The following is a 55,839-nucleotide window of genomic DNA, read 5'->3' as shown; positions in this document are numbered from 1 at the left end:
CGGTCCAGCGACACGAAGGCGGCGAGGGTGCCCTTGGAGTGCTCCGCGCCCAGGTCCGCGACCTTGGCCAGCAGCTTCAGCCAGCCGTGCGGGCTACCGTCGAAGTGCATGGAGATCCGGGTACGGCCGTCCGCCAGGGGTTCGAGAAGGAAGGTGCTGGTGCCCCGGAAGACGCCGTCCACGTACTCGACCTCAAGGCGGCGACCCGGCTCCACCGCGACGGTGCGCGAGGTGAACCGCAGCTTCAGCCCGCCCTTGTCGACACCCTTGGCGTGCACCGTCACGCTGACCCTGCCGCCCACGGCGTCGGGGGCGCCGGAGACCGTGGTGAACGTGTTGGCGGGGACCCACCACTTCCTCGCACCGCGGAACTCAGCGACGAGCGCGGACCAGACGGCGTCTGCCGGAACGTCGATCACCGCCTCGTCGATCAGGTCGTACGTCGTCATGCCGAAGCCTCCAGTGGATACGGAAAAGGGCGGGGGCCCCGTCCCCGCCGCCGGGACTTTACGTCCGGCCGGGCCGCGCTCGGGTCGCGGTCAGGCGAAGAAGCCCTGGCCGGGAGTGAAGAGGTTCTTGGGGTCGTACTTCGCCTTGGCTGCGCGCAAGGCCGTCCAGCGGTTACCGAAGTGGGCCCTCCAGTCGGCCTGGGTCATGTTCGGTACCGCGCCCACCAGGTAGCGCTTGGCACCCATGGCCACCGCGGTGTCGTACAGTCGGCGGTTCTGGTCGAGCATGCCCTGGATGTTCGGCTCACCCGGGTTGGGGAAGCGCAGCAGGTCGAAGAGATAGGCGGCCGACTCGTTCGGCTGTATCGCCAGCGGCCGCCCGATCTTCGAGGTGACGTACGGGTAGAAGAGCAGGAACCCGCCCCCCAGCGAGGCCGCGGTCAGCTCCTGCTCGACCTGCTTCATGAAGGTCTTCACCTTCGACGCCGGCAGGAACATGCTCAGCCAGGGCTTGGGCCCTGGCCAGTAACCCGCCTGCTTCAGATACGCCTCGGCCGCGTCGATCCGGAACGCGTACGCCCGGTACGTCATATCCTCGATGACCGCGTCGGCCCGTACGTCCCTCAGGTCGGCCAGCAGCCCGTCGCGGTCCGGCGGGGTCGTGTCGTAGGCGGCACCGACCTCCATCTTGTAGCGCCAGCCTGAACCGTCCGGCTTCTGGAGCATCTCGCCGGCCTGGATCTCGAACCGGCCGTCCTCCATCACCTGCTCGGCGTCCGCGAGGTAGGTCTCCACGTCGTTGTAGAAGAGGCTGAGGAGGACCACCCGCGCCGGCGCCGGGATCAGCGCGACCGTTGCCCGGACGATGATGCCGACCTGGCCGCCGCCCGCCAGCGCCGCGTTGAACAGCTCCGACCGCACCGACGGGCTGGCCGTGACCAGCTTGCCGTCGCCCGTGACGATGTCGATGGACTGCACGGTGTCGCACTGCAGGCCGTACCTCTGTACGGTGCCGCCGATACCGCCGACGCTGATGGTGCCGCCGACCGAGAGGTGCATGTAGTCCGTCAGCGCGGGCGGGGTCTTGCCCAGCGCCAGGGCGGCGTCGGTCAGCTGGCCCCACGTCACACCGGCCTCGACCACGGCGTGGTCGCTGCCGATCGAGAGGATCTTCGACATGCCCTTGGCGTCGATGGAGATGCCGCCGGGGACCCGGGCCTGGCCGTACACGGAGTGCGATTCGAGGTCGGCGCCCCTACCGCCCTGCCCGTTGACCGCGACCTTGATGCCGTTGGCCCGGGCGTAGTTGACGATCGCGACGATGTCGTCGATCCCGCCCGGCCGCAGCACGGCCCACGGCCTGTTGCCTGGGGCGTCCCACAGGTGGCCGAAGTCCTTGCCGAAGGCCTCGACCGTGGCCGGCGCCGCCTCCAGCGTGCCGCTCAGTGCCGGCACCGGGACGACGCGCGCGTCGCCGGCGGCCTCGGCGGCCGTCGCCCAGGTCCGGTCGACCGCGTTCCAGCCGACCACGACAGCCGCGGCGGCGATGCCGCCGAGGAACTTGCGTCGCGACGGCTGCGCGACGGCGTCCTCGGAGGCCCCGGCGGCGGTTCTTGGGGTAGTGCTCATCTGAAGTCCGTCTTCCGATCGGCATGACTTGCTACTGGTGAGGTACCGGCCTTGCTGGTGCGCACCTGCGAGGCGAGCTGGTACTCGCTCAGGTCGAAGCGCTTGGTCTGGCTGCGGAAGCGCCAGGTGTACGTCGGCCAGATCGACGGATTGCGGCCGTTCGCGTCCAGGTACCAGCTCTTGCAGTTGCCCGCGTTCCACACGGTGCCGTCGAGCCTGGCGTCGAGCGCCTTGTTGTAGGCATCCTGCGCCTCCTGCCGGACCTCGACGCTGGCCAGGCCGCGCTTCTCGATCTGCTTCAGCGCGTCGAGGACGTAGGCGATCTGCGCCTCGATCATCACGACCTGGGAGGAGTGCCCCAACGTCGTGTTCGGGCCGAGCAGCATGAAGAGGTTGGGGAAGCCGGCGATGGTGGTGCCGCGGTGTGCGGACATGCCGTCTTTCCACGCCTCGCGCAGCTGCACGCCGCCCCGGCCCCAGATCCGGCGCGCCACCGGACGGTCGGTGGCCTGGAACCCGGTGCCGAGGATGATGGTGTCGACCTCGCGCTCGACCCCGTCCTTGCCGACGATCGACTTGGCGCGGACCTCCTCGATCCCATCGGTGATCAGCTCCACGTTGGGCTGCTGGAGCGCCGGGTACCAGGTGTTGGAGAAGAGCAGCCGCTTGCACGCCATGACGTAGTCGGGCGTGAGCTTGGCACGCAACGCCTCGTCCGGGACCGACTTCTTCAGATGGTCGCTCGCCATCTTCTGCATCTTCCCGGCGACCTTCGGGCGGGCCATCACGAAGGCCAGGACCTCCCGGCCCCACATGTTGAAGTTCCGCCGGAAGTTCTGGTAGCCGGGCACCGAGCGCAGCAGCTTGGCCTGGAGCGGGCTGGTGGGCTTGTCTTTCTTCGGGCCGACCCACGGAGGCGTGCGCTGGTAGAGGTCGAGCTGCCCGACCTCGGGCTGGATCTTCGGGACGAACTGGATGGCCGAGGCGCCCGTACCGATGACGGCGATCCGGCGGCCGGCGAGACCGTGGTCGTGGTCCCAGTTCGAGGAGTGGAAGATCTTCCCGTCGAAATCCGCCAGGCCCTTGATGTCCGGTACGGCCGCCTCACTGAGGTAGCCGGTGCCGGTGACCAGGATCTGCGCGGTGTAGTCGCCCTGCGAGGTCTCGATCTTCCAGTGCCTTCCGACGTCGTCCCAGCGAGCGGCCAGGAGTTCATGGCCGAACCGAATGTGTGGGCGCACGCCGAAGCGGTCGGCCGTCTCACGCAGGTACGCGTACAGCTCGTCGCGTTTGCCGAAGGTGGATTTCCAGTTCGGGTTCTGGGCGAACGAGAACGAGTAGAGGTGGGACATGACGTCGCACGCGCACCCCGGATAGCTGTTGTCGCGCCAGGTCCCGCCGACCTCGTCGGCCCCCTCGAACAGCAGGAAGTCGTCGATGCCCGACTGCAGCAGCCGGATGGCGGTGCCCAGGCCCGAGAAGCCGGTGCCGATCACCGCGACCCGCAGATGCCGGGTCGGGCCGTGCCCGCCGGAGACCGTCCCGGTGCCCGTAGGTGCCCCGCCGTCCTTGGCCGGCTCGAGAATGCTCGTCACGTCGTCCTCCTCAGCGGCGGGTGATGGTGACGCGGAAGTTGTTGAAGAACTTGTCCTCGAGCGTGTACGCGAAGATGTCGAGGTAACGCTCGAAGCGGTTGACGACCTCCTCGCCCTCCATGGCGACGGCCTCGTCCCGGCGCTCGGCCAGCAGGACCAGCCAGGCGCGGCAGGCCATCGCGAAGGACTCGCGCTCGTTGACGATCTCGTCGATCTCGAAGAGCCCCTCGGCAGCGGCGCTCAGCTCGCTCAGGTGCGGGATGTGGCAGCCCGCGAACTCGGAGCGCTGGAGGAACTTCAGGTCGTCGAGGAGCGCGCGGTTCATCGGCAGCGCCTCGGCGGTCATGGTGTGGAGTACGAACTTCGCGCCGGGGTTCAGGGCGTTCGCGACCTGCTGGAAGAAGAAGCGGTAGCGCTTGGTGCGCTCCTTCGGCGGCAGATCGGAGGAGACGAAGTGCTCCAGGGCGTTGATGCAGAACGCGGCGTCGTACTTCTCGCTGTCGTCCGCGACCTTGTAGTCCGCCCAGCTCTGGCCCAGCGTGGTGATGCGCGGGTTGCCGAGGCCCGCGATGAAGGCCTCCTGGGTGCGGGACAGGGTCAGGCCGACGGCCTGCTCCGCGCCGTGCACGGTGGTCAGGCGGTTGAGCATGGTGCCCCAGCCGCAGCCAATGTCCAGAACGCGCTTGACGTCGCCGGTCGCCACGTTCGCGAGTTCGGCGAACTTGTCGAGCTTGCGCTCCTGGGCCTCGTCGAGGGTGGCGACCAGGTCCTCGCCGGCCTCCCAGTAGCCGCCGGAGTACATCATCGTGGGGCCCAGAAGGAGCCGGTAGAAATCGTTGCTGACCTCGTAGTGGTGCCTGATCGCATCGACCTCGGGGTCCACCGACTTGGGGGCGACCGTTGTCATCCTGAATCCTCGCTTCTGACTGTCCGCCGGGGCGTACTTCCGAACTCGCGTCCGAGAAAACCGGATGCACCGCAAGGCGTGCGCAAGACGGGGCGGATTCGCGGTACGGCCGGGACCGCGCTGTTACAGGAGTACCAGCGCATCCCCGCCTGACAGCGCGAGCACCCCGCGGGGCCGTCGCGCCGGCCCCGCCGACCAACACATTCGAGGACGGCGAAGGCTCGGTCTTGCGCCTTCCTTGCGGGGGCGGGGATTTCATCACTCCCGAAATCGCACACACGCACTGTCGAGAGGACCGACCCCATGTCGCTGCCCACCATCGAAGAACTGGCGAGCCAGCTCGAGGCCGTTTCGGGTGCCGCAGAGGTGAGCCCCGACGCCCCGCTCCAGCACATCGCGGACGTCGACTCGCTGGACCTGATGGAGTGGCTGTACGGCTTCCAGACCCAGTACCCGCACGTTCCGGCCGACGAGTCGCTCTTCGCCGACCTCGACGACACGACCACCCTGCGTGACGTGTACGCGAAGATCGTCCTGCTCGTCCCGGCTCAGGCGTAGCGAGGGCTGACGTGACCGGCTTTGACATCACGGGGTGGGGCATGGCGGTGCCCGAACGCATCGTCACCAGTGCCGAACTCGCCGAGCGTTTCGGCGTCGACGAGCACTGGGTCGTCAGCCGCTGTGGCATCCGCGAGCGCCGGGCGGTCGGTCCCGGGCAGACCACCGCCTCCCTGGCCGCCGAGGCCGGCCGGCGCGCGCTGGAGAAGGCGGGCCTGACCGGCGCCGACATCGCCCACCTCATCGTCGCGACCGCCACTCCCGAACAGCCGTCCCCGGCGACGTCCGCGTTCGTCCACCACGAACTGGGCATCTTGGGGAGCGCGTACGACGTCAACTCCGAATGCGCGGGCTTCGTCTACGGGCTGGTGTCCGCGATGGCGCTGATCGCCATCGACCCCCGCCCGATCCTGTTGATCGGCTCCGACACCCATACCCTGACGGCCAACCCGGCCGACCGGGACCTGTCCATCCTCGTCGGCGACGGCGCGGGTGCGGTCGTCATCCAGCCGGCCGCGGAGAACCGGGTCAAGGCATGGAACCTGGGCGCGGACGGTTCCTGCGCCGGCTCGCTCAAGGTACTCGCCGGCGGGAGCCGGATGCCGACCACCGCGGAGACGGTGGCCGCGGGCCTCCACTACGCGCAGATCAACGGCAACGAGATCTACCTCAACGCCGTCCGCTACACCGTCCGCACGGTCCGCGAGACGTTGGAGAAGGCCAAGGTGGACGCGGCGGACGTCGACCATGTCGTTCCGCACCAGGCCAACATCCGGATCATCAACTCGGTCCTGGCGCACACCGGGCTGCGGCAGGAGGCATTGGTCACCAACCTCGAGAAATACGGCAACACCGCCTCGGCGTCGATTCCGATCGCGCTGACGGAGGCCCTCGAAGCGGGCCGGATCAAGCCTGGCGACAAGGTCCTGCTGGCCGGCTTCGGGGCCGGCATGACGTGGGGTTCGATCCTGATGGAATGGGGCGGTGCCACCGCATGAGCAAGAACAGTACGGGTCAGTGCCCGGAGCACCCGGTCGCGCTCGTGACCGGTGCCTCGGGCGGCCTGGGCCAGGCGCTGGCACTGGAGCTGGACGCGCTGGGCTGCCGGGTCGCGGTCCACTACAACAGCTCCAGGGAGGCCGCCGAGGCCGTCCAGGAGAAGCTGACGAACCCGTCCGCCCTGGTGACCGGTGATGTCGGCTCGTGGGAGGCCACCCAGGCCCTCTACGAGCAGATCACCATCGAGCTGGGCCCGGTGGACGTCCTCGTGAACAACGGGGCCATCCGCAAGGACAGCCTGATGGCGATGCAGAACCCGGCGGACTGGGCACAGGTGATCCAGACCAACCTGATCGGGTCCTTCCACGCCGCGCGGGTCTCGGTGCCGTACATGCTGCGGCAGCGGTGGGGCCGGGTGATCAACGTCGTCTCCCCATCGGGCATCATCGCGACGGCTGGCCAGACGGCGTACTCGGCGTCCAAGGCAGGTCTGATCGGCCTCACACGCACCCTCGCGGCGGAGTGCGGCCGGCGCGGGGTGACGGTGAACGCGCTGTCGCCCGGCTTCATGATCACGGGTATGACGAAGACTCTCCCGGATCGCGTGATCGAGGGGATGGAGGACAAGGCTCCCATCCCCCGCTTCGTCACGGTCGAAGAAGTCGCCCGCAGTCTCGGGCTCTTCCTGGACCAGGACTGCATGACGGGCCAGGTCATCAGCATCGACAGCGGCGTGTCCATCACCTGACCGCCCCCGCTCGCCACCGTTTTGGTACACCGGGCCCCGTGTACGGCCGAGCGCCTGACTGGGCGCGTCCTCGCCCGGCGTTGCGTGGGTCTTGCGGGGTCTTCGCGATCCTCCTCATGGGCGTGCGCATGCCCGCGTACGTCTGACTCGTGCCGCCCTGGGGGCGGCCGCTGGGGGAGGTCCCGTGGACTTGCACGACCTGCACGACTTGCGCGAATGGCTGCCGCACACGCTCGGGGTGGCGGAACGGTGGGGCGGGCGGTTCGGCCCGTACGAGACTCACGACGCGCACCGCGTGCACCCCGACGCGTTCGCGGAGGTCTTCGAGCGTTTCGCCAAACGGATGGACCACAACTATCCGTTCTTCACCCGCGTTACGCGGGACAGATGGTCAAGCCGCCCCACCCGGCGGCGGTCACCGGCTACCTCACCGCCATGCTCTTCAACCCCAACAACCACGCCGCCGAGGGCGGTCCCGCGACCACCGAGATGGAGCGTGAGGCGGTTGCGGAGCCGGCGGCCATGTTCGGCCTCGGCCAGTGCACCGGGCACCTCACCACCAGCGGCACGATCGCCAACCTGGAGGCCCTGTACGTCGCCCGGCAGCTGCACCCGCAACGCGGGATCGCGTACAGCAGCGAGTGCCACTACACCCATGAGCGGATGTGTCACGTCCTGGGCATGCAGGGCCACCGGATCCCGGCCGACGAGCACGGCCGCATCGAACTCGGTGCGCTGGAGTCGGCGCTACGCGGCGGGCGGATCGGCACGGTCGTCGTCACCACGGGCACGACCGGGCTCGGAGCGGTCGATCCGGTGCACGAGGTGCTGCCACTGGCGCGCCGCTACGGGGCGCGGGTGCACGTCGACGCCGCGTACGGCGGCTTCTACGCGGTCCTCGGCAGGGCGGGCGCCGCAGACATCGAAGCGGCGCTCTGGCGAGCGATCGCCGAATGCGACTCGGTGGTGGTGGACCCGCACAAGCAGGGGCTGCAACCGTACGGCTGCGGGGCGGTCCTCTTCCCGGACCCGCACGCGGGCCGGCACTTCGCGCACGACTCGCCGTACACATACTTCACCGACTCGGACCTGCACCTCGGCGAGATCAGCTGGAGTGCTCGCGGGCGGGCGCGGCGGCCGCCGGCCTGTGGCTGACCCTGCAACTGTTGCTGCTCACCCCGGACGGCTTCGGGCGGATCCTCTCCGCGAACCGCAGGGCCGCGCTGAGGTGGGCGGACCTGCTGACCGCGTCCGGCGAACTGGAGCTGTACCAGCACCCGGACCTCGACATCGTGACGTACTTCCCGGCGACCGCCGAGGCCTCGCTGTCCTCGATCGACGCGGCGTCGCAGCGGCTGCTGCGAGACGCCATGACAGCGGAGGCGGACCCGGTGTTCCTGAGTGTGCTGCGCGCCGATGCCGGTGCGTTCACACGACGTCACCCGCACGTGGCAGCGGACGCGGAGGCGGCCCGGGTGATGCGCAGCGTGCTGATCAAGCCGGAGTTCGAGCACTACCTACCGACCCTGCACGCTCGCGTGGAAGACCTCGCCGCAGGCGTCCGTACGACGGCCTGAGCGCCCTCGCGCGATCCCTCCCCCTCTGAACGGAGGTCCTTGTCTTGACCACGACGGCTTCATCCTCCTCGAACCGGCTGAGTCGATCGACCGTCACCCATCTGTGTGCCCTGCTCTCCTCCAGCTTCCACGATGACGCGCTGACCCGCTGGCTGATCCCCGACGAGCGGCTGCGGGCCGAGCTGCTGCCGGGATTCTTCCGAGTGTTCGTCGAACTTTCCGCCGCCTACGACGGGGTGCTCACCACCCCTGACGGCGATGCGGTGCTGCTCTTCCTGCCGCCGGGCGCCGAACCGGACGAGGAAGCCCTGGACGCGGCCTTCGCCGGTGTTCTGGGCGAGCACACGGACGCACTGCGCACCATCACCCACCTGCAGGCGCAGCGCCATCCGCAGGAACCGCCGCACTACTACGTCTCGTTCGGCGCGGTCCGCGCCGAACGCCAGAAGGGCGGTCTGATCTCCGGGCTCGTCAGCGACCTGCTGGCCCGCGCGGACGCCGAAGTCGGGGGCGTCTACGCGGAAGCCAGCTCGCCGGGCGGCGAAGCCGTGAGCCGACGCGCCGGCTTCCGCCGTCTGGGCAGGGACATAGTCCTGCCCGGTGGCGGACCCACGTTCCGACCGATGTGGAGGGACCCCCGATGAGGGGAGACGACCTGATCCAGACGTGAACCGCCGGCCAGGTCGCCCGCGGCGAGGTGCCGGCCGATTCCTTGGGTCAGCTTCAGCAAGTACTCAGGTGGAACGGGGACTTCCTGGTCTCCGGCCACCCCGAACTGGGCCGGACCGGTCCGGTGTGCCCGTACACTCAGCCTTCGCTGCGCAAGGACCTGTTCCACCTGGCTCTGCCGTCCGCCGACTGCGACGACCTGGCCTCGGCGGTCGACTCGCTGCGCACCCGCCATACGGCCCTGTCGGAGCCGCTGTCGCCGGAGGAGCGTGAACTCCTGGTCATCCTCCTGGTCCTGCCGGGCTTCGACCCCACGGACTCGGTGGAACTGGACGAGCTCCAGCGCAAGGCGAAGGACGAGTTCGTGGCGGACGGGCTGATGATCGGACAGTTCCACCCGGTGTGCGAGGAACCGGGCCTCTACAACGAGGCCTTCCGCCCGCTGCGCGCCCCGCTGCCGCTGCTGGCGGTCCGCAAGCTCCTGGTCTTCGACCTTCCGTTCCTGGTGAGCGAGGAGTCGCACGTGGACCACTATCTCCAGCGCTTCGCGCCGGAGATCCCAGCCCGGATCCGGGACCAGCTGGTGAGCCTGGTCGTGAACGCCTGACCACCCTTGTCGTCGGAGGCTGACCGCGCCCGTACCGTCAGGCGCGGTCAGCCGTCCGTCGTCATGCCGGCTGCCGTCGTGGCTTCCGTTGATGAAGAGCCGGCGGGCGTCGCGACGAAGGCGCGTACCCGCGCGCCGGTCGGCCGGGCGAGGTGCTGGGAGGGGTCGGCGGCGAAGGGGATGCCGAGTGCGCGGCATCCCTCGGTGTGGCGGACCATCGCCGCCGGGTCGTCGGATCGGTCGGGGCCGCGCGTCAGGACCGCGCGGCCAGCAGGCAGTCCTCAAGGAACGTCAGGACGCGCAGGTGGTAGGCGGTGGCCGTGCGGCCGAGGCTGATGTTGTGGCCCGCGGCGGGGAGGTGCTCCACGGTCACCCGCGGGGACGAGGCCAGGCGGGAGGTCATCGACGTCAGCGTGGGATCGTCCAGGCGCCACCAGGCCTCGTGCTCCGCGAAGGTGAGCCGGACCGGGACGCGCACGTTCGGGGCCAGGGCCTCGTACTGGGCGGGCCAGTGGACCGTCTCCGCCGACTCGCGCGGCGGGGTCGGGGAGAGCAGGGCGCGGCTGGCTCGGAAGGTGCCGTGAGGGTAGAGGCGCAGGGGGCCCCAGTTGAGCCCGATGGCCCCGCCGCCGAGGGTGGACGGCAGACGCAGGGCCTGCGGGTGGTACCGGTAGCCGACGCCCGAGACGTCCAGGCCCAGCAGCCGTACGCCGCCCTCCGCGGCGGCCGTGTGGAAGGCCACCTTGCCGCCGTCCGAGTGGCCCAGGAGGAGGACCCCCGCGCCGATGTCGTGCCCGCAGGCGTGCTCCTTCAGGGCGGCCTGGAGCGTTTCGGCCTGGTCGGCCAAGGTCTGGCCCTCGGGAAGCCGGTGTGCCGAGTCGCCGTACCCGGGGCGGTCGACGGCCAGTACCGCATGCCCGAGGCCGGTGGCGAGGGGAATGAAGGAGTTCCAGTACGCCGCCCGCATGCCCCGGCCGTGGATCGCCAGGATCGTGGACCGGGCCGCCAGGCCCTTCGGCAGCTCCAGGATCGCCGACAGCGGGACACCCGCCGCGTTCAGCTTGTACACGAGTATGCCGTCTTGGGCAGTCGTCATCGGACCGCCGGTCCCGTTCGTGCACCCGCCACCGCGTCCATCCACGCTGCCGGCGACCCGCTGCGCAGCAACGATGTGCCCACCAGCAGTCCGCCGAACCCGGCGTCCAGGAGTCCGGCGGCGGTGGCCGGGTCGTCGATGCCGCTCGCGCTCACCGGGCACGCGGTGCCGGTCGCACGGACCGCCGGGAGCAGCTCCAGGGAGCGGCCCGGGTCACCTGCGCCGCGTTCACGTGTCTTGATGTCCTTGTTGTTGACCGCGATCACACACTCGGCGGGATGGTGGACCGGTTCGAGCTCGGACTCCTTCGTTATCTCGACGAAGGGGGTGAGACCGGTCCGGAGGCACTCCGTCACCAGCGTGCGCATGCTCGACCCGGGCAGCAGGGCTGCTGTCAGCAGCACCGCCGACGCGCCGAGATCCTTCGCTGTGCGGATCTGGTCCTTCCTGGTGATGAAGTCCTTCTGGAGGAGCGGCAGGCCGGTCAGCGCCGCCACGTCCCGCAGCAGGGCGGGCGAGCCGCCGAACCAGTGGCCCGTCACCACCGAGACACAGGGCGCGCCCGCCGTCTCGTACGCCCCGACGATCTCGGCCGGGGTCCTGCCGCCGAGCAGGTCGTACCCGTGTGCGTCGCGCCGTTTCACCTCCATCACCACGGGGGTCGGGGAGGCCAGGAGGGCCTCGAGGAACGAGAACTCGGTGCGGTTCCGCTTCGTCATCGCGACGGCTCCATCCGGGGGTGGTCGGGGACACGGGTGTCCGTGCACCAGGCGCGAGCCAGGGCTGCGACCTCCGCCCTCCCGAAGCCGCCGGTCGACGGGTCGCGCACCGCAGTGTCCACGTCGATACCGCGGAACCCGGGGTGGCGTACGGTCTCCTCGTGTGCGGGGCGGCTGGCCGGGGTCAGGCCCCCGGCCAGCAGGAAGGGCCGGGACAGCCGGGGCAGCAGGTCCCTGACGCGGGCCGGGTCGAGGGTGCGGCCGGTGCTGCCGATCCGGCCGTCCTCGGTGGTGGTGTCGAGGAGGAAGAGGTCGGTGCCGGCCCGCTCGTACGCGCCGATCAGCGGGCGTTCCACACAGCCGCTCTGTTCCGCCACGTGCAGCACCTTGATGATGCCGACCTCTGCGGGCAGCGCCCCGCGCAGGGCCCGTACGACCGCCGGGGGCTGGTACGCGTGCAGCTGCACCCAGCCGACGCCGGTGCGCCGCACGATCTCGGTCAGCCGGTCCGGATCAGCCAGGAACGTGACCAGGACCGGCAGCAGGCCGACCGAACGGGCCGCCGAGGAGAGGGCGGCGAGCCCGTCCGGATCCAGTTCCGACGGGCCGCCGGATACGCCGTGCCACAGCCCGACGCAGTGCGCCCCGGCGGCGGCCGCCGCCTCGATGTCCCGCGAGGCCGTGGCCCCGCAGACCTTCAACAGGGCCGGGGGCAGCGGGTGTTGGGTGATCACTTGCCGAGTCCCAGCATCGAGGCGATGCGGTTGTACTGGATCTCGTTGGTGCCGGAGTAGATGGTGCCGCCGACGGCGCTGCGCACGTCCTGCTCCAGGCCGTACTCCGACATGTAGCCGTGGCCGCCGAAGATCTGCACGGTGGTGAGGCTGGTCGCCAGATTGCTCTCGCTCGTGACGAGCTTGGAGATGGCGAGGTCCACGGTGACGTCCTCGCCGGCTTCCAGCTTCTCGCCCGTGTCGTAGAGCCATTTGCGGGCGGTCTCCAGCTGGATCTTCGTGTCGACGATCTTGTTGGCGATGCTCTGGTACGAACCGATCGCCTTTCCGAACGACTTGCGCGTCGTCGCGTAGTCGACGCACCGGTCGAGGCGGTGCTGCATTTCGCCCACAATGACGATGAAGGAGAACAGGATCTCCCGCTTCATCACGTGGTCCAGGACCAGGAACCCGCCCCCGGCCCGGCCGAGCACCGCGCTCCTGTGCACCCGGACTTCGTCGAGGAACAGCTCGCTCAGCGGCGAGGTCCGCAGACCCATCTTCTTGACGGGCCTGCCCACGGTCAGTCCGGGGATGTTCCTCTCCACCAGGAACGCCGTCGTTCCGAGCGGGCCGCCGTTCGGATGGGTCCGGGCGTAGACCACGATCACGTCCGCGACCGGCCCGTTGCTGACGAACACCTTGCTGCCGTTGATGACGAAGTCATCCCCGTCACGGACGGCCCTGGTGGTCATCGCCATGGCATCCGAGCCGCCTTCGGCCTCGGTGACGGCATGGGCGCCGATCATCTCGCCCGAGCAGATCCCGGGCAGGTAGCGCTCCTTCTGCTCCACGGTGCCGAACTGCTGGAGCGGGACTCCGGTGGAGCACATGGACGTGGTGACCGAGAAGCTGAGGCCCGAGTCGCGGTTGCACGCGCCCAGGCCCTCCAGCACGTACATGGTGGTGAGGAGGGACTGGCCGATGCCTCCGTAGTCCTCGTCGAAGGGCAGTCCGAGGATGCCGGTCTTCTGCACGACCTTCCACTTGTCCTGCGGGAAGGCGGACTGTTCGTCGAGCTGGATGTGGTCTGCGCTGAGTGCGTCTCCCCACCGTTCCAGGCCTTCGCGTAGATCTACCTGGTCGGTGTTCCAACGAAGCACGACGGACCCCTTTGATCGGACTGATGGTTCGGACGAGTGGCGCTTCGGGTGCGGTGCTCAGTAGGCGGAGGAGGTGTGCGCGTCCAGGTTGTGGACCTCGTCGCCGCGCAGGGCCGGCGAGAAGACGCAGACCAGGCGCAGATCCTCGTGCGGGCTGGCGCCGAGGTAGTGGGCATCGTGGTGGTCGAGGGCGTACATCCGGCCTGGGACTATCTCGTGCGAGGTGCCGTCGAGCTCGATGACCTCGCCGGAGCCCGCGATGCAGTAGCAGGCTTCCAGGTGGTTGACGTACTCCAGACGGGACTTGGTGCCGGCCAGCACGGTGGTGTCGGTGAGCGAGTAGCCCATGCCGTCCTCGGCCACGAGGAAGCGGCGGCTGAGGCCGTTGCCCCACTCGACGGTCTTCACCGACTCGATGTCACGAATGATCATGGAAATCTCCTGTTCAGGAAGGGGGGTGGAGCTCTTCGACTGGGAAGGGTTTCAGTGCGGCGGTACTGGCAGGACCGAGCGGACGAAGTCACGGAAGGCCTCGGTCACATCGAGGCCGGCTTCCTGCGCCCGCTCCACGGCGGCCACCGCGGCGGAGCCGATGATCGCGGCGTCGGCGCCACTGGCCCCGACGGCCTCCACGTCCTGCCGCGTGCTGACCCCGAAGCCGACGGCGATCGGGGAGCATGAGTGCGCCCGGAGCCCGGTGACCGTCTGGGCCAGCGCGGCGTGGCCGGCGGCGGGTGCGGTCCCGCTGCGTCCGTAGTGGGCGACGAGATAGAGGTAGGCGGAGGCGTGCGCGGCGGCCTCGGCCTGGGTCTTGGGCGGGCTCTCGGCGTAGCAGGTGGTGACGATCGGGAGTCCGGCGGCCGCGGCGGACTCCCGGTGCGTCTCGCACAGGCGAGGGGGCAGTGCATGGATGAGCAGACCGTCCGCTCCCGCCGCGGCGATGTCCCGGGTGACGGCGGCCAGGTCCCGGTGGCCCAGGGAGTACCTCCAATCGGCGAGCAGCGCGATCCGGGTCCGGGTGAGCTGCGGCCGTACGCCTGCGAGGAAGGCGAGGACGTCGTCCAGCCCCACCCCGCCGTGGTCCATCGCCCGGCGCGCCGACCGCCGGACGACCGGCCCGTCGGTGACCGAATCGGGAAAGGGGACGGCCAGTTCCAGGCAGTCCACCCCCTCCTTGTCGAGCATGAGGACCAGGTCCCGCAGGACCGGCAGCGGCGGGTCGCCGGCGTTGAGGAACACCGCGAGTCCCGGGCCCCGGCCCGCAGCGCGGTGTGCGAAGAAGGGCGCGGGGGCCGATGTCGCTCCCGTGGAGGGGAGCGGCCCCGTCCCGGCCGTGACGGTCCCGGTCGTCGTCGTGACCGCCGCAGGCCTACGCACGGGCCACCGCCCGCACGGCCTGCGCCAGGTCGTGAGCGGCGCCGGATCGGACCGCCTCCTCGGCCAGCGAGAACGCGGAGCGCCAGTCCGGGTGGGTGTCAGCGGCCACGGCCAGGGCGGCCGCACCCAGGCAGACCGTGCGGGTGGCCACCGCGCCTGCCGTGCCGGAGAGGACGGACAGGAAGTGGTCGACCGCTCCGGCGGGCTCGGCGGCGGGCCTCAGATCCTCGAAGGAGCCGTCGCCTGGGGTGAGTTCGCCCGGCCGGATGATCCGGCTCCGGGAGTCTTCCCCGTGGACGGTGTTGGTCACGAAGGGCAGCAGTTCGTCCGCGCCACTGTCGTTCGAGGCCAGCCAGATCCGGCGACCGGTCGTGGTCGCGGCGAGTTCACGCAGGGTGTCGAGGGGGGCGTTCGCCGAGACCCCGGTGACCTGGGCGGTCACCGGGAGGTCCGCGAGGAAGGGCCCCAGGGCGTTCAGGAAGCGGCCGAAGGGCTTCATGCTCAGCGGGGCCACGGTCCGTGCCAGCCGCGTCAGCTGTGCCGGGTAGACGAAGGGCCCTGCGAAGGCGATCCCGTACGTGGCGAGGGTGTCCTCGGTCTGGGCGTAGGAGGAGGTGAGACGGACGCCGAGCCGCTCCAGCAGATCGACGGAGCCGAGCGAGCTGGTGTAGGCCCGGGATCCGCTCTTGACGACCTTGACCCCGGTGGCCGCGGCGACGAACGCCGAGGCGGTGGAGATGTTGAAGGTCCTGGGACCGCCCCCGGTGCCGACGACGTTGACGGTGCCGTCCCAACGGGCGGGCACCGTGTTCGCCGTCCGGCGCTCGGCGAGCGAGTCCACCAGGTGGCGCAGGGTCCGGTGGTCGGGGAGCCGGCTGCCCAGAGCGGCCAGCAGGGCGACGGCCTCGGCCCTGTCGAGACTGCCGTCGCCGAGCTGGTCCCACCAGGACCGCCAGGTTTCGCGGCCGACCGGGGCCTGCTGCTTCAGCAGGCCGGTGAGTGCGTCATGCACGGTCGGGCTCCTTCTCATCTCCGTCGGGGATGAATCAGGGATGAAGGGGTGGACGGTGCTACGCGTCCGCCGTGCGGCGGGACTCGGTGATGAAAGCGTCGATCGCCGCGACGCTGCGGAAGTTGTCGGGGTTCAGGTCGGTGTCGCCGATGACGAGCTCGAAGCGGTCCTCGACCCAGGCGATCAGCTTGAGGACCCCCAGGCTGTCGATGACCCCGTCGTTGAGCAGGTCGTGGTCGGTCGAGAGCTCGTCGGCCGCGGTGCCCGGGAGGAACTCGGTGATGATGAAGTTCTTGATGGTGTCGATGTTGCTCATGACGCGATTCCTTCGGCGAGAGGTACGGCGACGGGCGTGGTGGTGGAGGAGCTCGGCTGGTCGAGGTGGTCGAGCGCGTTGCGGTCGACCTTTCCGGTGGCCGTCTTCGGCAACGGCGCGTCGGTGATGGGGAGCCGGTTGGGCACGGCGACCCTGGGCAGACGCCGGGCACAGTGTTTGCGCAGTTCCAGGCCGGTCAGGGCGGAACCGGGGGCGCGCTGGACGCCGGCGACGAGCGTCCTGCCGGCGATCGGGTCGGGCCGGGCGGCGACGCCCGCCTCCAGTACACCGGGGTGTTCCAGCAGGACCCTCTCGATCTCGGCGGTGTTGACGGCGACTCCGCGTACCTTGACCTGGAAGTCGGTACGTCCGGTCAGATGCAGGGTGCCGGCGGCGTCGCGCCGTACGAGGTCGCCGGTGCGGAACCAGCGGCGGTCGTCGAGGCCGAGCGGGTGGGCCGTGAACTTGTCGGCGTGCCGGACGCGGTCGAGATAGCCGAGAGCCTGGAAAGGCGTGGAGACGAAGAGTTCTCCGCTGCCGGGCCCTTCGACGACGATGTTGGTGTCGGGGTCGAGGACGAGGGCCCGCACACCGGGCAGCAGCCGGCCGATGGGTACGGCCGCGAAGGAGGCGGCCCGCGTGTCGACCTCGTGGACGAAGCTGTCGTTGGTCTCGGTGCAGCCGTAGATGTTGTGGACGCGGGCCCCGGGGAACAGGGCGGGCAGGGCGGCGAGGGTCCGGTCGGGGATGGCGTCGCCCGTGAACATCACGTGCTCGACCCCGGGGAAGTTGTCACCGCTCTTGTCCGCCGCGGCCTTCAGGAGCCCGAAGGCCATTGGGACGGCCTGGACGACCTGGACGCCGTGGCGCAGGATCAGGTCGCTCAGGTGGTGGCCGTGGGCGGCCAGCGCCGGGTCGACGAGCACCACGCTCGCGCCGCGGGCGAGGCTGGTCCAGACGTCGAGCAGGCACAGGTCGAAGTTGAGGGGGGCGTAGTTGAGGACGGTACGGCCGGGGCCGATCCCGAAGGCCGGGCCGGCCCACTGGATGAACCGGTCCACGGCGTCCATGCCCAGCGGGACGATCTTCGGCAGGCTGGTGGAGCCGGACGTGGTGAGCATGAAGGCCACGCCGGCGGCCTCCTCCGCCGGCAACGGCTGGGCCGCGACCGCCGCGTTGGGCGCGACCCTGGCGGGCTCCCCGCCGGGTGCGAGGACATGGGTGCAGCCGGCCTGTGCGAAGAGGTCGGCGAGCAGGGTGTCGGTGAGGGCAGGGGACGGGAGCATCACCGGCCGCCGGGCCAGCAAGCAGGCGAGTACGAGCGCCACGGCACCGGGCGACTTGTCGGCCAGGACACCGACCGGCACCCCCGGAGCGAGATCCAGGCACGCGAGCCGCCCGCGTTCCTGCCCGGCGAGCTCGTACAGCTCGCGGTAGCTGGTTTCCGCCGCGTTGAAGACGAGAGCGGTGGCGTCCGGCCGCGTCTTGACCTGCGTGAGGAACCCCCCGATGATGCCGAGCTCTTCGGAGCCGGCGGCCGAGCCCAGGGGCGCACTGCCGGGCATGGGCTCGGTCATCGGGGACCGCCTTCCGCCGGGGCGGCGAACCCGATCCAGCCCGATTTCACGGCCGCGCCCTTCGGCGTCCTGCAGGTGAAACGGACGACGCCGGCTTCGGCGTCGGGCTGGAAGACGATCTCCAGTGGCACGTCGGGAGGCACAGGGGCCGAGAAGCGGCAGCCGAGGCCGCGCACCCTGGAGGAGTCGCCGGCCACGAAGCGGTCCACGGCCTCCTCCACCGCGAGGGCGACGACGCTCATGCCGTGCGCGATGACGGTGTCGAACCCGGACCCGCGGGCCGCCTCCGCGTCAAGGTGGATGGGGTTCAGATCGCCGGAGGCGTGGGCGTACGCACGGATCCAGTCAGTGGTCAGCGTGTGCACCGCGGTCTGCGGTTCGCCGCTCCCCACCGCGGCGGGGGCGGCTGGGCCGCCCGCGACGGTGCCGAACGGCTCCAGCAGGGTCGCGCCCACCAGCAGGGCGGAGATGACCAGTTCCGCGAAAGGGCTCGGGCCGTCCTCGTCGACGAGCTCGACCCCGAGCTCGACCCGCGCGCCGCGCGGCTCCTTGCGGATGCCGAGCACGTCCAGCCGTACGGTCACCTGCTCGGCGGGCCGGACGGGCCGGACGGTGCGGATGCTCTGGCCGAGGTGGACCACGGACACCGGGCCCGGCTCGGGTGCGGTCAGCGCGGCGACGGTTTCCTCGGCCACGGTGTGGGCGAGGACGAAGGCGTGGACGGGAGAGGCCTGGCCCGGCGCAGCATCCGGCAGCCCTCGCCGGGCGGCGCGGCGGAACCCGGTGATCCCGGGCTCGGTGACGGTGACCGTCCGGACCCGGGAGGGGATCGGGGGGACCGAGGGGGGCGACAGGAGCGTCATGCTGGTGTCACCACGAGGGAGGAGTTGTGGCCGCCGAAACCGAACGAGTTCGTGATCGCGGGTCCCGAGCGCACGGCGCGGGGCGCGCCGTGGACGACGTCGATGTCCATTTCTGGCTCCAGCTGTTCATGGTTGGCGGTGGGCGGCACCTCGAGGCTGCGCATGGCCTGCACGGTGGCGATGAGTTCGACGGCCCCGGCGGCGCCGATGAGGTGGCCGATGACCGACTTGGGAGCCGTCACCGGCGGTTGGGAGGGGCCGAAGACCTTGGCGAGAGCGGCGGCCTCGGACCGGTCGTTGTACGGGGTGGAGGTGCCGTGAGCGTTGACGTGCACGATGTCGCCGGGGCCGAGCCCGGCGTCGGCGATGGCGCCGGCCATGGCGGCCGCGGCTCCCGCGCCATCGGGCAGCGGCATGGAGAGGTGGTGGGCGTCGGCGGTGGCCGCGTACCCGGCGACCAGCCCGTACGTCTTCGCACCGCGCGCCCGGGCGTCCTCCAGCCGTTCCATGACGACGAATCCCGCGCCCTCGCCCATCACGAAGCCGTCGCGGTCCTTGTCGAAGGGGCGCGAGGCGTGCTCCGGGTCGTCGTTGCGCAGCGAGACGGCGTTGAGGTTGCCGAATCCGGCCAGGGTGACCGGAGTGAGTGTGTGCTCGCAGCCGCCCGCGATGACGAGGTCGGCGCGGCCGGTCTGGAGCAGCATCAGGGCATGGCCGACGGCGTCGGCGCCGCTGGCGCAGGTGTTGGCGACGGTCAGGGCGGGGCCGGTCCAGCCGAGCCGGATGGCGATCTGTGCGGCGGCCGCGTTGGGCATCGTCATCAGCGGCATCAGCGGGTTGACCTTGGCCGGTCCGCCCTCGGTGAAGTGGGTGGACTCCAAGTCGCTGGTGGCGCGGCCGCCGACGGCATTGCCGACGATGACGGCGGTGCGGCCGGCTTCGGCGGTGGGCGATCCCGCGTCGCGGTGGGCGGTAAGGGCGGCGGCCGTGCCGTAGTGGGCGAAGGGGTCCATCCGGCGGACGTCCTTGGCCGGCACGAGCCCGTCGAGGCCGTCGAGGCCGCGGACCCGGCAGCCGATCCGCACCCGGTGGCGGCTGAGGTCGCAATGGGTGAGTTCGGTGGCGGTGGACCGGCCGGCCCGCAGTGTGTTCCACAGCTCGTCCGGGGTACACCCGCCGGGGGTGACAACGCCCATGCCGGTGATGGCCACGGACGGCTGCGCCGAACTTCCCCTCGGCGATCGAGGCATGTCTACTCCCTGAGGTGTAAGAGGCGTGAAGGGGACCGTCGTGATGGCGCTCAGATGATCCGGCACTCGCGGGCCGACGTGATGAAGGCCTCGGCGGCGAAGTCGATGTCGGCCGTGGTGTGGGCAGCGGTGATGGCGATGCGCAGCCGGGCCAGGTCGTTGGGGACGGCCGGGGTGACCACGGGCAGGCCGATGACACCGTTCTTGCGGCAGACGGTGGCGTAGTCGTAGGCGGCGGTGTCGGATCCGGCGATCACCGGGACGACAGCGGTCTCACTGTCCACGGTGCTCATGCCGGCCTCGTGGAGGACGGAGCGGAAGCGGGCGGACTCGCGCTGGATGAACTCCACGCGGCCCGGCTCGCGCTGGAGGATCCGCAGGGACACCAGGGCGGCGGCGGTCTGGGCGGGACCCAGGGCGGCGGAGAAGAGGAACGGGCGGGCCGCGTACTTGAGGTGGTGGATGAGTTCGGAGGAACCGGCGACCCAGCCGCCCATGGAGGGGATGGCCTTTGACAGGGTGCCGAGCTTGACATCGACCTTCACCTCGTAACCGAAGTGCTCCTCGATGCCCTTGCCGGTGTCGCCGATGACGCCGAGCGCGTGGGCCTCGTCCACCATCAGCAGCGCGTTGTGGGCGTCGCAGACCTTGCGCAGGTCGGGGAGGGGGGCGATGTCGCCGTCCATCGAGTAGACGCTGTCGACGATGACCAGGCGGACGCCGGTGTCGGGGGCGGCGGTGAGGCGCCGCTCCAGGTGGGCGACGTCGTTGTGCCGGAAGCGGGTGACGGTGGCGCCGGAGAGCTTGCAGCCGTCGACGATGCTGGCATGGTCGTACTTGTCGATGAAGACGGTGTCGCCGGGGCCGACGAGGGCGCCGACGGTGCCGACGTTCGCCGCATAGCCGGAACCGAAAACGAGGGCCTGCTCACGGCCGGCGAACTGGGCGACCTCGGCCTCCAGTTCCTCGTGCAGCGGCGTGGAGCCGGCCAGCGCGCGGACCCCGTGGTTGCCGGTGCCGTAGCGGTCGACGGCGGCCTTGGCGGCGGAGACGACGCGCTCGTCCCCGGCCAGGCCGAGGTAGCTGTATCCGGACATCATCAGCAGGCGCCGGCCGTCCTGGTCCGCGTACGCCGAATCGCGCTCGACGGTGTACGCGACGAAGCTGTTCTTCCGGGCGGGCTCGTACTCGAGGGACCGCACCCGGTCACGGAAGTACGACAGCTTCGGTTCGAGGCGGTCCCAGGCAGCGGATGCGGTCACGTACTTCTCCTCGTCGCGAGCGTCCGGCGGATCCGGAACCCCATCGATGACCTGGCGTCCTTTCGGCCGGGCCCTGGTGGAACTCCAATAATGCCCGTCAGGCGCAATAGCGGCGCAAGATCGCTACGAGGCAGGGGTGGCATTGTATTCGGCGGTCGGTCGTCCGCTATCAAGGTTGACATCCGTAGTGAGCACGTACATATCCTCTGGGCGGCACGAGCTAGGGGGAAGCTATGCACGAGCTAGGGGGAAGCTATAGTGATGATCAGGCTCATCGGTCTCGTCATGGTCGAGTCAGATGGGGGACCGCCTCAGCACCTTTCGAGCGCCCAGGCACAGGTGGCGTTCGCACGGCTGCTTGTTGAGCGTCATAACGGAACGGACCGCTACCAATTAGCGGAAACAATATGGCCCGACGGTCTTCCGGACACCTGGGCGTCGGCATTGCGGAGTGTCGTGAGCCGTGTGCGCACATTTGTCACGACTTCGCAAGACCAGCCCGGGGTCACTCCGCTGGTGTCGCAGGGCGGCCGTTACGTCCTGCGGATGCCGCAGGACGCGGTCGTGGACGTGGAGTGCGCGGAAGCCGCGGTGACCGAAGCCGCCGATGCGTTCGCGAACGGTGCGTACGCGGTGGCCCAGCAGCTCGCGGCCGGCGCGGTGACGAACCTGCGCGGTTCGTTCCTTCCCTCGCGCGAGGGCGAGTGGGTCAACACGATGCGTGAACAGCTCGAAGAACTCCGCCTCAGGGCGCTGGAGATCGCGAGCCTGTCCTCGTCCAACCTCGGCATCGAGCACCACGCGCTGCGCTACGCGGAGGAGGCGGTCCGCCGCGCCCCGTTCCGGGAGAGCGCTTACCGCTGCCGGATGACGGCTCACACCCGGGCAGGCAACCGCGCCGAGGCGATCAGGAGCTACCAGCAGCTGCGCGAGGTGCTGGCGGAGGAACTGGGCATCAGCCCGGCGCCCGAGACGGAGGCGGCGTACCTGGAACTGCTGCGGGCCCAGGAACCCCGGCGCGCCCCGCGCCTCTTCACCGCCCTGGAGCCGGTCCTGACGGCGGTCGCCGAAGGCAACCACAGCGCGTCCGCCCACCGCCGGGGCTCCCTGGCCGAGCACAGCCGCGCCACGCACCGCGTACCGGACTCCCCCGGCGCCTGATCCGTCCACACGACGGCTGCCGCCGCTGGCCCGCAGCGGCGGCAGCCGCATGCCCGGCTACCCGCAGCGCCCGGCGCTGTCTCTCGGGTACCCGCGCACACCCCGTCCTTCCGAGGAGGAAGACCATGGTCACGAGACGCCGTGTGCTCGGCGCCATAGCCACGACCGGAGCGGGCCGATGTGGTCATCGACTTCTCCCGCTACCCGGTCGGTACGAAGATCGTCCTGGAGAACACCCTGGGCCCCGGAACGCCGGACCAGGTGGGCAAGGCGCTGCGCATCGACGTCGTGCGGGAGGCCTACGACCCCAGCTTCGTGCCGGATGTGCTGCGCGTGCTGCCGGACATGCCGGAGGCGACGGTCCAGCGGAACATCGTCCTCAGCATGGACGAGGACGGCCGCCCGGAGCCGCGGGGGCTCATCGGCGGCCAGGTGTGGGACGCCCAGCGCATCGACCAGACCATTGCGTACGGCAGCTCGGAGATCTGGACCGTCACGAATGCGAATAAAGTCATCCCGCTCAACTTCCACATGCACCTGGTCCAGTTCCGGGTGTTGGAGCGCAACGGGGTTGCGGCGGGCCCGGCCGAGTCCGGGCTGAAGGACACGGTCCGCCTCTTCCCTGGCGAGACGGTGAAGCTGCATGCCACCTTCGACACCTATAAAGGGACTTATGTCTACCATGGCCACCTCCTGGACCATTCGGCGATGGGAATGATGGGCAACTTCAGAATCCGCTAAGGTCGGTCGAGGATCGACGGGAAGGAGCTCAGCATTCCTGCCAAGCAGCTGATTTGTGAAGTGGTTAGCTCGGTTCCGATTAGTGCCTCCGGTGTTTCGTACGGCCCGATACCGTGGAATGACACGATGGGATGCCTGCACCGAGGGCAAGCAATTTCTCCCACCATCCCAGATGAGGACGTGCCATGAACCGCAATCCGGCCGGTAGCCACCAGCAGTACCCCGGCGGCGGCCCGGGTCCGTACACGGCCCTGTCCGGGTCGGCGACCGCCGGGAGCAGCAAGGTGGCGACCGCCCTCCTCCTGGTCTCGACGATCTTCATAGGCTTGATGGCGGGTCTCTTCTTGGCCTTCGACGTCTCCGTGATGCCGGGTCTGGCGGCGGGCGACCAGCACACGTACGTCACCGCGATGCAGGCCTTCAACAAGGCGATCGACGGCAACGGGCTCTTCGGCATGGTGTTCGTGCTCGCGCTGCTGACGTCCGCGGCCTCGGCGGTCATCGAGTTCCGCAAGGGGCGCCGCGGTGTGGCGGTCTGGGTGGGGGCGGCGGCCGTGGCCTACCTCATCGTCCTGATGATCACCTTCTCCGTGAACATCCCGCTGAACAACGAGCTGGCCGACGCAGGCGACGCGGCCAAGATGACGGACTTCTCGATCGTCGACAAGTTCAAGGGCACCTGGGTCTCCACCAACATCATGCGCACCCTGCTGTGCACCGTTGCCCTGACGGCCCTCTCCCGCGCCCTCGTCCTCTACGGACGTGCCACCCGCTGAAGCCGCTGAACCCCGTGGTACGCAGGAAGTCCCCCGGCCGCCGGGGGACTTCCTGCGTACCACCGGGCGCTCAGCGCATGCTGCCGTGTAGGTACGAGGCCCAGGCCAGGAAACCGACCGAGGCCGTGCACAGCACGGTGCGCCAGACGTTGGCGCGCACCCAGGGACCCTCGAAGGCGCGGCGAACGGCGGCCGGTTCGCTGATGGCCGCGACCGGACCGGCCTTCTCAAGGGCGTTGTTCAGGGGGATGTTCACCTTGTTCGTGATGCCCATCGAGACGGTGTAGCAGACCAGGGCCGCGATCAGTGCAGGCAGCACGTCGCGGCCGTCGGACGGGACGTGCAGGGCCAGGGCCAGGGCGGTGAAGACGAACGCGCCGAGGTAGCCGAGGATGAACCACCCGTTGAGGATGGCCGCGTTGACGCGCTGCATGACCTCGATGACCGTACGGTCGTCGGTGCGTTTCAGACCTGGCATCACGGAGATGGAGAAGCCGTAGAACAGGCCGCTGACCAGGCCCATCGTGACAGTGGCGGCTATGAGTGAGGCCAGGCGCGCGGTTTCCATCGTGTCCCCCTGCTCGTACGTCCTCGGAGGTCCCCGGCCACAGGACCTTCGGGAACAGATCGTGGAATCGTCAAGTCGCCGCGATCATACGGGCGCAGGTGGCCCGGGCCTCCCGTTTCCGGCTCCTTGGACGCACGCGCATGAACCTGAGCTTCGTGGACATGGCGACTCTCGCGGGACTGGACTTGACTGCATTCATGACTCAGAACACGCGGATCACCCTCGTCATCGGCGGTCACGGCAAGACCGGTCGACGTGTCGCCCAGAAGCTCTCCGCCCAGGGCCGTCAGGTCCGGATCGGTTCCCGCACCGGCGAGCCCGCCGTCGACTGGAACGACTCCGCCACCTGGGGGCCTGCGCTGGAGGGCGTCGACCGGGCGTACGTGACCTACCACCCCGACCTTGCCTTCCCGGGGGCCGCGGAGCAGGTCGGCGAGTTTTCCAGGACGGCCGTGGCGAACGGCGTGCGCCGCCTGGTGCTGCTGTCGGGGCGCGGCGAGGAAGCCGCACAGGTCAGCGAGAACAACCTGAAGGCCTCCGGTGCCGACTGGACCATCGTGCGCTCCAGCTGGTTCAACCAGAACTTCTCCGAGAGCTTCTTCCTGGATCCTGTACTGGCCGGCGAGCTCGCCCTGCCGACCGGGGACGCCGTGGAGGCCTTCGTCGACGCCGACGACATCGCCGACGTCGTGGTGGCCGCGCTGACCGACGACAAGCACATCGGGAAGACCTACGAGCTGTCCGGCCCGCGCTTGATCAGCTACAGCGACGCGGTCGCCGAGATCTCGAAGGCCACCGGGCGCGAGATCACGTACATCCCGGTCACGAGTGAGGCGTACCGCGCGGTGCTGCGCGAGAACAACCTCCCTGAGGAGTGGGCCGACCTGTTCACCATGGTCCTGGACGGACGCAACGCGCATCTGGTGCACGGTGTGGAGGAGGCCCTGGGCCGCAAGCCCAAGGACTTCGCGGACTTCGCCCGCGACGCGGCGGCCACCGGAGTCTGGAACGTCTGACGTGACCGGTACGACGAAGGAGTCCGTGACCCTGGTGGCGGCGACGGTGGGCACCGGCCTGATGGCCGGCCTCTACTTCGCGTTCGACATTTCGGTCATGCCGGGTCTGCGTCGCGGCGACGACCAGACCTACGTGACCGCCATGCGCAATATCAACGAGGGGATCGACAACGGCCTGTTCGGCCTGTTCTTCCTGGGCACCTTCCTGGCGACCGGGCTGGCAGCCTCGCAGCAGCAGCGCGGCGGCCGCCCGAACGCGGCGCGCTGGGGCTGGCTGGCCTTCGCACTGTACGGCCTGTCGATGGCCGTGACCGCGATGGTGAACGTCCCCCTCAACAACCAGCTCGCGCGGGTCGGGGCCGACGCCTCGGCGGCCCGCTCCCGCTTCGGCAGCCGCTGGAGCTCCGGCAACCTCGTCCGTACGGTGGCCTGTACGGCGGCCCTGGCCGCGCTGGGCCGCGTACTGACGCTGCACGGCCGGGCGGCAGCGGCATAGCCCCTGCCGCACAACCTGTTCCACCTCCCTCCCGGAACTGCGCCCGCTCTCTCGAAATCCCCCGAAAGAGAGCGGGCGCTTCCCCGTGCTGTTTGGAAGGATGTACGGATGGATTCGCTGACCGGCCTCCTCGAAGCTCCCAAGGCCCGGGGCGCCTTCCTTCTCAAGTCCGTCTTCAACCCGCCCTGGTCACTGCGCGTCGAGGACCGGGCCCCGCTGTCCATCGTGACGATGGTGCACGGCGACGCGTGGCTGATACCCGACCACGGCACACCGATCCTGATCCGCCCGGGCGACATGGCCGTCTTGCGGGGCCCCGAGCCGTACACCGTCGCGGACGCCCTGGACACGCCGGTCCAGATCACCGTCGGCCCGCAGCAGCGGTGCAGCACGTACGAGGGCGAGGACGTCACCGAGCGGATGGCGCTCGGTGTACGCACCTGGGGCGACGGCTTCCAGGACGCCGGATCGGCGGTGATGCTGAGCGGCACCTACCAGACGCCGAGTGAGATCGGCCGCCGGCTGCTGACCGCGCTGCCGGCCATCCTGGTCCGCCCGGCGGAGGCCGCCGACGACACCCTGGTGCCCTTGCTGACCTCGGAGATCTCCAAGAACGAACCGGGCCAGGAGATCGTCCTGGACCGGCTTCTGGACCTGCTGCTGGTTGGCGTCCTGCGCACCTGGCTCGCGGCACCCGACAGCGGGTCCCCGTCCTGGTACCGCGCCCAGAGCGACCCGGTGGTCGGTCTGGCCCTGCGGCTGCTCCACGAGAACCCCGCCCACGGCTGGACCGTCGGGGAACTCGCCGTCAAGACCGGCGTCTCGCGGGCCTCCATGGCCCGCCGCTTCACCGACATCGTGGGCGAGCCGCCGATGGCCTACCTGACCGGCTGGCGCCTGGCCGTCGCGGCCGACCTGCTGCGCGATCGCGACGCCACGATCGCGACGGTGGCCCGCCGGGTGGGCTACAGCTCGTCCTTCGCCCTCTCGACGGCCTTCAAACGCGTCCGCGGCATCAGCCCCCAGGAATTCCGCACGGGCACCACCTCCGCCACCCCGGCCCAGACCCCCCAGCCGCCACGCGCGGTCGTCCTGTCCACGCCCTCGTGATCCTGCCTGCCGTCGACTTTCGACGTCTTCGCAGGCCGGGGTGCGGGCCGCTCAGGCGGGTGATGTGGCTGCACGGCCTGCCCGGGTCAGACCCGGGCAGCCGACCGTGGCGTAGCTGAGGACGAGCGCGGGAGGGCGGGTGGTGTCGGCGAGGGGTAGAAACGTCCCCCGCGGATGAGTAGGGACCGCATCCGGGCGGCGCGTACGACCGAGTCCTCGTCGAGTTCGGTGGGCAGTTCGATGTATGCCTGCAGCCCGCCGTCGCCGCCGAGCAGTTGGGCCCCCGGAAGGTGAAGTGATGTCTGTTGCCGGCCCACCGCGCGGCGCTCGTGGAACTCGGCGCGCAGTGTGCGCTGATGGCGGTCGAGGGCTCCGGTGTCGATGAAGTGTGCGAAGGCGAGCTGTTCAGACCCTGGCCTGTGCCCGGCCGGGCGCAGGCATGCTGACGGCGGAACAGGCATACCTGACCGCCGTGGATCAGGAGCGCACAGACCCTCACGGGACACGCCCGGTGTCCGCACCGCCAGGTCATCGCCGAGGCGGCCGAGGCGCAGTGGCCTGCAGGGGGCGACGGCCACCGGTCCTCCAGACCACGCTGCGGGGAGGTGTGCAGCAGGACCCTGTGGGTTCGCGCGGGCGACACGAAGGGACACGGTCACGACCTGCACGTAGCGATCGCCGGCCCCTCCGACGAGGTCGACGCTCAGGCTCCTCGTTGGCGACAGGTCCTGGAGGACGCTTACACCGCCTTTCGGGCCGACCCTCCTCCCACCCGCGGTTGGACGGCGATCGTAGGCCCGGTGCCCGAGCAGGCGGCATTTGCCCAGCGGCGTGCTCTGATCTGGCCCCAGCTGTTGCGGGAACCGGTGAAGGTCGGGTCGACGATCGTCGTCTCGTGCTCCACATGGGTCACACAAGTCACCCCGCACCCCTTTGACCGCTCCCAACCCTTTCCCGTGGGCTTCTATCCGCTGCATGTGCGTGGCTCGGTCTCCGCGTACTACGCGCCTGGTGGCGTCGAGGCCGCCTGTCACTCCCTGGACCGGCTGTGCCAACTGCTGAACCTGGCCACCGGTCTGTGCTATACCCACTGGGCACTCCGGTGCTCCTCGAAGGCGAGGGCGCCGATGCATTCGCAATCGACTGGTGTGAGCGGATGGGCGGATGGGCCACCTGTTCAGGGAACACCTGCGGATGTACGCCGAGACCGACGCGGCGGCCGTGGCCGGCCCGACGGAGATGAGGGGTGCCGACGACGCGTTCGTCTGGCTGGCACTGCGAGGGGCGAAGCAGTACAACCACTGCTACGCCTGGCCCTACCAGTACGAGCAGATGGGCTGGAGCACGACCTCCAACCTCTCGGTACGAGCGGACGTGTTCTCCGACGTGGGCGGGTTCGACGAGGACCCGCTCACCGTGGTGGGAGGCGAGGACGTCGACCTCGGGGTCCGGATCAGCAAGACGGGCGAACACATCCTCAGCAACCCCGAGGCCCTCGTCCTTCACGCGCGCAGCCCCGACAGCACCGTCCGGTCGGTGGCTGCCAGGGTCTTCGTATGCGGGGCGGCCGACGGCTGGCTCTGTGACCGACACCCGGACACGACGGTGTACTACGCCAATCCGTTCGCGATCACCGTAGGTGCGGCCGCGGTAGGGGCCGCATTCCGCCATCGGTGGCCCGGGGTGGCCCGCGCGGTCGGGCCCGTCACGCTGGGATTCCTCATGGTTCGTGAGGTCGCGAGCCGTCACCAGAAGGGGTCCGGCGTCCGCGGGGTGATCGAGGACGTGGCCTGCTCCTTCGTCGACCTGTGCTTCGACGCGGGCGAGGTCTATGCGGCGGTGCGCCGTCGCAGCCCGGTGAATCTGATCCGGCGATTCGACTACACGCAGCCCCGATGGTTCCGCCGGCGGGCGGCCCGAGCGGGCGATACGCCAAGCAGGCGGCAGGAGATGATGGGCAGTATCCATCGGGGGCCGCGGAAGGAGTCGATCGTGGCTGAGGAAGTGCGGCAGTCACCCGTCCTGCTGCTCACCGGTCCGGCGGCCGCAGGAAAGACCACCCTGGCGGACCGCTGGGCCCGGCAGCAGAGTGAGCCGACGATCCACATCTCCCTTGACGATGCGAGGGACTGGGTGAAGTCCGGGTACGCGAGTCCCGAGGACGGCTGGAACCAGGCGACGGAGAGCCAGCTCGGGCTGGCCCGTCGCAGCATCGCGCTGACCGTGCGAACCTACGCGGCTGCGGGCTATTCCGCGGTGGTCGACGACGTGGTCTTCCCGAACTGGCCTGCGGTGGGGCTGGAACGGTGGACGGAGGAACTCGGGGACCTGCCTGTGTGCCTGGTCGTTCTCCTGCCCGCCTTCGAGGTGCTGGAGTCCCGCAACGCCACGCGGTCCGGCCGTCGGCGGCTTTCCTCGAAGACGCTGGACATCGTCTACCGCGACATGGCGGCCTGGCGGGAGTCCGACGTGCCCGTCCTCGACACCACCGAACTGGACGTTGACCAGGCGGCCCTGAGGCTGAATGACATCTGGGCGGCCTTCCGCTCGGAGCAGGGCTAAACGCTCCCGGTGTGGCCCGCACCGCACCGCGCCGCCGACGGTGCGGGCCACCCGCGCCGTAGGCCGATCGAACCCTCGCCGACGGCCTCGAACGCGGCCGAACGGCATCGCCGAGGACCGCGGGAGGCCGGTCTGTGGGAGCAGATTTGGCCTGGGAACGCCGCCTGCCGTCCGCTGGCGCCAGATCGACGCAGTACGTCCACGACCCGTGCCCCGCCTCCTCCAACAACCGCACGCACCACGCACCCAACTGCTTCCCGTGCCCGTCCTTGCACCCACACCGCCGGTACATCCTGCCCCGCTGCGCACGCTGTCCCATGAGCTTCCCCTTCTCCCGGACTGCCTGGTGAATCTGGGGCAAGAGTGGCTGCTGTGTCGGGTGTGGCGGCAGAGTGCGTTGGGGGGTGGGCGAAGCACTCAGAACCGGATGGCGAGGACACGCTCAAGACGACACGCCGTCCGGAAGATCACTATCCGTATCCAGTGGGTAGTCGACCCTGATCCGTCCGGACCACCTCGTCTGGCCAGAGGCAAAGCACGACGGGCTGCGGCGGTCGGCAGCAGGGTCCTGCTGAAGGGCCAACAGATTGCTGTTACTCGCGGTGACGAAGGCGGCTCCGGGGACCTGGGGGCCATTTGGGGACCAGCTTGGGGCCGCACCTGGTGAGCACCCATGAGCACCCGTGAGCGCCCGTGGGCGCTCACGGACATCTATGTACGAACTTGAACCCGGCTGAGCATCTACCCGGTTTGGGGTCTGCTGGCTCCCGCTGTCCATGGTGAGCCTCAACTCTCTCTTACTTCACTTGAGTTGGGAAAAAAGGCCGAGGCCTCAAGGCCTCGGCTGTCGACACTAGTTGAACCTCATAACTGGAGGGCAAGGGGTCGCAGCTTCGAATCCTGTCGTCCCGACCAGCGTTTTCGCGGATCGTAATCCGCTTTCACCGAAAGGCGGAGGAGGCATTTTTGATGTTTCGTCGGCTGGTGGTCGCAGTGTGGTCCCGCCGTTTCGTCGACGAGGTATTTCGGTGGATCGGGCGGGTCCTGTGCGTGGGGCGGGTGATCGGCCGGGTCGCGTTTCTTGGGGTGGTGTGGCGGCCGTATCTGGCACCGCTGTCGGCTTGGTTGAGGGCGTGGTCGATGGCGTCGGTGGCGCGGTCGGACAGGGCGACCCGGTTCCGGCTGGAGCGGGTCTTGGGGGTGGTGAAGACGAACAGGTTGTTGTCGATGGCGGCCAAGGTCCAGCGGATGTACGCGGAGTGCTTGTCGAGGCCCGGGCCGCCCGCCGCTACGCCGCAGGCGGACGGCCCGGCGGCGGCTCTCAGAATCCCGGCGGACGGCGGAAGCCGCCGATCACCTCCGCGAGGCACCGCACGAACCGGACCGCGGTGCGGTCGTGCAGGTAGGGCGCGATCACCTGGATGCCGACCGGAAGTCCGTCCCGGGTCGCTCCGACGGGCGCCACCGCCGCGGGCAGGTGGTTGACCGCCGACGGTGCCATCCACGTGAGCATCTCGCGGTACGGCCGGTCGGCGCCGTCGACCCGCAGTGTCCGGACCGACCACCCGGGATCGGGGCGCTGGTCGTGGGGGAAGGCGGCCGTGGGGCTCACCGGGCAGAGGAGCACGTCGACGTCGCGGAAGAACTCGGCCCAGCGGCGGCGGGAGTGTTGCCGGCGTTCGTCGAGCGCGTGCCAGTCACGGAAGCTGATCGTCAGGTCCGACGCGAACCCGCCGGCGGCCCCTTCCGCCGTGGCGAGCTCCACGAGCCCGGCATACGACTCGTCCGGCTCGACCAGCCCGCTCTGCGCCATCAGCAGCGGCTGGTAGAGCGCCATCGTCTCTTCGAGCCCGACCGGCCCGCTGCCCTCGACCACGACGGCGCCCTCGGCCCGGACCGCCTCCAGCGTGGCCCGCATGATCGCGGCCAGTTCGCTGTCGACGGGGCAGAACGGGTCGTCGACCCAGGCCGCGACCCGGAAGTCCCGCAGGGTGATCGACCTGGCGGCGGGCAGCTCCAGGCGCCATCCCGGGGCGCGGTCGTGGTCCGCTCCGGCGAGGACGTCGAGGCCCAGGTCGAGGTCGTCGGCGTGCCTGCCGAGCGGGCCGAGTACCGCCATGTCGAAGTCCGCCAGCGTCCCCGGAGCGTGTCCCGAGACGCTCCCGTACCTCGGCACGATCCCGAACGACGGGCGCAGCCCGTACACGCCGCAGAAGTGGGCGGGCACCCGGATCGATCCCGCCGTGTCGCCGCCGAGCTCCAGGCCGGTCAGCCCCGCGGCGATCGCCGCGGCGGACCCGCCGGACGAACCGCCGGGGCCGCGGGTCGGGTCCCACGGATTGTTCGTGGTCCCGTAGACCTCGTTGTAGGTCTGCCAGTCCCGGGCGTCGGCCGGCAGGTTGGACTTGCCGAAGACGACCGCTCCCGCGTTCCTGAGCCGGGCGACCGACTCGGCGTCGCTCGTCGAGACGTGCTGTCCCCAGCGGGGCGAACCCCCGGTGGTCCGCATGCCCGCGACCTCGAGACTGTCCTTGATCGTCACGGGGACGCCGTGCAGGCGGCCGAGCGGCTCGCCACGGGAGACCGCGCGGTCGGCCGCCAGTGCCGCGGTCCTCGCGCCCTCCTCGTCCCGGGCGACGATGGCGTTCACCTTCGGATCGAGCCGCTCCACCCGGGCGAGGTAGTGGTCGAGCAACTCGGTGCTCGACATCTCCTTCGCCGCGATGGCGGCGGCGAGTTGGCCTGCGGAGCGAAATGCCGGATCGGTCATGCGATCTCCAGAAAGGCTGGACCCGCGGCGGTCACATCGCTGCGGCCGACGCACAATCCCAGTTCAGGGCGGGTCCCAAGCCGACCTTAGCGGACGTGGAGGACCATGTCGGGGTGTGGCCTTGCTCACTCCTCGCGAGCGGAGCCGGCCGGGCGGCCGGCTGGCCGGCAACACCTGCCGCTACGAAGACGTTTCCGCCGCGCCCGGCGGCCCTGTCCGGACCCCGGCACGCGACGCCCCGCCCTGGATCCGGTCCTGCCTGCGCGCGCACCACCAGCGGCAGGCCCACCGCGACATCCGCGAACTCGTCCGCGTCGGCCGGCTCACCGTCAAGGGCGAGGCCCAGGGCCGCTGTTGCACCGCCGGCCCGGACCTTCCCGAGGAGATCACGCGCGGAGTCCGCGAACCCCGGCCGCCGCGCGACCCGTACGCGTGGTCGCGCGACGCCACTCACGCGGACTTGCCGCCGACCTGCCAATCCCTCGGGGACATACCGTAGGTGGCGCGGAAGGCGCGGCTGAAGTGGCTGGAGTTGGCGAAGCCCCAGCGCCGGGCGATCCCCGCCACCCCGACCTCCCCGGCCATCGGCCGCAGGAGGTCCCGGCCGCAGCGCTCCAGCCGCTGCGTCCGGATCCACCCGCCGACCGTGACGCCCTCGAGCTGGAAGAGCTTGTGGAGGAAGCGGACCGACATGAAGTTCGCCTCGGCGATCGTGGACGGTGAGAGGTCCGGATCGCGGAGATTCCGCAGGATGTGGTCCTTGACCCGCTCCAACGAGGCGGCGGCCCGTGACTCCTGCGGCCGAGCACGTCCGCCCCGGTCGTCGACGAGCATCGCGAGCAGGTCGAGCGCGGTGGCCGCGGCGCCCGAGGACCTCGTCCAGCCCTTCCGCCTCGTGCGCCATCCGTGAGAGATAGGTCGCCACCAGCGCGGCGCTGCCCTCGGTGCCGCTGAACGTCGTCGCGGTGAGCGCCCGCAGGTCCTTCTCCCGGACGTCCAGTTCCGCGCGGGGGAAGAGGAACGACGTGAAGGCGAACCCCTCCTCGATCTTCTTCCGGAAGGCCCGGGACGTGTCGGTGACGGAGAACTCGCCGGGCCGGACGACCGTCTCCCTCCCGTCCTGTTCCTTGAGCGCGGTGCCGCGCTCCTGGAGGCTGAGGATGAGTGTGGACGAATCGCTGTCGGCGATCATGCGCCTGCTGCGCGTCACCATCTGCGGTCCCGCCTGGACCCTCGATATCCGCACGGAACCCAGCCGGTGGCCGACGATCCTCCCGGGCGTCGGCACCTCCTCCAGGAGGTTCACGGCCATCGGCACGAAGGCGTGGGACACCGCTTCGTGCCAGCACTCCGCCCGGCCGGAGGCGGACAACGACGCGGTGGAGAGAGATGCGGACACCGGGTTCCTCTCGGGTCGATGGGCCATCAGGACACCGGGCCGCGGGTGTCCTGCCCGTCGGACGGCTCGGTGCCGCCGCGGGTGTCGCGCCACCGGCTCGGCGAGATGCCGTACCAGGCGCGGAAGATCCGGCTGAAGTGGGCCGCGTCGGTGAAGCCCCACCGCTGGGCCACGCCGGAGACCGTGCTGTCGCCGCCGTCCCGGCGGGTGAGCTCCTGGGCGGTCGCCTGGAGCCGGCGGCGCTGGATCAGGCGGCTGACGGTGACGCCCTCCCCTTCGAAGAGCTTGTGGAGGGAGCGCACGGAGATGCCGTGCGCGGCCGCGATCGCCTTCGGACCGAGCTCCGGGTCCCGGAGGTGCCGGTCCATGTAGGAGCGGATCTCCCAGATCCGGGTGTAGCGGGAGTCCTCCGCGGTCGGCGCGTCACGGGCGGCCTGCTCGGTGACGAGGGTGGCCACCAGGTCGGTGAAGTTGCAGGCCAGCCGGCCGGCGACGAGCCCGGGGCAGTCCCCGGCCGTCTCGGCGAGGGTCAGCAGGGACTGCGCGACCAGGGCCGTGACCGGCCCGCCGGCGTCGGCCACGGTGGCCGTCGCCCACTCCAAGCCCGCCGACCTGGTCGTCCGCAACGCCAAGGTGTTCACCAACGACCCGCGTCGCCCCCAGGCCACGGCGGTGGCCATCCGGGACGGACTGATCCAGGCGGTCGGTGACGACGCGGACGTCGTGCCGCTGGTCGGCCCCGGCACCCGGGTGGTCGACGCGCTCGGCCGCCGGGCCGTCCCCGGACTCAACGACGCGCACCTGCACGTCATCCGCGGCGGCCTCAACTACGTGATGGAGCCGCGCTGGGACGGCGTCCCGACGCTGCGCGAGGCCCTGGCCATGCTCAAGCTCCAGGCCGAGCGCACCCCACCCGGCCAGTGGGTGCGGGTGGTCGGCGGCTGGTCGGCCGACCAGTTCGCCGAGCGGCGCCTGCCCACCCTGGCCGAGCTCAACGCCGCGGCGCCCGACACCCCCGTCTTCGCGCTGCACCTCTACCAGTCGGCCCTGCTCAACAAGGCCGCGCTGCGCGCCGCGGGCTTCACCCGGGACACCCCCCGACCCGGCCGGCGGCCAGATCGTCCGCGGCCACGACGGCGAACCGACCGGCCTGCTGATCGCCGCCCCCGGCGCCCTGCTGCTCTACTCCACCCTGGCCAAGGCGCCGATGCTGGACGAGGCCGACCGCATCGGCTCCACCCGGCACTTCCTGCGCGAGCTGAACCGCTTCGGCCTCACCTCCGCGATCGACGCCGCCGGGGGCTTCCAGAGCTTCCCCGAGAACTACGGCACCGTCATGGAACTCGCCCGCCGAGGCGAGCTGAGCCTGCGCATCGCCTACCACCTCTTCCCGCAGACCGCCGGGCAGGAGCTGGACGACCTCACCCGCTGGGTCGACACCGTGCGCCCGGGAGAGGGCGACGAGTGGCTGCGCCTCAACGGCGCCGGGGAGAACCTCACCTGGGCCGCCGCCGACTTCGAGAACTTCACCGAGCCGAGGCCGCAACTCGGCGCCTACGAGACGGAGTTCGAGAAGGCCGTCCGCCTGCTCATGGAGAACGGCTGGGGCTTCCGGCTGCACGCCACCTACGACGAGACCATCCGCCGCGACCTCGCCGTCTTCGAGAAGCTCGCCGCCGAAGGCCTCTTCCCGCAGGGCAACCGCTGGCTCTTCGACCATGCCGAGACCGTCAGCCCGGACAGCCTCGACCGCATCGCCGCGCTGGGCGGCGCCGTCTCCGTCCAGAACCGCCTCTCCTTCCAGGGCGAGGCCTTCGTCTCCCGCTACGGCGCCCCGGCCGCCGCCGAGGCGCCGCCGCTGCGCGCGATGCTGGACCGGGGCCTCACCGTCGCGGCGGGCACCGACGCCACCCGGGTCTTCTCCTACAACCCCTGGGTCGCCCTGCACTGGCTGGTCTCCGGCCGGGCCGTCAGCGGACGGCGCCTCGCCGCCGAGCACAACCGGCTCAGCCGCGAGCAGGCCCTGGAGCTCTACACCCTCGGCGGCGCCCGCCTCACCGGCGAGGAGGAGGTCAAGGGGCGTCTGACGGTGGGCAGTTACGCGGACCTCGCGCTGCTCAGCGCCGACTACTTCGCCGTACCCGAGGCCGACATCCCGCACATCGAGGCGGTCCTCACGGTCGTCGGCGGACGCATAGTCCACGCCGCCCAGGAGCACGAGGGCCTGGCGCCCGAGCTGCCCGAGGTGTCGCCGTCCTGGAGCCCGGTAGCCCGCTTCGGCGGCTACCACGCCACCCCGGCCCCCGGCCCGGCCGTCGGCGTCCGCCAGGCCGAGGGCGTGCTGGAGGCCGTGGCGGCCTCCGGCGAGCAGCACGCCTGGCGCGCGGCGCGCGGCCTCGCCCTGCCCGGGCGGCCGCAGGTGCCGCTGGACCCCCGCTTCTTCTGACGGATCGTCAAGTTCTTTGAGGGGGCGCCGCCGGACCGCGGCGGTGCCCCCATCCGCTTTCCCCCTGCCGACCGAGGAAGCGTCGTGACCACGCCCGCAGCCGAATCCCGCACCGCACCCCCACCGCCGGTGCCAGGACCGAAGATCCACGACCGCCACCCGCTCGCACTGGCCCTGTTCGGCCTCACCCTGGTCAGCGGTCTGATCGACGCCGTCAGCTACCTCGGCCTCGGCCACGTCTTCACCGCGAACATGACCGGCAACGTCGTCGTCATCGCCTTCGCCCTCGCCGGAGCACCCGGCTTCTCCGTCACCGGATCACTGACCTCCCTCGTCGCCTTCCTCCTCGGCGCGCTCCTGGCCGGCCGGCCCGCCACTCGACACGCCGGAACCCGGCGCCCCGCACAGCTGCGCACGGTCTTCGTCCTGGAGGCCGCGCTGTACGGCGCGGCGGCCGTCGTCGTCTTCGCCTGGAGCGCGGACGGGCCCGCACAGTACGCCGTGATCGCCCTGCTCGCCCTGGCGATGGGCATCCGCAACGGCACCGTCCGCGGCCTCGGCGTCCCGGACCTCACCACCACCGTGCTCACCCTGACCCTGACCCTGACCCTGACCGGCCTGGCCGCCGACTCCCGTCTCGCCGGCGGCACCGCCCCCCGTCAGCGCAGGAGGATCCTCTCCGTCGCCACCATGCTCGCCGGTGCCGCCCCGGGCGCCGTCCTCGTGCTGCACGGGCAGACCGCCTGGGCCCTGGTCGCCAGCGCCGCCCTGGCCGGCGGCACCCTCCTGCTCTACCGCGAGTGACCGGCGTTCCGTCACCGCCTGCCGCAGTCGGTCCGTCGCAACCTCGGGTCGAAGTTCCGGTGGTTCCGGGCGGCTTGGGAAGGCACCCCGTTCAGCCGGGCCTCGTCGCATTCGCGACGGTCCGGCCCGCGTTCCTCGCGCCACTGTGACCCCCGCGGACTCGCGTGGTCACCGGGACTTCGAATCGCCCTGGCCGATGTCCGGGGCGCAGTTCGAGGCCCTGGCCGCGAAGGTGTCCGGCAAGGACCTCAAGGGCTTCTTCGACGCCTGGGCCCACGGCACGGTGATCCCCCCGAAGGAGTACCTCTACCCCGGCACCCTGGCTCCGCCGGCCGGTGGCTGACGAGCGGTTCCGAAGTGCGGTGTGGGGCAGGCCTCCGGGCCCGGGGCGGGACCGGGCGGTGCGACCGTGGGCGACCAGGTCGTGAGCCGACTGCGGTCTACCGCTCGGTTCTGCGGCGGTTCGCGGCCGTGGGCGACGAGCCGTTACCGTACGTGGCGTTGTGGGTCCAGGCCCGGCCCGGCAGGACCGCGAGCCGGCCCACCTCCACGGCCGGCCTGGCCCTCACCGAACAGCCGTTCCGCTTCGACTTCGCGGGCCCCGGCCTGGCGCGGCTCCCGGAAGCCCTCGCATCGACGGCCCGCCGGGCCGACCACTGAAGGAGACACTTCTTGTTCGCCCCGTACCGCCGTCTTTTCGCCCCCAAGGGGAGCCTCGCGTTCACCCTGTCGGGGTTCTTCGCGCGCCTCGCGCTGTCCATGTACGGCGTGAGCACCGTGATCATGGTCGCCTCCCTGCGCGACTCCTACGCGCTGGCGGGTGCCGTCTCGGGCGTCTCGCTGGCGGCCACGCTGGTGACCGTTCCGCGCATCAGCCGGCTGATCGACCGGTACGGGCAGGCCAGGGTCGCCGTTCCCGCCGCCGCGATCTCGGCGCTCGGGTCCGTCGCCCTGATGCTCTGCGCCCACTACGACACCCCGGCCTGGGCGCTCTTCGCCACCGGCCTCTTCTCCACCGCGCCCAACGCCGGCGGCATGGTGCGGGCGCGCTGGGCGGAGATCTACCGGGACGACGAGCAGTCCCTGCACGTCGCCAACTCCTTCGAGCAGGTGCTGGACGAGATCTGCTTCATCGTCGGCCCCATCCTCACCGTCTTCCTCTGCACCGCGCTGTTCCCCGAGGCGGGGCGGCTGGTGGCCATGGTGCTGACGCTGGGCGGCACGTCGCTGCTCGCGGCCCAGAAGTCCACGGAACCGCCGGTGCAGGAGCCCGACCCGTCGGCTCCGGCGCCGCTGCGCAACCGGGGCCTCCAGGTCATGCTGCTGACGTTCCTCTTCACCGGCACCATCTTCGGTTCCCTGGACCTCGCCTCCGTCGCGTACACCGAGGAGCTGGGGAACGCCTCGGCGGCGGGTGTGGTGATCGCCCTCCAGGCGGCCGGCTCGGCGGTGTCCGGTGTCCTGTTCGGGCTGGTGGTACCGAAGGGCAGGATCACCACGCGGTTCCTGCTCGGCCTGGCCGCCATGGCGGTGCTGATGCTGCCGCTCCAACTGGCCGGGAACCTCTGGTCGCTGTGCCTGCTGATGTTCGTCGCCGGTATGGCGAACACGCCGACCATGGTCACCAGCATGACGATGGTCCAGAAGCTGGTGCCACGCTCGCAGATCAACGAGGGCATGGCGCTGGCCGTGACCAGTCTGCTGGGTGGCATCTCGCTGGGTTCGGCCCTGGCAGGTGTGGCGGTCGACCGCTTCGGCCCGGCCACCGGCTACTGGCTGGCCCCGGGCACGGCCGTGGTGGCCCTGGTCGTCTCGGTGCTCGGTGCCAAGCGGCTCCGGGCCGCCGACACCGCGCCGGAGGACGCGGACGAGAACGCGGAGGAGGACGGCGGCACGGAGAGGACGGCCGGTGGCGTCGTGGTGTCGCCGGCCACCGAGCAGTGACGGGGGCGACGAGGAGGACCGGGTGACCGGTCCTCCTCCGAACCCGACCGGCCGGTGCCGTCGGGCCAGACCAGCCCTTCCTTCAGCGCCGTGATCACGGCGGCCGTCCGGTTGGGCGAGCCGGGCTTCAGCAGAATGGAGCCGACCAGGCGCTTGGCGCCGGGCGTCGAGATGCCGGGCACGCGCGCGATCTGCTTGTTGCTCAGCCCCTTGGCGGGCAGGGCGAGCGTCCCGGTCTCGCGCGGGGTCGGCGACACGGAGCGGGCGCCCTGGCCCACTGCCCGGGCCCCAGGGCGGTCGCCGACCTCGACCGCGACCTGTGACACCACCCGCATCAGAGAGGAACCCCACCCCATGAGCACCACGACCGACATCCTCGTGCTGGGCGGCGCCGGCGTGGACACTGTCGTCCACGTCCCCGAGCTGCCGCTCCCGTACGCCGACAGCTACATGACCGAGCCGGGCATCGTGACCCGCGCGGGGCAGAGCGGCGACTTCGTGGCCCTCGGTGTGACCGCGCTCGGCCTGCGCGCCCACCACGTCGACCTGCTCGGTGACGACCCCGAAGGCGACCTGGTGCGGGCGTTCCACCGCGACCGGGGCATCCCGTTCACGGAGGTCCCCTCCGCCCGGGGCACCAAGCGGGCCGTCAACCTGGTCGGCCCGGACGGGCGGCGGCTCTCGCTGTACGACAACACCCGCTCCCAGGAGAGCGACCGTCTCCCGGACGACACGGTGCGCGCCCTGGCCGCGGCCGGCCGGCACGCCCACGTGGTGATCACCTACCCGTGCGCCCTCGCCATGCCCGCCCTCGTCGAGGCCGGCGTCACCATCTCCACCGACCTGCACGACTGGGACGGCGCCAACCCCTACCACGAGCCCTTCGCGCTCGCCGCGGACCTCGTCTTCCTGTCCACCACCGCCCTGGCCGACCCGGAACGCACCATGCGCGACATCGCGGAGCGCGGCCGGGCCCGGATCGTCGTGGCCACCGCCGGCGCTGAGGGGGCGTACCTGCTGACCGACGGGCAGCTGACGCACGTCCCCGCCGTCACCCCGCCCGCCCCCGTGGTGGACACCAACGGCGCCGGCGACGCCTTCGCCTCCGGTTTCCTGCTCGGCTGGCTCGCCGGCGAGGACGTGCGCCGCTGCGCGCTGTACGGCGCGGTGGCCGGGGCGTACGCGTGCACGGTGCCGTCCACCCGCGCCGATGCCATCGGCCGCGACGAACTGCTGGCCAGGGCCGCCGAGCTGCTGCCGGCCTGGTCCGGGGACACCCGGACCGCGCGACCGGCCGAGTCCGCGAGGGGCGGCGCATGACGCACCCGGTGGCGGACGGGCTCAGGTCCGGCTACGACGTCGTGATCCTCGGCGCCACCCGGGTGCGGGAGGTGCTGCTGCACGCCGGCTGCGTCCTTGGCCTGGCACCCGGACAGCTGGCCCCACTGGCCGTGCACGGCTCCTTCCCCGAGGCGGGCCTGATCGCCAAGCACCTGCTCCTCGCGGCAGACCGCGTCGACCTGCCGACGTACGCGGAGCTCCTCCCGGCGCGGGCCGCGGAGGTGCTGCGCGGTGTCGCCGAGGAGCCGGACGGCGCGGAGGAGCCGGTTCCGCGCGGGCACCTGGACGCTGGACCGTGAGCCTGCTCGGTTGCCAGGACCTGGGCGGCGCGGATCGACCAGGCCACCGCCGAAAGCCTGGTCAAGGCCGTCCTCTCGCTCCCCCCTGGGCAGCGCGCCGGGCTCGCCGAACGCCTGCTCACGCATGAGCTGTCCGACCCGTGGGCGTTGCGTCGGCGCGGCGCACAGCTGCGGGAGGGTTCCGACGCGAGGTAGCGCTGAGTGGATGTGACAGGTACGCTGCGTGTCGCTGGCTGAATGCCATGCGGGCCCGGTTGCCGCTCCGTGGGGGGAGTCGCGTCCGGGCCAGGCCGCCGGCCAGAGGCCCGGTTGAACTCGTGGGGGAGTCTCAGCCGGGCCCGTCGGCCGATTCGTCCGGCGGCCCGGATGGCCGTTCTCGATGCGGCCCATGAGCATTCGCGGACGCCTACGACGAGTACGCCCGACAGGTCCTGAAGTCCGACCCGGGCCAGGGCAAGGTCGCCGGCATCGAGAAGACCTTCACCCGGCTGGAGAAGGCGTCCGCCCGGCTCGACGACGCCTGCAAGGGCTGACCGGCCCCTGACGGCCGGCCCCTGACCGGCGCCCTGGGCGGATACCGTCGCCGTGCGGTACCCGCCCCGGGCGTCACCGGGGCGGGTACCGCACCGCGCGGAACGGACCGTGGGTCAGGCGGCCCCGTCCGCTGCGGGGCGCCCCCGCAGCGCGGCCGCCGCCGCCAGGACCGAGGCGGGGACGGCGACCGCGGCACAGGCCGCCGTCACCGCGGCCATCGTCGCCCACGGCAGTGCCGGCGGGGCCCCGGACCCGACCAGTACGGACAGCGCGGACCAGGTTCCCATCACGTTGAGCGCGGTCACGACCAGGCCCAGGAGCGCGCCCGCCACCACCACGACGGCCGCCTCGACGGCCACCACGTACAGCACCTGGCCGCCGGTGGCCCCGGTCAGCCGCAGCGTCGCCAGATCACGGCGCCGGTCACCGGTGGCCGCGACCGCCGTCCCGGCCAGGGCGATCAGGGAGTAGACCAGGGCCAGCCCCAGCACCACGAAGACGGCCAGCCGGCTCTCCCGCTTGGTCTCCGGCTGCGAGGCCGCGATCCACTCCTCGGCCGTGGCCGACACGGCGCCGTGCGGCCGCACGGCCGCGGCCAGGGCGGCCCCGGTCCGCGCCCGGTCCGCGCCCTGGTCCACCATGACCTCGACCCGGTCGGGACGGGCGCCGGGGGCGTTCGCGGCGGTCACGTACACGCTGTTGCCGCCCGTGCCCCTGCGCATCACGGCGGCGACGGTCAGCGCCACCTTGGCGCCGTCCGCCCGCCAGACGTCGACCTGCCGGCCGACCTCGGTGACCGGCCATTCGTCGTTGACGACGATCGACCGGTCGTCCAGGTCCTTCACCGACCCGGCGATCAGCGGGAGGCTCGACAGCTCGGCGAAGACCGCCGGATCGACGACCCGGCCCTGCTCGGGCACCCGCACCACGCCCTCGTAGAGGTACTCGACCGTGGTGGGCGCCGTGACGGACGTACGGCTGCCCGGCACCGCGGCCGCCCGGACGGCGGCGTCGTCCAGCGTCGTCCCGGACACCGGGGTGACGACGAAGTCCGCGACCGTACGGCTGCGCATCTCGTCCGCCTTGCCCGCGCCGACGGTGTCCGTCGAGCCGAGCAGGGACCCGGCCAGGGCGACACTGACGAGCACCGGGGCGGCGATCGCGGAGGTCCGCCGGACACCGGCGGTCGCGCTCTCGCGCACCAGGATCCCGACCGCGCCCCGGGCGGACGCCAGCGGCCGGGTGACGAGCCGCACCAGCGGTCCGGCGGCCGGCGGGGCCAGCAGGGCGAACGCGCCGATGAGCAGCATCGGCTCGGTGGTGTACGTCTTGCGCTTGAGCGGGCTCGCCGGGTCGGACACCAGCTGCTGGACGAACAGGACCAGCCCGCCGGCCAGCAGCAGTCCGCCGAACACCCACCGTCCGAGCGTCATCACCCGCTTGTCGACGGCCGACTCCCGCAGTACTTCGACGGCGCTGGTGCGGGCCGCCCGGCCCGACGCGGCGAACGCGCCGGTGAGAGCGACCACGAGCCCGATCGCGAAGGCCACGGCGTAGGGCCACACCTGGTCGCCCACCGTGAGCCACGCGGGCGCGAGCCGCTCCCGGGCCATCCAGTCGACCAGGGCGGGGCCGCCCACGCTGCCGATCAGCATCCCGGCCAGCGCGGCGGGGACGGCCACCAGGGCCGCCTCGACGAGGACGGCGACCCGCAGCTGGCGGGGGGTCGCCCCGGCGATGCGGAGCAGACCGAACTCGCGCTGGCGCTGGGCCACCGCGAAGGCGAACGCCGACGCCACGACGAACACGGAGGTGAAGGTGGTGACGGCCGAGGCGGTGCCGAGCATGGCGTTGACCGTGAACACGGCGTCCGCGTCACGGTCCTTGAGTTCCTGCGGTGCGTCGAGGGTGGCCGCCAGCGCGAGCCCCATCGAGGCGGTCAGGCCGACACCGAGTGCGACGGCGAGGAACACACCCACGAAGTGGGCCCAGCGGGCCCGCACCGTGGCCAGGGCGACACTCGGCACGGGATCTCCTCGAGCTCGGTCATCCGCGCGGCGATCTCGTGGGCGGCGGGCCGCAGCAGCTCACCGCTGACCCGGCCGTCGACGAGGAAGACCACCCGGTCCGCCTGGGAGGCGGCCTGGGGGTCGTGCGTCACCATGACGACGGTCTGGCCGTCGTCGTCGACCAGGCCGCGCAGCAGGGCGAGCACCTCGCGGCCGGTGGAGGAGTCCAGGGCGCCGGTCGGCTCGTCGCCGAACAGCACCTCGGGACGGGTGATCAGGGCGCGGGCCAGGGCGACCCGCTGCTGCTGGCCGCCGGACAGCTCGGAGGGCCGGTGGCGGGCGCGGTCGGCGAGGCCGACCCGGCGCAGCGCCTCCTCCACCGCGCCGCGCGCGGGCTTGCGGCCGGCCAGCCGCAGCGGAAGCGCCAGGTTCTGTTCGGCGGTCAGCATCGACATCAGGTTGAACTGCTGGAAGACGAAGCCGATCCGGCTCCGCCGGAGCAGCGTCAGCTCGCCCTCGGACATGCCGGTCAGCTCGGTGCCGCCGAGGGTGATGGAGCCGTCGTCCGGCCGGTCGAGGCCCGCCGCGCACTGCAGGAGGGTGGACTTCCCCGATCCCGAGGGCCCCATGATGGCAGTGAAACTCCCGGCCGGCGGGGCGAGCGAGACCCCGTCGAGTGCTCTGACCGTGTGGTCGCCCGCTCGGTAGGTCTTCGTCACCGACGTCAGCACTACTGCGTCGTTGCTCATAATCCTCTTGTCTCTCGTGGTGTGAGGCGGCGATGGGCCGAGAACGGACGGGGGCGGTGGGAAGCTGCTCAACTCGCTACCGGCAGCGCGGTGTCGACGGGGATCCGGACGGGCAGGGAGCGTGCGTAGCAGAGCACGAGCCGGTGGAGCCGGTACCGCGGAACCCCGTTCGTCCCTCCGGACGGTTCCGTGGGGTCCATGAGCGAGGCGTCGGCCAGCCGCTCCAGCAGGTCCTCGGCCAGGACGACGGGAAGATCCAGGACGGCGGCGGCGGTCGCGGCCGAGAAGGAGCGCTCGCCCAGCGCGGCGCACCGGCGCAGGTCGTCCTCCGCCACGCCGGTCAGCCGCAGCCAGGAGCACAGCGAGCGTGGCATGTCCAGGCCGCCGAAACGCAGTTCGCGCAGCCGGTCGGCCGGCGCGGCGAGCCGGCCGGCCAGCAGTGCCGGCGACCAGTGGGGCGGGCGGCGAGCCGGGCGCCCGCCGTCCGCAGGGCGAGCGGGACGCCGCCGCAGTACGCGACGATCTGCCGGGCGGCCGCCAGGTTCTCGGCGACCCGCCCGACACCCACGGCGGCGGCCAGCAGGGCCAGGCCGTCGTCGTCGCCGAGCGGTTCGACGACGGTGGTGTGCGGGCCGATGGCGGCGGCGAGGTGCGGGTGACCGATCACGAGGACCGCGGGCTCCTCACCGTCGGGCAGGAGCGCGGCGAGCTGCTCGGTGTCGGAGACGTTGTCCAGTACGACCAGCAGCCTGCGTCCGGCGGTACGGGCGCGGTAGCGGCGCACCAGCTCGTCGAGACGGGGGCGGAGCGCCACGGCGGGGGACCTCCCCGCGCCGTACGTCCAGTCGCCGGCCGCGGTCTCCTCGCCGAGGGCGCCCAGCAGCCGGACCAGGACCTCGCGCGGATCCCGGGCGGTGCCGTGCTCGTCCGTGAGGTCCACGTACAGCTGCCCGTCGGGGAAGTGATACCTGCTGGTGTGCGCGGCGCGCAGGGCGGGGCCGTCTTGCCGACCCCGCCCAGGCCGGTGACCAGGCCGCGCCGGACCGGGCTTCCGGGGGCCAACAGGGCCTGCAACGTGGCCAGTTCTCGCTCCCTCCCGACGAACGTGGCGGTGTCCGGGGGCAGTGTCGACGGCGCCACCGGCCCCGCGGGGGCGGGCATGCGAGGGGCGCGGGTGACCGGCTCGGCCGGGGCGGTGTCGAGGGAACCGTCGAGCACGGCCTGGTAGGTCCCGGTGAGTTCGGCACCCGGGTCGACTCCGAGCTCGTCGGCCAGGACATGGCGGCCCTCGTGGAAGACGCGCAAGGCGTCCGCCTGGCGGCCGGACCTGTAGAGAGCGGTCATCAGCTGCGCGCGCATCCGCTCCCGCAGGGGGAAGTCGCTGACGAGGCGGACGAGTTCGGCGGTGAGGTGCTGGTGATGACCCAGCGCGAGGCCGGCCTCCACGCGGTTCTCCAGCGCGGCCGCCCTGACCTCCTCCCAGTGCGACTCCTCCTGCTCGACCAGGAGGTCCGTGGTGTTGGCCAGTGCCGGACCGCGCCACAGGTCGAGCGCCCGGTCCAGCAGGCTCCTCGCCTCCTCGTGGCGGTGTGCCTGGAGCGCGGCGCGGCTCTCGCGTTCCAGTCGCTCGAACTCGACGACGTCGACGAGGCTGTCACCGGTCTCGAAGGCGTATCCGGGCGCCCGCCGGACGATGGCGACCTCGGGTTCGAGGAGTTTGCGCAACCGGGAGACGTACGTGTAGATCTGCGCGTTCATCGTTGTGGGCGGGTAGGCGCCCCACAGCAGCCAACTCAGCCGTGCGTCCGGGACCACCCTTCCGCGAGCGATCAGCAGTGCCGCGAGCAGCGTGCGCATCTTGGTCCCGGACAGCCCGATGGGCTTGCCGTTGCGTCTGGCTTCGACGGGACCGAGCAAGCTGAACTCCATGGTTCCCCCCGTTGGCTGGTGTCTTGTGCACGCCCATGCTGCCGGGGGTGGGTGTCGTCCCGCTTTCGATCGGATTTCGCCGCGGGCGACCGCCGTTGTTCCCGGGTGCAGGGCGCCGGGGTTCACCACCGTCATACATTGGCGCCGGTAACGGGGTTCAAACGGAATCGTCGGGGCGTAGCGCGGCGGAGGAGAGCGCGGCGCGGCGCGCCTGCGGCTCGTGGCGGGCGTACTGCCGGGCGCCGAACTCCTCGCACGCCTCCAACTCGCCGGATTCGGCGCGCTCCTGGAGCCGGCGGGCGATCTGATGGCGGCGCGGAGCACCGCTGCGATACGTGGCCACGCCGGGATCCTATGCGCCCCGGGGCCCGAGCCTGCCGACCCTGCGTCACATCACTGATCAGGGAAGGTAGTCGGGCAGATGGCCGAAGCCGTCGGCCCCCCGAGCGGGTGTGCTCGGGGGGCCGACGGCGTGGGGGCGGGTGGGAGCGGGCGGTCAGCCCTGTTCGCGGTTGATGACGCGCATGCCCCAGAGGCCGAAGATGACGACCAGGCTCAGGGCGGCGAGGGTGCCGGTGGCGGTGGCCTGGGTGGCGTAGTGGCCGGCGGCGATGTCGCGCAGGGCGTCGGCGACGTGGGTGAGCGGGTTGGCGCGGGCCAGGGTGTGCAGCCAGTCCGGGGCGTTCTGCATGGGCAGGAGAAGGCCGGAGAGCAGCATGAGTGGCACCAGGACCATGCTCAGCAGCGGGGCGAAACGGTTCTCCTGCTTGAGGATCAGCGCCAGCCCGTACGAGGAGCAGGCGATCCCGGCGCACAGGACGGCGGACAGCGCCAGGAGCAGCAGCACCGAGGGCACGGAGGCGCGGAAGCCGAAGGCGGTGGCGACGGCGAGCAGGACGGCGCCCTGGATGCCGGTCTGGGCGAGGTCGCCGAGGACGCGGCCGGAGAGCAGTGCGGCCCGGCTGACGGGGGCGACGCGCAGCCGCTCCATGACGCCGGAGCGCAGTTCGGGGGTGATGGAGAAGCCCGCGTAGGCGGCGCCGAACAGGGTGAGCTGCATCAGCATGCCGGGGACGAACCACTGCCAGGCGTCGATGTCCCGGGGGAGGGTGTTCTTCAGCAGGGGGCCGAAGAGCACCAGGTAGACGAGCGGTCCGGAGACGCCGACGAGCAGCTGGGCGGGGCTGCGCACCCAGGGGCGGACGGAGCGGACGAAGATGTGCCCGGTCTGCTGGAAGTAGCGCACCGTCATTCTCCCTGGTCTTCGGCGTCGGGGGTGGCGTCGGCGTCCCGCAGGCTGCGGCCGGTGAGGGTGAGGAAGACGTCGTCGAGGGTGGGCCGCTGGGTCTGCACCTCGTGCACGGCCAGGTCGACCCGGTCGAGTTCGCGCAGCAGCCCCGGCAGGACGGTGGAGCTGAGCGGCACCCGCACCCGCAGCACCTTTCCGTCGACGGCGATCTCGCGGGCGCCGGGCAGCCGGCCGGCGATCTCGGCGGCGGCGGCCGGGTCGTCGGTGGTGAGGGTGATGAGGTCGCCGGAGATCTCGCTCTTGAGCCCGTCGGGAGTGCCCTCGGTGATGATGGTGCCGCCGTCGATGACGAGGATGCGCTCGCACAGCGCGTCGACCTCGTCGAGGTAGTGGGTGGTGAGGAAGACGGTGGTCTCGTGCTCGTCGCGCAGCGACCTGATGTGGTCCCAGAGGTTGCTGCGGCTCTGCGGGTCGAGCGCCGTGGACGGCTCGTCGAGGAAGACGAGCCCGGGCTGGTGCAGGACGCCCATCACGATGTCGAGCCGCCGGCGCTGGCCGCCGGAGAGGGTGGAGACGATCCGCCGCTCCATCCCGGACAGGTCGTAGCGGTCGAGCAGGTCGGTGACCCGGGCCTTGGCGGTGGCGGCGCTCATGCCGTACAGCCGGGCCTGGGTGATCAGTTCGTCGCTAACGCGCTGGTCGGTGCCGGCTCCGTTGCCCTGGCCGACGTAGCCGATGCGGCGGCGCACGCCCGCGGGGTCGGAGAGCAGGTCGCACCCGGCGACCACGGCTTCGCCTGAGGTCGGGCGCAGCAGAGTGGCGAGCATCCGCAGCGTGGTGGTCTTGCCGGCGCCGTTCGGACCCAGGAAGCCGACCAGTTCGCCGTCGGCGACGTCGATACTCACGCCACGGACGGCGGCGACTTCCTGTTTCCCGGAGCGGAACGTTTTGGCAAGGTCTCGTACCTTGATCATCTGCGATGCCTCATCCGGTCGTGCGCAACTGCCTTCGGGCATGGGAACATCACGCCGTACCCATCGGAGAAACGGCATCGGTCCCCGCCGGCGCGCTGCGCTGCGGGGGGTGTGATGACACGCACCACGGTGCGTGCACTGGGACGCTAACGGCCGCCGTTTCGGCCGGACAACCCCTAGACGCCCCAGCGCTGACCGGGGGTTCCTCGACCGCCCCCGGAGTCCGCCCCGGAGTCCGGCTCCGGCACCGGGCGCCGACGACCCGCGCGACGGGGCCCCGTGCCGCCCCGGCCGCGCGCCGAGGCCGTTCGCGGACTGTCTTTCTCCACCCGGGACTAGACCCGGGGGTAGAGGCCGCCGGTGCCGACAAGCCGTAGTGTCGGCGGCACCGAACGTGAACGTGAACGCGTCCACGAACGTGAGCACAGAATGCGAATGCGAATGCGAACGTGAACGCCGACGTGAGCGCGAACGCGAACTTCACCCCGAACCGCCCCCACGAGCTCCTGAAGGGACGAGTACCGTGACCTTGGACACCCGCGGCGGTGTGGACCTCATCAACATCCGTCACCCGATGTCGCCCAGCACGTTCCGCATGGCCTTCTTCCCCCACCTCCTCGACTCCTCGGTGCGGTTGCTCGACCTCGCGGAGCTGCTGCTGCCGACGGTGGAGGTGCTGGCCTTCCAGTACCCCGGCGCGTACGACTTCGACGGCCCGCCGCGGATCGGCGGCACGGCCGAGCTGGCCGACCGGGCGTTCGGCACGCTGATGGCGTGGACGGACCGGCCGCTGGCCCTGTTCGGGCACCGGGTCGGGGCCGACGTGGCCTACGAGGTGGCGAGGCGGCTGGAGCAGGAAGCCGGCGTCGTCCCGGCGACGCTGTTCATCTCGGGCCGCGGCGGCCCCGCCCGCACCGGCCCCGAACTGCGCTGCCCGGTGGTCGCGCTGACCCGGGAACACAGCCCGCGGGCGCTGGTCGAGGACGTCCGGTCCTGGGAGTCCTGCACCACGGGACCGTTCTCGCTGGAGGTCCTGCCCCGGGCGCACGGCGGTCCGGACGGCTACAGCCGGCAGGTCGCCAACCTGGTGCACGACCAGCTCATCTCGGGTGAGAACAAGGGGCTCTAGGGGCGGCTAAGGGTTTCCCGGACGGGTGTGCGCTCCCTAACTTCGTGGGTGGGGACCGTTGACGACGTCCCGGTGGCGAACCGGAGGTCCCCTCAACCGTCCCGGACGACGACGGCACGTATGCCCCGGGCGGCTTCCTGTCCGGTTCGCGGCCGCGCGCGCCGCTCGCCTCCGGGCCCGAGGAAGGAAGCGCCCGACCAGTGACCTCGAAGATCTACGGCCCCGACACGGTGCTGACTCTCCCCGCGTTCGAACAGGAGGCCCTGCGCATCGCCGAGGCCCTCCGCGAGCGCGGTGTCGGCCCAGGCCAGCGTGTGGTGTTCAAGGCGGGGAACTCGGTGGCCTGGCTGGGCACGCTGCTGGGCCTCATGCACGCCGGAGCCTCCATCGTGCTCGTCGACCAGCAGGAGACGGTGGAGGAGACCGCCCGGATCGTCCGGCGGACCGGGGCCAAGGTGGTCCTGGTCGACGAGGACTCCCCGATCGACCCGTCCCACGACCCGATCCACCTCTACGAACTCCTGGTCGCCGCGGCGGGCCGGGAGACCGCCGAGCGCGAACTCGACGTGACGGCCTGGGGCGAGATGCCCGACGGCCTGATCATGTGGACGTCCGGCTCCACCGGCCAGCCCAAGGGCGTCGTCAAGTCGGGCGGGAAGTTCCTGAAGAACCTGGAGCGCAACGCCCGCCAGGTCGGCCACGTGGCGGACGACGTGCTGCTGCCGCTGCTGCCGTTCTCCCACCAGTACGGGCTGTCCATGGTGCTCATCGCCTGGCTCACCCGCAGTTCGCTGGTGGTCGCCCCGTACAAGCGGCTCGACCGCGCGCTGCGGATGGCCGGGGACACCGGGGCGACCGTCATCGACGCCACGCCCGCCAGCTACCGCTCCATCCTCAACCTGATCGGCCGCAAGCCGGCCCTGCGGGCGCACATCGAGCGCAGCCGGATGTTCTGCGTCGGCGCCGCCCCGCTGGACGGCACGCTGGTCGACCGGTACGTCGCCGAGTTCGGGCTGCCGCTGCTGGACAGCTACGGCAGCACCGAGCTGGGCAACATCGCCTTCGCGACCCTGGAGAACCCGGTCGCCACCGGCCGGGTCATGGAGGGCATCGCGCTGCGCGTCGTCGACGAGGACGGCGCCACGGTGCCCGCCGGCCAGGCCGGCGAGATCGAGGTGGACACCCCGGACGGCATGGAGGGCCACCTCGCCGAGGACGGCTCGCTGCTGCCCGCCCCGACCGGCTGGCAGCGCACCGGCGACCTCGGCCACCTGGACGAGCACGGCAACCTCTTCGTGCTCGGCCGCAAGTTCGCCGTGGACCGGATGGGCTACACGCTCTACCCGGAGCTGATCGAGCGCAAGGTGGCGGCCGAGGGCTGCTCGGTGCGGATCGTCCCGCTGCCCGACGAGCGCCGCGGCTCGCAGCTGGTCTTCTTCGTCGAGGACGAGGAGGGCCGGGAGGCGGCGTACTGGCGGGAGGCCGTCCGTGGCATGCTGGCCACCTACGAGCAGCCCGACCGGGTCGTCGTCCTGGACCGCTTCCCGCTCAACCGCAACGGCAAGCCGGACAAGCGGCAGCTGGAGCAGCTGGCACAGGAACAGCGGTAGCGGCCGCGCCCGTACCCGAGACCCCGGAGGTTTCCCCCAGTGAGAATCGCCTGCCTTCAGGCCGCGTCCGGCACGACGGGCGTCCGGCAGTCGTACGAACAGCTGCGGGAGGCGGCACGCCGTGCGGCCGAGGAGGGGGCCGGACTCCTGGTCACCCCCGAGATCTCGGTCGGCGGCTACCCGCTGCTCCCCGGCGTCCGGAACGAGGCCGCCGGGCCGGTGGACGGCCCGCAGTGCGCCGAAGTCTCGGCCATCGCGCGGGAGTTCGGTATCGGGCTGGTCCACGGCTGGCCGGAGACCGACGGGGACGCGCTCTACAACTCGGTCCGCCTGGTGGACGGTCGCGGCGACACCCTCGCGGTGTACCGCAAGACGCACCTGTACGGGCGGGCCGAGCGCGCGCTGTTCACGCCGGGCGACACCGCCGTCGTCCAGGCGTCCTTCGGCGGTCTGACGGTCGGTCTGCTGATCTGCTACGACGTGGAGTTCCCCGAGATGGTCCGGGCGCACGCGCTGGCCGGGACGGAACTGCTGCTGGCGCCCACCGGGCTGATGCGGCCCTGGGAGTTCGTGGCCCGCACCCTGGTGCCGGCCCGGGCCTTCGAGAGCCAGCTCTACATCGCCTACACCAACTGGGCGGGGGAGCACGGGGGTCTGAGCTTCTGCGGGAACACCACGGTGGCCGCGCCGGACGGCACAGCGCTGCACCTGGAGGCGGACGCGGGCCTGCTGTTCGCGGACGTCGACCCGGCGGTGGTGGCCGAGGCGAGGGCCACCACCCCGTACCTGACGGACCGGCGTCCGGAGCTGTACCCGGCCTGATCCGCGCGGGCCGCGGCCACGGGCCGCGGTCATCGAGGGCGGTCACGGAGGGCGGCACCACCCGCACGCGTGGGCGGTGCCGCCCTCCGGCGATCCCGGGCCGAGCGAGGGGGCGCCCCGGGAGTGCGAGAGGCCCGGCCGGGAACCCCGGCCGGGCCTCTTCGCGTACGGTGCGCGTCGCTCAGCGGCGCTTGAACTTGTCGAGGTCGTCCAGGATGCTGCCGCCGGAGCGGTACCGGTCCAGGAGGCCGGCAGCCGGGCTCCGGTTCTGGCCCGGCCGGCCGTCGCCCTGGTTCTGCCCCTGCCCCTGGTCCTGGCCCTGGTCCGGTCCCTGCCGGCCCTGGTCGCCGCGGCCGGTGTACTTGTCCAGCAGGCTGGGCTTCTCCGGCGCGAAGTTGCCGCCCTTGAGCAGGCCGCGGTAGCCGATGACGAGCGCCTCGCCGAGGAAGCCGATGCCGATGGAGAGGTTCATCGGCCGGGCGTCCTCGTGCATGCCCATCTTCTTGGCGAGCAGGCCGTAGAGCGCGGAGGCCACGAAGGCGACGACGATGACCAGGAAGGTCTTCGGCGTGTAGCGCTGGTGCAGGACCTCGTTCTTCTCGAAGACGACGACGGTGGAGCCGCGCACCAGGCCGAAGCCCAGGCTGATGACGGAGCCGCCGAGGACCCAGCCGATGTCCGTGCCGTTGAGTTCCTTGACCTCCGCGACGGACCAGATCCCCAGCGCGGTGAGCACCACCGCGGGGCCGAAGAGGTCACGGACGTTGATCGGCTCGCCGATCAGGCGCTTGATGATCAGGGCAACAGCGCCGACGGCGATGATCGCCACGAGTAGCCAGGTGTTCACTGTTTGTGCCCCTTTGTTCCCGGGTCGCCACTCGGCCTTGCCGAACTTAATTTAGCGCACCCGTGCTATAACAACAACATGCCGAAGGTCGTAGCCCCCGAAACCCGCCGTCAGGACGTGGCGCGAGCCGTACTGCGCATCGTCAGCAGGGACGGTCTCGAACACGCCTCACTGCGCAACATCGCCGAGGAGGCCGGCCTCGCGATCGGCTCGGTGCGGCACTACTTCGACAACCAGGCCGACGTGCTGATCTTCGCGATGGAGGAGCTGCGGCGGCGCATCGACACCCGCATCCGCGTCCACGCCGAGAAGCTGCTGGACCCGGACGCCGGCGTCGACCGGCGCGCCGTCACCGAGGCCCTGCTGACCGAACTGCTGCCGCTGGACGGGGCCAGGCGCGAGGAGGCCGTGCTGTGGCTGGCGTTCACCTTCGCGGCCCGCACCCGGCCGGAGTTCAGACCCGGGGCCGCCCTGATGCAGCAGGCGGCCCGCGAACTCGTCTCACGCGTCCTGCACGAGGCCAGGGCCGCCGGCGGCCTCCCCGCGGACGTCGACGTCGAACTGGAGACCGGGCGGCTCGCCGCCCTGCTGGACGGCCTCGCCCTCGGCATGGTCCTGCAACCCGGCGGCATCGAGGCGGACACCGCGCTGCGGATCCTGCGCCTGCACCTGCGCGACCTGACCGCCGGCGGCCGGGATTGAGCCGCGGACGGGCGTCGCGCCGAGGCGGCCGCGACGCTCCGGTCCGCCACCGACGCCCCGTCGCCTCAGAGCCGGTCGAGGCCCTGCCGGAACACGTAGCGGACCGCGTCCGCCCGGTTGCGCGCGTCGATCTTGGCGAACACGTTGTTGATGTGCGTCTTGACCGTCGCCTCCTCGATGAACAGCGCGCCGGCGATCTCCGGATTGCTCAGCCCGTCCGCGATCAGCCGCAGCACGTCCACCTCGCGGTTGGTCAGACCGTCGGGGAAGACCTTCCGGCGGACGCCGCGGGCCTTCGCCCGGCGGACCGCCTCGGTCTCCTGGACCGGAGCCGGCGGCGGGACGGGCGGCGCGGCGGCGAGCGCGGCGGCCAGCCGGCGGGTCACCGTCGGATCGAAGGTCGACTGGCCGTGCGCCGAGTTGCGGATCGCCATGGCGATCTGCTCGCGGTTGGCGTCCTTGGTGAGGTAGCCGCGCGCCCCGGCGCCGAGCGCGGCGGCGATCGACTCGTCGTCGGCGTACGTGGACAACGCCAGCACGGTCACCTCCGGGTGGTCGGCGACGATCCGCGCGGTGGCCTCGGCGCCGCCGCCCCGGGGCATCCGCAGGTCCATCAGGACCACCTGCGGGCGGGTCTCGGCCACCATGCTCACGGCCTCCACGCCGTCCGCGGCGCCGCCCACCACCTCGATGTCGTCCATCAGGTCCAGCAGGGACATCAGTCCCTCGCGGACGATCTGCTGGTCGTCGACGACCAGGACCCGCACCGGGCCGGTCGGTCGTTGCGTCTCGCTCATGTGCGTTCCCCGAGGTCGTACCGTTCGCGTCGCCGTGGTGTACCGCCCGGCCGTGGCCAGGGCGATGTGACGACGCGTCTTCTGTTCTCCTACCCCGGCTTCCCGGGAATCCGCAAACTCCGCCGGAGCGACGGCACCGGCACCCCCGTCCGCGGCGGACGGCCCGCTCACCGGGCCGCGGCCGCGGCCCACCGCACCCTTCCGGAATGGTACGCATGACACCGAAGCCCGACGGCGGCCACTTCATCGACCGCATCGCCCCCGGGTGGCTGGTCGTCCAGTGCCTCGGCACCCTGGCCCTGGCGGTGGCGCTGGGCACCGCGCACGAGGACAGCCCGCGGATCTGGGCCGCCTACACCTTCAGCGCCGTCACCTGGCTCCTGTTCATCGCCCTGGACCGGACCCGCCCGGGCGCCGCCGCCGCGATGCTGGCCGCCAGCGCGCTGGTGCCCTCCCTCGCGGTCGGCGCCGCCCACGACAGCACCGCCGTGATCGTGCTCTGCGTGGTGCTCGGCCGCTTCACCGCGCTCACCGGCCCGCCGGGACAGCTGATGGCCGGTGTGATCATGATCTGCCTCGCGCTGACCTGGATCAGCTGCGCCCTCGCCGGGCGGCCGTTCGGCGCCGTGCTCGGCCACACCCTGCTGGTCCTGCTCCTCACCCTGATCGGCCTGAACCGCCGGCAGTCCCAGCTGCGCGCCGAACAGGCCGAACAGCTGCTGGCGCAGTCCCGGCTGATGCAGCGTGAGCAGGCCCGCGGCGCCGCCCTCGCCGAACGCACCAGGATCGCCCGCGAGATGCACGACGTGCTCGCCCACTCGCTCGGAGCCCTCACCGTCCAGCTCAAGGTCGCCACCGCGCAGATCGAGAAGGGCGACTCGGAGGGGGCGCTCGCCAGGGTCCGGCGGGCGAACCGGCTCGCGGACGAGGGCCTCACCGAGGCCCGTGAAGCGGTGGCCGCGCTGCGCGACGACGTCCCGCCGCTGGACGAGGCGATCGAACAGCTCGCCGCCGAGCACCGGCTCAACCACCCCGGCGAGGTGCGGCTGCTGATCACCGGCCGGGTGCGCGGCCTGGCCCCGGCGGCCGCGGTGTCGCTCGCCCAGGCCACCCGCGAGGCGCTGACCAACGCGGCCAAGCACGCGGTGGGGGAGCGGGTGGAGATCGCGTTGGACTTCGGCCCCGAGGCGGTGCGGCTCAGTGTGGAGAACCGGACCCGCTGCGGGCGCCGGCCGGACGCCGACCACGTCCCCGGCTACGGACTGACCGGGATGCGCGAACGGATCACCCTGGTCGGCGGCACTCTCGTCGCCTCCGCCGAGGACGGCGGCAGGCGCTGGCTGGTGGTCGCCGAGGTGCCCGCCTGACGGACCGGGGCCGGGCGCCCCGGCGGACAGCCGTGACGCCCGGCCGGAGGTACCGGGCCGGGCGTCACGGTCCACAGCGCGGGGCTGTCAGTCCTTGATCTCGCAGATCACGGTACCGGCCGAGATCGAGGCACCGACCTCGACCGAGAAGTCCTTGACGATGCCGGAGCGGTGGGCGGTGATCGGCTGCTCCATCTTCATGGCCTCCAGGACGACGATGAGATCGCCCTCCTCGACCCGCCGCCCGTCCTCGGCGGCGACCTTGACGATGGTGCCCTGCATCGGCGAGGTGAGCGACTCGCCCGAGGCCGCCGCGCCGGCCTTGCGGCCCGCCTGGCGACGCGGCGCCTTGCGGGTGCCGGCCGCGCCGCCCGCGCCGCCGGCCGCCACCGCGCCGAGGGACTCGGGCAGCGAGACCTCCAGGCGCTTGCCGCCGACCTCGACCACCACCGTCCGGCGGACCGGGGCGTCGGTCTCGGCGTCGGCCGCCGGCGCACCGCCGAAGGCCGGGATGGTGTTGTCGAACTCGGTCTCGATCCAGCGGGTGAAGACGGTGAAGGGTTCGTCGTTGCCGTGGACCTCGGGTGCGAAGGCGGGGTCGG

Annotated in this window: 57 protein-coding genes and 2 pseudogenes (1 of these 59 only partly in view); 26 read left to right on the top strand and 33 right to left on the bottom strand. The window is 71.3% G+C overall.

Annotated features, from left to right (window positions below; translation table 11 throughout):
* The 4 genes from ACZ7C5_RS36625 to ACZ7C5_RS36610 form a co-directional block, all read right to left on the bottom strand.
* On the bottom strand, positions 1 to 449 hold the 5' portion of the coding sequence (locus ACZ7C5_RS36625; protein WP_401086896.1) for an SRPBCC family protein. Its footprint begins 25 nt before the window's first position; only the first 449 of its 474 coding nucleotides appear in the window; its start codon is at positions 447 to 449; the stop codon falls past the left edge of the window.
* 90 nt (positions 450 to 539) lie between these two features.
* Complete coding sequence (locus ACZ7C5_RS36620) at positions 540 to 2,078, bottom strand: FAD-binding protein (protein WP_401086894.1); 1,539 nt, start codon at positions 2,076 to 2,078, stop codon at positions 540 to 542.
* Positions 2,075 to 3,673: a flavin-containing monooxygenase gene (locus ACZ7C5_RS36615; RefSeq protein ID WP_470324346.1), complete on the bottom strand. Its 1,599-nt coding sequence runs from the start codon at positions 3,671 to 3,673 to the stop codon at positions 2,075 to 2,077. Before ACZ7C5_RS36615 ends, ACZ7C5_RS36620 begins: the two co-directional genes overlap by 4 nt.
* A 10-nt stretch (positions 3,674 to 3,683) precedes the next feature.
* Positions 3,684 to 4,580: a class I SAM-dependent methyltransferase gene (locus ACZ7C5_RS36610; protein ID WP_470324345.1), complete on the bottom strand. Its 897-nt coding sequence runs from the start codon at positions 4,578 to 4,580 to the stop codon at positions 3,684 to 3,686.
* Between the two features lie 303 nt (positions 4,581 to 4,883).
* Here ACZ7C5_RS36610 and ACZ7C5_RS36605 point away from each other — a divergent pair, with 303 nt between their 5' ends.
* The 7 genes from ACZ7C5_RS36605 to ACZ7C5_RS36575 all read left to right on the top strand — a co-directional run bounded on the left by ACZ7C5_RS36605 (position 4,884) and on the right by ACZ7C5_RS36575 (position 9,738).
* Positions 4,884 to 5,138: a hypothetical protein gene (locus ACZ7C5_RS36605; RefSeq protein ID WP_401086888.1), complete on the top strand. Its 255-nt coding sequence runs from the start codon at positions 4,884 to 4,886 to the stop codon at positions 5,136 to 5,138.
* A gap of 11 nt (positions 5,139 to 5,149) precedes the next feature.
* On the top strand, positions 5,150 to 6,136 hold the full coding sequence (locus ACZ7C5_RS36600; protein ID WP_401086886.1) for a 3-oxoacyl-ACP synthase III family protein: 987 nt from the start codon (positions 5,150 to 5,152) through the stop codon (positions 6,134 to 6,136).
* On the top strand, positions 6,133 to 6,885 hold the full coding sequence (locus tag ACZ7C5_RS36595; RefSeq protein WP_401086884.1) for an SDR family NAD(P)-dependent oxidoreductase: 753 nt from the start codon (positions 6,133 to 6,135) through the stop codon (positions 6,883 to 6,885). Before ACZ7C5_RS36600 ends, ACZ7C5_RS36595 begins: the two co-directional genes overlap by 4 nt.
* A 387-nt stretch (positions 6,886 to 7,272) precedes the next feature.
* Positions 7,273 to 8,040: a pyridoxal phosphate-dependent decarboxylase family protein gene (locus ACZ7C5_RS36590; protein WP_401086883.1), complete on the top strand. Its 768-nt coding sequence runs from the start codon at positions 7,273 to 7,275 to the stop codon at positions 8,038 to 8,040.
* Between the two features lie 11 nt (positions 8,041 to 8,051).
* A complete protein-coding gene (locus ACZ7C5_RS36585) occupies positions 8,052 to 8,462 on the top strand; it encodes a hypothetical protein (protein WP_470324344.1) in 411 nt (136 codons plus the stop codon).
* Between the two features lie 44 nt (positions 8,463 to 8,506).
* Positions 8,507 to 9,106: a hypothetical protein gene (locus tag ACZ7C5_RS36580; RefSeq protein WP_470324343.1), complete on the top strand. Its 600-nt coding sequence runs from the start codon at positions 8,507 to 8,509 to the stop codon at positions 9,104 to 9,106.
* 68 nt (positions 9,107 to 9,174) lie between these two features.
* Positions 9,175 to 9,738, top strand: a complete 564-nt coding sequence (locus ACZ7C5_RS36575) for a DUF6875 domain-containing protein (RefSeq protein ID WP_401086878.1) — start codon at positions 9,175 to 9,177, stop codon at positions 9,736 to 9,738.
* 253 nt (positions 9,739 to 9,991) lie between these two features.
* On the opposite strand, the gene ACZ7C5_RS36570 is transcribed toward ACZ7C5_RS36575, so the two are convergent.
* Genes ACZ7C5_RS36570 through ACZ7C5_RS36515 form a run of 12 tightly spaced genes read right to left on the bottom strand, consistent with a single transcriptional unit; the run spans position 9,992 to position 21,086 of the window.
* A complete protein-coding gene (locus ACZ7C5_RS36570) occupies positions 9,992 to 10,834 on the bottom strand; it encodes an alpha/beta hydrolase (protein WP_401086876.1) in 843 nt (280 codons plus the stop codon).
* Positions 10,831 to 11,553, bottom strand: coding sequence for a beta/alpha barrel domain-containing protein (locus tag ACZ7C5_RS36565; RefSeq protein ID WP_401086874.1), 723 nt, complete (start codon positions 11,551 to 11,553; stop codon positions 10,831 to 10,833). Before ACZ7C5_RS36565 ends, ACZ7C5_RS36570 begins: the two co-directional genes overlap by 4 nt.
* Positions 11,550 to 12,287, bottom strand: coding sequence for a phosphoribosylanthranilate isomerase (locus ACZ7C5_RS36560; RefSeq protein ID WP_401086873.1), 738 nt, complete (start codon positions 12,285 to 12,287; stop codon positions 11,550 to 11,552). Before ACZ7C5_RS36560 ends, ACZ7C5_RS36565 begins: the two co-directional genes overlap by 4 nt.
* Positions 12,284 to 13,429, bottom strand: coding sequence for an acyl-CoA dehydrogenase family protein (locus ACZ7C5_RS36555; protein ID WP_470324342.1), 1,146 nt, complete (start codon positions 13,427 to 13,429; stop codon positions 12,284 to 12,286). The genes ACZ7C5_RS36560 and ACZ7C5_RS36555 overlap by 4 nt, the downstream gene beginning before the upstream one ends.
* Positions 13,430 to 13,486: 57 nt before the next feature.
* The gene (locus ACZ7C5_RS36550; protein WP_401086869.1) at positions 13,487 to 13,861 is read right to left on the bottom strand and encodes an ectoine synthase; all 375 of its coding nucleotides are present in this window, start codon (positions 13,859 to 13,861) and stop codon (positions 13,487 to 13,489) included.
* Between the two features lie 51 nt (positions 13,862 to 13,912).
* Complete coding sequence (trpA, locus tag ACZ7C5_RS36545; protein WP_470324341.1) at positions 13,913 to 14,806, bottom strand: tryptophan synthase subunit alpha; 894 nt, start codon at positions 14,804 to 14,806, stop codon at positions 13,913 to 13,915.
* A complete protein-coding gene (locus ACZ7C5_RS36540; RefSeq protein ID WP_401086865.1) occupies positions 14,799 to 15,818 on the bottom strand; it encodes an anthranilate phosphoribosyltransferase in 1,020 nt (339 codons plus the stop codon). The genes trpA and ACZ7C5_RS36540 overlap by 8 nt, the downstream gene beginning before the upstream one ends.
* Before the next feature lie 58 nt (positions 15,819 to 15,876).
* Positions 15,877 to 16,134 carry an acyl carrier protein gene (locus tag ACZ7C5_RS36535; RefSeq protein ID WP_401086863.1) on the bottom strand — a complete coding sequence of 86 codons (258 nt, stop codon included), beginning with the start codon at positions 16,132 to 16,134 and terminating at the stop codon, positions 15,877 to 15,879.
* On the bottom strand, positions 16,131 to 17,711 hold the full coding sequence (locus tag ACZ7C5_RS36530; RefSeq protein ID WP_470324340.1) for an AMP-binding protein: 1,581 nt from the start codon (positions 17,709 to 17,711) through the stop codon (positions 16,131 to 16,133). Before ACZ7C5_RS36530 ends, ACZ7C5_RS36535 begins: the two co-directional genes overlap by 4 nt.
* Positions 17,708 to 18,574 (bottom strand): MaoC family dehydratase, encoded by an 867-nt coding sequence (locus ACZ7C5_RS36525; RefSeq protein ID WP_401086859.1) that lies wholly within the window; start codon positions 18,572 to 18,574, stop codon positions 17,708 to 17,710. Before ACZ7C5_RS36525 ends, ACZ7C5_RS36530 begins: the two co-directional genes overlap by 4 nt.
* Positions 18,571 to 19,824 carry a beta-ketoacyl-[acyl-carrier-protein] synthase family protein gene (locus ACZ7C5_RS36520; protein WP_401086857.1) on the bottom strand — a complete coding sequence of 418 codons (1,254 nt, stop codon included), beginning with the start codon at positions 19,822 to 19,824 and terminating at the stop codon, positions 18,571 to 18,573. Before ACZ7C5_RS36520 ends, ACZ7C5_RS36525 begins: the two co-directional genes overlap by 4 nt.
* Before the next feature lie 50 nt (positions 19,825 to 19,874).
* Positions 19,875 to 21,086, bottom strand: coding sequence for an aminotransferase class I/II-fold pyridoxal phosphate-dependent enzyme (locus ACZ7C5_RS36515; protein WP_401086855.1), 1,212 nt, complete (start codon positions 21,084 to 21,086; stop codon positions 19,875 to 19,877).
* A 516-nt stretch (positions 21,087 to 21,602) separates the two neighbouring features.
* On the opposite strand from ACZ7C5_RS36515, the gene ACZ7C5_RS36510 reads away from it, so the two are divergent.
* From ACZ7C5_RS36510 to ACZ7C5_RS36500, 3 genes are all read left to right on the top strand, one after another.
* Positions 21,603 to 22,247, top strand: a complete 645-nt coding sequence (locus tag ACZ7C5_RS36510) for an AfsR/SARP family transcriptional regulator (protein ID WP_401086853.1) — start codon at positions 21,603 to 21,605, stop codon at positions 22,245 to 22,247.
* A gap of 180 nt (positions 22,248 to 22,427) precedes the next feature.
* Entirely contained in the window at positions 22,428 to 22,988 is a 561-nt protein-coding gene (locus tag ACZ7C5_RS36505) for a multicopper oxidase domain-containing protein (RefSeq protein ID WP_401086851.1), read from the top strand.
* Positions 22,989 to 23,173: 185 nt separating this feature from the next.
* On the top strand, positions 23,174 to 23,764 hold the full coding sequence (locus ACZ7C5_RS36500; RefSeq protein ID WP_470324339.1) for an anthrone oxygenase family protein: 591 nt from the start codon (positions 23,174 to 23,176) through the stop codon (positions 23,762 to 23,764).
* Between the two features lie 70 nt (positions 23,765 to 23,834).
* Here the strand turns inward: ACZ7C5_RS36500 and ACZ7C5_RS36495 are convergent, their stop codons facing one another.
* The gene (locus tag ACZ7C5_RS36495; protein WP_401086847.1) at positions 23,835 to 24,332 is read right to left on the bottom strand and encodes an anthrone oxygenase family protein; all 498 of its coding nucleotides are present in this window, start codon (positions 24,330 to 24,332) and stop codon (positions 23,835 to 23,837) included.
* 197 nt (positions 24,333 to 24,529) lie between these two features.
* Between ACZ7C5_RS36495 and ACZ7C5_RS36490 the strand changes: the two genes are divergently transcribed.
* The 4 genes from ACZ7C5_RS36490 (at position 24,530) to ACZ7C5_RS36475 (ending at position 29,516) form a co-directional block, all read left to right on the top strand.
* Positions 24,530 to 25,348, top strand: a complete 819-nt coding sequence (locus ACZ7C5_RS36490; protein ID WP_401086846.1) for an NAD(P)H-binding protein — start codon at positions 24,530 to 24,532, stop codon at positions 25,346 to 25,348.
* A gap of 1 nt (position 25,349) precedes the next feature.
* Positions 25,350 to 25,844 (top strand): anthrone oxygenase family protein, encoded by a 495-nt coding sequence (locus ACZ7C5_RS36485; RefSeq protein WP_470324338.1) that lies wholly within the window; start codon positions 25,350 to 25,352, stop codon positions 25,842 to 25,844.
* Positions 25,845 to 25,952: 108 nt separating this feature from the next.
* A complete protein-coding gene (locus ACZ7C5_RS36480; RefSeq protein WP_470324337.1) occupies positions 25,953 to 26,954 on the top strand; it encodes an AraC family transcriptional regulator in 1,002 nt (333 codons plus the stop codon).
* Between the two features lie 1,164 nt (positions 26,955 to 28,118).
* A complete protein-coding gene (locus ACZ7C5_RS36475) occupies positions 28,119 to 29,516 on the top strand; it encodes an AAA family ATPase (protein WP_470324336.1) in 1,398 nt (465 codons plus the stop codon).
* 941 nt (positions 29,517 to 30,457) lie between these two features.
* Here the strand turns inward: ACZ7C5_RS36475 and ACZ7C5_RS36470 are convergent.
* From ACZ7C5_RS36470 to ACZ7C5_RS36450, 5 genes and pseudogenes are all read right to left on the bottom strand, one after another.
* Positions 30,458 to 30,754, bottom strand: a complete 297-nt coding sequence (locus ACZ7C5_RS36470) for a hypothetical protein (protein ID WP_470324335.1) — start codon at positions 30,752 to 30,754, stop codon at positions 30,458 to 30,460.
* A gap of 83 nt (positions 30,755 to 30,837) precedes the next feature.
* Complete coding sequence (locus ACZ7C5_RS36465) at positions 30,838 to 32,286, bottom strand: amidase (RefSeq protein ID WP_470324334.1); 1,449 nt, start codon at positions 32,284 to 32,286, stop codon at positions 30,838 to 30,840.
* A gap of 450 nt (positions 32,287 to 32,736) precedes the next feature.
* Entirely contained in the window at positions 32,737 to 33,120 is a 384-nt protein-coding gene (locus tag ACZ7C5_RS36460; RefSeq protein ID WP_470324333.1) for a helix-turn-helix domain-containing protein, read from the bottom strand.
* A gap of 67 nt (positions 33,121 to 33,187) precedes the next feature.
* Positions 33,188 to 33,598 (bottom strand): annotated as a pseudogene (locus ACZ7C5_RS36455) (AraC-like ligand-binding domain-containing protein); the annotation flags it as partial.
* Positions 33,599 to 33,711: 113 nt separating this feature from the next.
* Positions 33,712 to 34,287 (bottom strand): helix-turn-helix domain-containing protein, encoded by a 576-nt coding sequence (locus ACZ7C5_RS36450; RefSeq protein ID WP_470324332.1) that lies wholly within the window; start codon positions 34,285 to 34,287, stop codon positions 33,712 to 33,714.
* Between ACZ7C5_RS36450 and ACZ7C5_RS36445 the strand changes: the two are divergent.
* The 7 genes and pseudogenes from ACZ7C5_RS36445 (at position 34,241) to ACZ7C5_RS36415 (ending at position 40,519) form a co-directional block, all read left to right on the top strand.
* Positions 34,241 to 36,131, top strand: a pseudogene (locus ACZ7C5_RS36445) (amidohydrolase). The gene ACZ7C5_RS36450 and the pseudogene ACZ7C5_RS36445 overlap by 47 nt on opposite strands.
* Before the next feature lie 84 nt (positions 36,132 to 36,215).
* Positions 36,216 to 36,935 carry a YoaK family protein gene (locus tag ACZ7C5_RS36440; protein WP_470324331.1) on the top strand — a complete coding sequence of 240 codons (720 nt, stop codon included), beginning with the start codon at positions 36,216 to 36,218 and terminating at the stop codon, positions 36,933 to 36,935.
* A 196-nt stretch (positions 36,936 to 37,131) separates the two neighbouring features.
* Positions 37,132 to 37,278: a hypothetical protein gene (locus tag ACZ7C5_RS36435; RefSeq protein WP_470324330.1), complete on the top strand. Its 147-nt coding sequence runs from the start codon at positions 37,132 to 37,134 to the stop codon at positions 37,276 to 37,278.
* Between the two features lie 158 nt (positions 37,279 to 37,436).
* Positions 37,437 to 37,595, top strand: coding sequence for a hypothetical protein (locus ACZ7C5_RS36430; protein ID WP_401087267.1), 159 nt, complete (start codon positions 37,437 to 37,439; stop codon positions 37,593 to 37,595).
* A 12-nt stretch (positions 37,596 to 37,607) separates the two neighbouring features.
* A complete protein-coding gene (locus tag ACZ7C5_RS36425) occupies positions 37,608 to 38,879 on the top strand; it encodes an MFS transporter (protein WP_470324329.1) in 1,272 nt (423 codons plus the stop codon).
* A 354-nt stretch (positions 38,880 to 39,233) separates the two neighbouring features.
* Positions 39,234 to 40,199, top strand: a complete 966-nt coding sequence (locus tag ACZ7C5_RS36420; RefSeq protein ID WP_470324328.1) for an adenosine kinase — start codon at positions 39,234 to 39,236, stop codon at positions 40,197 to 40,199.
* Entirely contained in the window at positions 40,196 to 40,519 is a 324-nt protein-coding gene (locus ACZ7C5_RS36415; RefSeq protein WP_401086828.1) for a hypothetical protein, read from the top strand. Before ACZ7C5_RS36420 ends, ACZ7C5_RS36415 begins: the two co-directional genes overlap by 4 nt.
* A 647-nt stretch (positions 40,520 to 41,166) precedes the next feature.
* Here ACZ7C5_RS36415 and ACZ7C5_RS36410 read toward each other — a convergent pair.
* The 8 genes from ACZ7C5_RS36410 to ACZ7C5_RS36375 form a co-directional block, all read right to left on the bottom strand.
* The gene (locus ACZ7C5_RS36410; protein WP_470324327.1) at positions 41,167 to 43,080 is read right to left on the bottom strand and encodes an FtsX-like permease family protein; all 1,914 of its coding nucleotides are present in this window, start codon (positions 43,078 to 43,080) and stop codon (positions 41,167 to 41,169) included.
* Positions 42,993 to 43,811 (bottom strand): ABC transporter ATP-binding protein, encoded by an 819-nt coding sequence (locus ACZ7C5_RS36405; RefSeq protein WP_470324326.1) that lies wholly within the window; start codon positions 43,809 to 43,811, stop codon positions 42,993 to 42,995. Before ACZ7C5_RS36405 ends, ACZ7C5_RS36410 begins: the two co-directional genes overlap by 88 nt.
* A gap of 68 nt (positions 43,812 to 43,879) precedes the next feature.
* The gene (locus tag ACZ7C5_RS36400; RefSeq protein WP_470324325.1) at positions 43,880 to 44,185 is read right to left on the bottom strand and encodes a hypothetical protein; all 306 of its coding nucleotides are present in this window, start codon (positions 44,183 to 44,185) and stop codon (positions 43,880 to 43,882) included.
* Positions 44,152 to 44,478, bottom strand: coding sequence for a hypothetical protein (locus ACZ7C5_RS36395; protein ID WP_470324324.1), 327 nt, complete (start codon positions 44,476 to 44,478; stop codon positions 44,152 to 44,154). The genes ACZ7C5_RS36400 and ACZ7C5_RS36395 overlap by 34 nt, the downstream gene beginning before the upstream one ends.
* Positions 44,475 to 45,740 carry an AfsR/SARP family transcriptional regulator gene (locus ACZ7C5_RS36390; protein WP_470324323.1) on the bottom strand — a complete coding sequence of 422 codons (1,266 nt, stop codon included), beginning with the start codon at positions 45,738 to 45,740 and terminating at the stop codon, positions 44,475 to 44,477. The genes ACZ7C5_RS36395 and ACZ7C5_RS36390 overlap by 4 nt, the downstream gene beginning before the upstream one ends.
* Positions 45,741 to 45,897: 157 nt before the next feature.
* Entirely contained in the window at positions 45,898 to 46,083 is a 186-nt protein-coding gene (locus tag ACZ7C5_RS36385) for a hypothetical protein (protein ID WP_470324322.1), read from the bottom strand.
* Between the two features lie 153 nt (positions 46,084 to 46,236).
* Entirely contained in the window at positions 46,237 to 46,992 is a 756-nt protein-coding gene (locus ACZ7C5_RS36380; protein WP_401086819.1) for an ABC transporter permease, read from the bottom strand.
* A complete protein-coding gene (locus tag ACZ7C5_RS36375) occupies positions 46,989 to 47,894 on the bottom strand; it encodes an ATP-binding cassette domain-containing protein (RefSeq protein ID WP_470324321.1) in 906 nt (301 codons plus the stop codon). Before ACZ7C5_RS36375 ends, ACZ7C5_RS36380 begins: the two co-directional genes overlap by 4 nt.
* A gap of 592 nt (positions 47,895 to 48,486) precedes the next feature.
* Between ACZ7C5_RS36375 and ACZ7C5_RS36370 the strand changes: the two genes are divergently transcribed.
* The 3 genes from ACZ7C5_RS36370 (at position 48,487) to ACZ7C5_RS36360 (ending at position 51,524) form a co-directional block, all read left to right on the top strand.
* On the top strand, positions 48,487 to 49,092 hold the full coding sequence (locus ACZ7C5_RS36370; RefSeq protein WP_401086815.1) for a thioesterase II family protein: 606 nt from the start codon (positions 48,487 to 48,489) through the stop codon (positions 49,090 to 49,092).
* Positions 49,093 to 49,292: 200 nt separating this feature from the next.
* On the top strand, positions 49,293 to 50,702 hold the full coding sequence (locus tag ACZ7C5_RS36365; protein ID WP_401086814.1) for a class I adenylate-forming enzyme family protein: 1,410 nt from the start codon (positions 49,293 to 49,295) through the stop codon (positions 50,700 to 50,702).
* Positions 50,703 to 50,741: 39 nt separating this feature from the next.
* Entirely contained in the window at positions 50,742 to 51,524 is a 783-nt protein-coding gene (locus tag ACZ7C5_RS36360) for a carbon-nitrogen hydrolase family protein (RefSeq protein ID WP_401086813.1), read from the top strand.
* A gap of 181 nt (positions 51,525 to 51,705) precedes the next feature.
* Here the strand turns inward: ACZ7C5_RS36360 and ACZ7C5_RS36355 are convergent, their stop codons facing one another.
* Complete coding sequence (locus ACZ7C5_RS36355) at positions 51,706 to 52,371, bottom strand: DUF1453 domain-containing protein (protein ID WP_401086811.1); 666 nt, start codon at positions 52,369 to 52,371, stop codon at positions 51,706 to 51,708.
* Positions 52,372 to 52,449: 78 nt separating this feature from the next.
* On the opposite strand from ACZ7C5_RS36355, the gene ACZ7C5_RS36350 reads away from it, so the two are divergent.
* A complete protein-coding gene (locus ACZ7C5_RS36350; RefSeq protein WP_401086809.1) occupies positions 52,450 to 53,073 on the top strand; it encodes a TetR/AcrR family transcriptional regulator in 624 nt (207 codons plus the stop codon).
* Positions 53,074 to 53,138: 65 nt separating this feature from the next.
* Here ACZ7C5_RS36350 and ACZ7C5_RS36345 read toward each other — a convergent pair whose 3' ends face one another.
* Positions 53,139 to 53,870, bottom strand: a complete 732-nt coding sequence (locus tag ACZ7C5_RS36345; protein ID WP_401086806.1) for a response regulator transcription factor — start codon at positions 53,868 to 53,870, stop codon at positions 53,139 to 53,141.
* Positions 53,871 to 54,085: 215 nt separating this feature from the next.
* Here ACZ7C5_RS36345 and ACZ7C5_RS36340 point away from each other — a divergent pair, with 215 nt between their 5' ends.
* A complete protein-coding gene (locus ACZ7C5_RS36340; RefSeq protein WP_470324320.1) occupies positions 54,086 to 55,237 on the top strand; it encodes a sensor histidine kinase in 1,152 nt (383 codons plus the stop codon).
* A gap of 87 nt (positions 55,238 to 55,324) precedes the next feature.
* Here the strand turns inward: ACZ7C5_RS36340 and ACZ7C5_RS36335 are convergent.
* Positions 55,325 to 55,839 (bottom strand): acyl-CoA carboxylase biotin carboxyl carrier protein subunit (locus tag ACZ7C5_RS36335; protein WP_470324319.1); only part of this gene is annotated, 515 nt, incomplete at its 5' end.

This window comes from Kitasatospora sp. NPDC036993, assembly GCF_055607525.1.
This window is presented reverse-complemented; position numbering and strand designations above follow the sequence as displayed.

Excerpts from the sequence above, each read along its gene's own strand:
- ACZ7C5_RS36525 (WP_401086859.1), bottom strand. The coding sequence starts at position 18,574 with ATGACGCTCCTGTCGCCCCCCTCGGTCCCCCCGATCCCCTCCCGGGTC.
- ACZ7C5_RS36530 (WP_470324340.1), bottom strand. The coding sequence starts at position 17,711 with ATGACCGAGCCCATGCCCGGCAGTGCGCCCCTGGGCTCGGCCGCCGGC.
- ACZ7C5_RS36415 (WP_401086828.1), top strand. The coding sequence starts at position 40,196 with ATGACGCACCCGGTGGCGGACGGGCTCAGGTCCGGCTACGACGTCGTG.
- ACZ7C5_RS36565 (WP_401086874.1), bottom strand. The coding sequence starts at position 11,553 with ATGACGAAGCGGAACCGCACCGAGTTCTCGTTCCTCGAGGCCCTCCTG.
- ACZ7C5_RS36495 (WP_401086847.1), bottom strand. The coding sequence starts at position 24,332 with ATGGAAACCGCGCGCCTGGCCTCACTCATAGCCGCCACTGTCACGATG.
- ACZ7C5_RS36345 (WP_401086806.1), bottom strand. The coding sequence starts at position 53,870 with ATGAGCGAGACGCAACGACCGACCGGCCCGGTGCGGGTCCTGGTCGTC.
- ACZ7C5_RS36610 (WP_470324345.1), bottom strand. The coding sequence starts at position 4,580 with ATGACAACGGTCGCCCCCAAGTCGGTGGACCCCGAGGTCGATGCGATC.
- ACZ7C5_RS36520 (WP_401086857.1), bottom strand. The coding sequence starts at position 19,824 with ATGCCTCGATCGCCGAGGGGAAGTTCGGCGCAGCCGTCCGTGGCCATC.
- ACZ7C5_RS36490 (WP_401086846.1), top strand. The coding sequence starts at position 24,530 with ATGACTCAGAACACGCGGATCACCCTCGTCATCGGCGGTCACGGCAAG.
- ACZ7C5_RS36390 (WP_470324323.1), bottom strand. The coding sequence starts at position 45,740 with ATGGAGTTCAGCTTGCTCGGTCCCGTCGAAGCCAGACGCAACGGCAAG.
- ACZ7C5_RS36595 (WP_401086884.1), top strand. The coding sequence starts at position 6,133 with ATGAGCAAGAACAGTACGGGTCAGTGCCCGGAGCACCCGGTCGCGCTC.
- ACZ7C5_RS36340 (WP_470324320.1), top strand. The coding sequence starts at position 54,086 with ATGACACCGAAGCCCGACGGCGGCCACTTCATCGACCGCATCGCCCCC.
- ACZ7C5_RS36570 (WP_401086876.1), bottom strand. The coding sequence starts at position 10,834 with ATGACGACTGCCCAAGACGGCATACTCGTGTACAAGCTGAACGCGGCG.
- ACZ7C5_RS36465 (WP_470324334.1), bottom strand. The coding sequence starts at position 32,286 with ATGACCGATCCGGCATTTCGCTCCGCAGGCCAACTCGCCGCCGCCATC.
- ACZ7C5_RS36420 (WP_470324328.1), top strand. The coding sequence starts at position 39,234 with ATGAGCACCACGACCGACATCCTCGTGCTGGGCGGCGCCGGCGTGGAC.
- ACZ7C5_RS36405 (WP_470324326.1), bottom strand. The coding sequence starts at position 43,811 with ATGAGCAACGACGCAGTAGTGCTGACGTCGGTGACGAAGACCTACCGA.
- ACZ7C5_RS36605 (WP_401086888.1), top strand. The coding sequence starts at position 4,884 with ATGTCGCTGCCCACCATCGAAGAACTGGCGAGCCAGCTCGAGGCCGTT.
- ACZ7C5_RS36460 (WP_470324333.1), bottom strand. The coding sequence starts at position 33,120 with ATGCTCGTCGACGACCGGGGCGGACGTGCTCGGCCGCAGGAGTCACGG.
- ACZ7C5_RS36435 (WP_470324330.1), top strand. The coding sequence starts at position 37,132 with ATGTCCGGGGCGCAGTTCGAGGCCCTGGCCGCGAAGGTGTCCGGCAAG.
- ACZ7C5_RS36350 (WP_401086809.1), top strand. The coding sequence starts at position 52,450 with ATGCCGAAGGTCGTAGCCCCCGAAACCCGCCGTCAGGACGTGGCGCGA.
- ACZ7C5_RS36400 (WP_470324325.1), bottom strand. The coding sequence starts at position 44,185 with ATGCCACGCTCGCTGTGCTCCTGGCTGCGGCTGACCGGCGTGGCGGAG.
- ACZ7C5_RS36590 (WP_401086883.1), top strand. The coding sequence starts at position 7,273 with ATGGTCAAGCCGCCCCACCCGGCGGCGGTCACCGGCTACCTCACCGCC.
- ACZ7C5_RS36475 (WP_470324336.1), top strand. The coding sequence starts at position 28,119 with ATGGGCCACCTGTTCAGGGAACACCTGCGGATGTACGCCGAGACCGAC.
- ACZ7C5_RS36620 (WP_401086894.1), bottom strand. The coding sequence starts at position 2,078 with ATGAGCACTACCCCAAGAACCGCCGCCGGGGCCTCCGAGGACGCCGTC.
- ACZ7C5_RS36500 (WP_470324339.1), top strand. The coding sequence starts at position 23,174 with ATGAACCGCAATCCGGCCGGTAGCCACCAGCAGTACCCCGGCGGCGGC.
- ACZ7C5_RS36535 (WP_401086863.1), bottom strand. The coding sequence starts at position 16,134 with ATGAGCAACATCGACACCATCAAGAACTTCATCATCACCGAGTTCCTC.
- ACZ7C5_RS36550 (WP_401086869.1), bottom strand. The coding sequence starts at position 13,861 with ATGATCATTCGTGACATCGAGTCGGTGAAGACCGTCGAGTGGGGCAAC.
- ACZ7C5_RS36480 (WP_470324337.1), top strand. The coding sequence starts at position 25,953 with ATGGATTCGCTGACCGGCCTCCTCGAAGCTCCCAAGGCCCGGGGCGCC.
- ACZ7C5_RS36380 (WP_401086819.1), bottom strand. The coding sequence starts at position 46,992 with ATGACGGTGCGCTACTTCCAGCAGACCGGGCACATCTTCGTCCGCTCC.